This is a genomic window from Winogradskyella alexanderae, assembly GCF_020166335.1.
Taxonomy (GTDB): Bacteria; Bacteroidota; Bacteroidia; order Flavobacteriales; family Flavobacteriaceae; genus Winogradskyella; species Winogradskyella alexanderae.
The window spans coordinates 1-57,671 of sequence record NZ_JAIUJR010000007.1; the positions used below are offsets into that span (position 1 = coordinate 1).

A 57,671-nucleotide genomic window follows, 5' to 3' on the forward strand; every position below is an offset into this window, starting at 1 on the left:
GCCCGTTAGCGCCGATGGTACTGCTTTCTGTGGGAGAGTAGGTCGCCGCCTTTCTTTTGAAAAGCCCCTTGCAAATAGCAAGGGGCTTTTTTTATTTTTATTAGAATCTCTATTAAGTAAAAATTAACTTCAGGATGCTATTTAAACATGCTTTTTATTATGGTATTTATTCCAACAAAGAGTAAAATAATAGCTGTAACACAAATAACTAATGAGAGAACAAGTAAGGGGATATATAGGGGTTTGTCATCATTACTAAATGATATGTGAAGCAAGATTGGACCTGCGAACATTAATAATAAACAAAGCAATAGTCTTTTGACTCCTTTGATTAAAACTTCTTTATCTGTTCTATTATTTTCTTCCATAATCAATACTTTTTCTAACACTTTTATGCTTATCTAATAGCGCATTGGCTTCTTGCTCACTTACATTTAATTCGTTCATTATCATTTTAATACCACGATCAACAAGCTTATCATTACTTAATTGCATATCAACCATTTTATTATCCTTTACCTTGCCTAGTTTTATCATGGTAGCAGTAGTTATCATGTTAAGAACAAGTTTTTGTGCCGTACCTGCTTTCATTCTAGAACTTCCAGTTAAGAATTCTGGCCCAACAATTACCTCAACGGGAAATTTTGCTTGTTTTGAAAGTGGACTGTTTTGATTGCATGTTATACAACCGGTAACAATATTATTTTTATTACAAGCCTCAAGCGCGTGAACCACATATGGTGTTGTACCAGATGCCGCTATGCCAACCACCACGTCTTTTTCTGAAATATTATGATCATGTAAATCATACCAACCTTGAGTTTGAGAGTCTTCAGCAAATTCAACTGCTTTTCTAATAGCACTATCTCCACCCGCGATCAAGCCAATAACAACGTCATGTGAAACACCAAAGGTTGGCGGGCACTCGGATGCATCAAGTATTCCCAAACGACCACTTGTTCCTGCACCTAAGTAAAATAATCTACCACCGTCTTTTACTTTTGCGACAACTTGTTGAATCAATTCTTCAATTTGTGACAAGGCTTTTTCCACTGCCAAAGGAACCTTTTTGTCTTCATTATTCATATTTGCAATAATCTCGTTAACAGACATGTGCTCGAGATTATTATAGTCAGAATCTTGTTCAGTGGTTTTTATGAAATCCATGAATTAAAGTTAGTAATTTTTCAAATTATGGTTTTTTGAATATTACGATTAAGAATCGACTATTTTTGGTGTTATTGAATAGTATAAATGACTTCGTCAACTTCTGATAACCTAAAAAACCCAAATGGGAAATTTTCAGGATTGGTCTGATTTCCACAGTTTCCTCTTACAGTTGCGGGTTGAGTCTCAAAAGGTCCACCATTCTCGTCGCTACCTTGCTGAAGTAAAACAAACATATACTCATAAAAACGTTCTGAAACACCATAATTTCTAATAGTAACAACATCACCAGACTTTAAGTCCTCCTCTGTGTAAAATCCAAAAATTTGGTTACCATCCGTAAATCTATCTTCATATACTTCCAAATTAGGAACAACTGTAACATCGCTAATAAATTCAAAGAAATAGTAATTTTCGATATTAGCTGGATCGGTATAAAACGCTTTTAATTCAATGTCTTGACCTGAGAAACCACCATCATCAATTTGTTCAACAAAATCAATTGGTGCTACCGACTTAAAAGTTTCTGTAGCGGTATATAATTCATCATTATATAAAATACTTAACGTGTATACCTCGTCGATTATAGGTATAAAGCTATTATTTGTATAGATTCCAGTATTATCAACTTCAACAAAATTGTAAACATTAGCATTTGTGTCTTGAATTTGTACTATAGCCCCATTTGCAGGAGGCACATCTTCCTCAAAAAACGGTGCTGACAAACTAAGTTTAATTGATTGCTCATTACCTTGAGTACCTTTAAACCAATTGATTGAAGCTTCTATTACCAACCTTGGTTCAGACTCATTTAAATCAACATCAATGACATCCTCACAACTGTAGAATGTGGTAAGAACTAATATTAAATAGAATAACTTTTTCATTTTTTCTAGAAGTTAAAGTTATAGGATATGGACGGAACAATTCCAAAAAGTGCTAATCTCAACGCTTCATTTGCACCTGTTGTTCTGTTTTCTCTAAACTGAATGTTTACAGCGTTTCTTCGATTGTAAATGTTGTAAAGACCAAAAACCCATTCTCCTTTAAACTTATTCTGGCTATAAGGATTAGGATTATAATTCACAGAGAAATCTAATCTATGATATGCAGGCAGGCGACTTGAGTTACGGGATTCAAATTTTGGCACCAATATACCATTATATTCATATTGTCCATTAGGAAATGTAACTGGCAAACCAGTTTGGAAAACAAAATTGGAATTTAATCTCCACTTATCATTCAGTTCATAACTAGCTGTGACTGACACGTCGTGTGTTTTGTCAAATGGTGTATTATACCATTCTCCATTATTTATACCAGTTTCTACTGGTGTTCTACCTGGTGTCCGTTGTTCAGATTTTGATAACGTATAGGATAACCATCCCTTAAGTCTGCCTTCGTTTTTACGCAATAATACTTCCAAACCGTAAGCGCGCGCCTCACCGCTGAGAATTACTTGTTCAATGGCATTGTTAGCAATTAAATTTGCACCATCAGTGTAATCAATCCTATTATCAATTGTTTTATAAAACGTTTCAACCTCTAAGGAAAATAAATTGTCCTTGAATGTTCTAAAATATCCCAATGCAACTTGATCTAACAACTGTGGTTTTATAAACCTTCCACTTGGAGCCCATACGTCTAAAGGTGTTGGCGAGTTTGTATTGGATAATAAATGTAAATACTGAGCCATGCGATTATAACTGGCTTTTACAGAGGAATTTTCAGATAATTGATACGCAAGCGCCGCTCTAGGCTCAAAATTGGTAAAAGATTCAATTATATCACTTCTATCAAAATTTTCAGTATCTATAGGATCTGCTTTTTCATAAATACCAAGTTCCTCGTTAAATATTACAGGATTGTCGTTGGCATATACATTTAATTCATCTTGGCCAAGTCTATGAAATGTACTTAGCCTTGTACCATAGCTAACAGACAAACGGTCACTTAATTTATGCTCTGCATCAAGATAAATGGCATTTTCAAACGCATATTTATCAATAAGTTTAAAAGGATTTATACCAGAATCTTCTGTATTTGGATTTATTTCTCCGGGATTAAATTTGTAATAAATACTGTTCAGTCCGTACTCAAGTTTGAAATTATTGGTTATATAATGCTTAAGATCATACTTTACATTAAAATTTCTAATTCCAGATTCCCATTCAAACCCAACAAAGTTCAAATCCAGACCATAATAGTAATCTGAATAAATTAAGGACATATTTGAAAATAACTTATCTGAAAAGAGATGATTCCACCTAAAGTTTAAAACAGAGTTGCCATAAACGTTTTCAAAACTGTCTTGTATGCTGAATACGTCTCGGCCAAAATATCCTGATAGGAAAATGCTGTTTCTGTCATTGAGTTTATAACTTAATTTAGTATTTAGGTCATAGAAGTAAGCAACGTTATCTAAGTCGAATAAAGGGAGGAAGAGATGTGCATAGCTACTCCTACCACCAAAAAGGAATGAACCTTTTTCTTTTTTTATTGGTCCTTCAGCCAATAGTCTGCTCGATATTAATCCAATACCACCATTCATTTTAAATTGATTACTATTGCCTTCTTTTTGGTATATATCCAAAACGGAAGAAACACGGCCTCCATACTTAGCAGGTATGCCACCTTTATAAAGTTTTAAATCTTTAATCGCATCTGGATTAAAAACAGAAAACAAACCAAATAAGTGGGATGAATTAAAAATTATGGCTTCGTCTAGAAGAATAAGATTCTGATCAACCGCGCCACCCCTTACATTAAATCCTGAGGATCCCTCACCTGCATTGGTAACACCTGGTAATAAGGTTATAGATTTAATCACATCTACCTCTCCAAAAACCACAGGCATATTTTTTATGGTTTCAATAGAGAGTGCATTAACACTCATTTGAGGCTTTTTAATATTTAGTCTCTCAATATCTTCTTTAATTACTACTTCGTCTAAACTCTCGACACTTTCTGTAAGTTTATAATTTTTGTTTATATCTGAATATAATTCAACCTTTTCAGTTATAGTTTTAAAACCTAAGTAGCTTATTTGGATGGTATAAACGCCCTCAGGTAGGGTAATAGAGTAAAAACCGTATTCGTTGGTCATTGTTCCAGATTGAATGTCGGGAAAGACAACATTTACACCAATTAAAGTTTCATTACTGGCAATATCAGTGATTGAACCGCTTAGCGTATATTTTTTTTGTGCGTTTATTACAGAAGTAAGCAGAAGTAGTATAAGTGAAAAACCATACAGGTTCTTTTTCATGGCGCCAAAATTTTTGCAAAAATAAAAAAGCGTCATGTGGGATAAAGCCTTTTTAACGTAAGTTTAGTGTTAATAATGAATGAGGATTGAACATGAGGCCAATTTTAAGTTTTAAAAAGGCGAATGATAAAAATCAAATAGAAACAAGTAGTTAGAAATTAGAGAAATTAAAAATGAATACCGATATTTGCAAAAATTTAAAAAATTATATACTTATGACTAAAATAACTGTAGCCAAGGGAGATGGCATTGGCCCAGAAATAATGGATGCCACATTAAGAATTTTAGAAGCTGCTGGTGCGCAATTAGATATTGATGAAATTGAAGTCGGGGAGAAAGTATATTTATCTGGTAACACTGCAGGAATCTCTAAAGAAGCATGGGAAACTATTAGAAGAAATAAAATTTTCCTTAAAGCTCCAATCACTACGCCTCAGGGTGGTGGCTACAAGAGTTTAAATGTAACAACTCGTAAAACTCTAGGTCTATTCGCTAATGTTAGACCATGTAAAAGTTTGCATCCTTACATTTCGACTAAGCATCCTAATATGGATGTTGTTATTGTCAGAGAAAATGAAGAGGATTTGTATGCAGGTATCGAGCACAGACAGACAGATGAAGTTGTACAGTGTTTGAAGCTGATAAGCCGTCCTGGTTGCGAAAAAATTATCACTTATGCTTTTGAATACGCAAAGAAATTTGGCAGAAAAAAGGTGACTTGTTTTACAAAGGATAATATTATGAAGCAGACTGATGGCCTTTTTCATAAAGTTTTTGATGAAATCGCGGCGAATTATCCTGAAATAGAGAATGAGCATTGGATTATTGATATAGGTGCTGCTAAGTTGGCCGATTCACCAGAAACATTTGATGTCATCGTAATGCCTAATCTTTATGGTGATGTATTGTCTGATGTTGCTGCACAGATTACTGGATCAGTAGGATTAGCAGGTTCATCAAATATAGGTCATGATCATGCAATGTTTGAAGCTATTCATGGATCTGCACCTAGAAGAGCAGGACAGAATATGGCAAACCCGTCAGGTCTTTTACAAGGAGCTATCTTAATGCTACAGCATATTGGTCAATCTGATATTGCAGCAAAAATTCAGAATGCGTGGTTAAAAACAATGGAAGATGGAATCCACACTTATGACGTATACGATGAAAAAGTTAGTACTCAAAAAGTTGGTACAGCTGAATTTGCTGACGCAGTAATCGCAAATATTGGACAATTTCCAAATAAGCTTAAAAGGGTTGAGCTCAAAAATACAGGTGCTATAGAAATACCTAAGCACACTAGAAAGCCAAGAGCTGAGAAAGTGTTACAAGGAGTAGATGTGTTTGTTGATTGGGAAGGGACAAATCCTGATACCATTGGAGAAAAAATGAGTAAACACATGAATACCGATGTGCTCGAACTGACCATGATAACTAACAGAGGTGTAAAAGTTTGGCCAAATGGCTTTGACGAAACATTCTGTACGGATCATTGGAGATGCAGATTTAAAGCAGTTGAAGGTAAAACTGCCACAAAAGAAGATATTGTTAAAGTATTAAGTAAGGCAATAGAAGCAGGTGTTGACACAATAAAAACCGAGAATCTATATACTTTTGATGGCGAAAGAGGCTACTCTCTTGGACAAGGGCAATAGTATTTTCTCAGTTTTAGAAAATAGATTTAAAGACCGTCTTCTCAAAAGGCGGTCTTTTTAGTTTTGTGCTTTTTTAATTTATGTTACCGTTTAATAGGAACTGAAATAAAAGCAAAAAGCCATATCACTTCAGTAAAACTGACTTAACATGGCTTTTCTTCGAAACGGTACTAACGTGACCTATTTAGTCTTCACTAACTCAGCTGTATGGCCTAAACCATCATCCTTTTCAGTTCAAGTGTTTCCGCTTCACAGAAACGTTTCACACCTATCAAAATGTATTGACCTGATGCTACCGCATTTCAAAAAAAACTGTTTTCCTTGATGTTTCTTCTTATGTCATACACTTGCGCGTCTGCCAGAGTCCAAAACATTGCTTTTCCTTTTCATGTTCACTTTCGCTCCCATTACTTTTTCCAAGCTTTTCACCTAAACTACCGACCCTACACTGTATGGTCAATACTTTAGGCTTCATGATTTGATCGTCTATCTTGCCTACACAAGCGACTCACTAATCTCAAAAAACAATTTCAAAAAATAAAGAACTTCTTTATTACAATTTAACACTTATTTGAAATAATATTCAAAAACAAACTGGGTTTGTTGTTAATTGTTAAGCTAATTTATGTTACAATAATTAAATTCCAAATTTTTTAACTATATAAATGTCAACATCTTATGAACCAATGTTATTAACAAAAGTTAATAAACAAAAAAGCCTTCGCTATCGAAGGCTTTTTCACTGTTATTTCGGTTAGCTTATCGTCTAACTTCTTTAATTCTTGCTTTCTTACCAGTAAGTCCTCTGAAGTAGAAGATTCTTGCTCTGCGTACTTTACCGCGTTTGTTAACTTCAATTTTTTGAAGGGCAGGTAAATTTACTGGGAAGATACGTTCTACACCAATTGTCCCTGACATTTTTCGAATGGTAAACGTTTCTGTAGTTCCAGATCCCTTGCGTTGCAATACCACACCCTTAAAAAACTGGGTACGTGTTTTGTTACCTTCTTTAATTTCGTAGTAAACAGTGATGGTATCACCAGCACTGAACTCTGGTAAGTCTTTTTTTGTTACAAATTCGTCCTGTACAAATTTTACTAAAGAATTCATTTCTTTCTATTTATTGTTTTTTTAAATCAACATTCACGATTCTCGCCAGAGGTTAACCTAAAAGTGGGTGCAAAGATAGTTAAAAAGTTAAAAGTTGAAAGTAGAAAACGAAAAGTTTTTTATGATCTTTTAAAGTCCTTTATGGCAAAGATTAATAAACCTGAGCAAAATAGTATCGATAAAAAACCACCAATAAATTTAGACCACCCAATAGTTTTTATTAATGTCTCAGCTCCGTGATTCCCTGCTGCACGGTTCGCAATGAAACTACCAACACCAAATAATATTGTTAAAATGCTTCCAATCAAAAGTATAGTTGTAGAGAAAGTTTTCTTTTTAATAAACAATATAATTGTTGCAGTAACAATACCTAGTGATGATATGCCACTTAATATCATTCCAATTAGTTGTAGATAATCGTAAGAATTCATATTTCTAATCCTTTAATAGGTCCGGTCGTCTTTCTTGGGTGCGTTTATAAGCTTGTTGTTCGCGCCATTTTTCAATTTCAGGAAAATTGCCGCTAAATAGTATTTCAGGTACTTTCATGCCTTTATAATTTCTAGGGCGTGTATAAATAGGAGGGGCTAGTAAGTTATCTTGAAATGAATCTGTTAGGGCAGAGGTTTCATTTCCAAGCACACCCGGTAGAAGTCTAATAATAGCGTCACATAAAACCGCTGCTCCAAGTTCTCCGCCAGATAATACATAATCTCCAATAGAAATCTCTTTTGTTATAAACGTATCTCTTACACGTTGGTCAACACCCTTATAGTGACCACAAAGAATTATAATGTTTTTCTTTAAAGAAAGCATGTTGGCCATACTTTGGTTTAAAGGTTTGCCATCTGGTGTCATGTAGATTATTTCATCATAAATGCGTTCCTCCTTTAGTTTAGAAATACACTTATCTATTGGCTCTATCATCATAACCATTCCTGCACCACCACCAAACTGATAGTCGTCAACAGATTTGTAATTGTCAGTTGTGTAGTCTCGTAAGTTGTGGAGATGAACCTCGACCAATTTGGCTTCAATAGCACGTTTTAAGATTGATGCTTCAAATGGACTTTTTAATAATTCGGGTAATACAGTTATAATATCGATACGCATGTTGCAAAGATGCGATAAATTAGAATTAAAAAAAATCCGTAATAGTTCAATTACGGATCGGTCTTTTTATGTTAAAATGAATTAAGCTTTGTTCTTGTTTATTTCGTCTTGAAGCTGTCGCCTTACCTTCTGTTCACGTTCTAAAGCGATTCTACGGTGTTCTTCAAATTCGGATTCTACTTCTTCTAATTTTAATTTAGCTGCTTTTGTAAGGGCATTACTTCCTTTAAATTTCAATATAAAAAACACGAGTAGTGCAAATAGGCCTGCAATGATGCTCCACATTAAAACATTATAATTTGTTTTTCCCAATTGTATGCCAAATAGTGCCATACTGTTTTTCTCAGCTTCTGTTTCCCCTAGTGTAGTCTGCGTGTTTTTGAGTTGTGTTTTTAAATCTTCGATTTCTTTTTTTTGATTTTCCACAGTTTTTTCCGAGACGTCAAGCTTTGCATATGTAGTTTTTAGGGAGTCTAACACATGTGCTTTTAAAGTTAGAAGCGAATTATATTTTACTGCCTCATATTTCTGTCCGTTCAAACCTTTGAAATTTCCAGATTTCTGAAATATGTATTCAAACTGATTATCAATAGTACCGCTATTCAGAGATAGTTCTTCTTCTTGTGATTGAGCATTGGCTGATTGTGAAAAGCTAATCTGAAAACTGATTGTTAAAATCAGAAACACAGCGGATTTCGTGAGGGATCTCATCATCATCTATTTTTGGTTATGTTAGGTTTAGTTGAGTGCCAATATACTAATTTTAAAAGCATTAGATATAATAAGACTTGGCAAAAAAAATATTTGAAATTACAGTTCTATATACGACTATTTGTTCTATTTGGATGTTAAAACGAGAAAAGCCTTCATTAAGAAGACTTTATTATTGTACAGTATATTCTAATAGTAGGCATAGCGTCTAACCTTTGAAATGTATTTTGCAAGTCTAATAACTTGATGGCTATATCCATACTCATTGTCGTACCATATGTACAAAATGATATTTTTTCCGTCCTTTCTAACAATAGATGCTTTGCTATCATATATTGATGGTGCAGAACTGCCTACAATATCGCTCGAGACTAGCTCATCGCTCATCTCATATTTTATTTGTTCTACTAAGTTACCCTCAAGAGCATATTTTTTCATTATTGTATTAAGTGCGTCTAAAGTTGTTTTGGTTTCTAACTCTAAATTTAAAATTGCCAAGGATCCATTTGGAACGGGAACTCTAATTGCATTAGATGTAAGTTTACCGTCCAAAGTAGGCAATGCCTTGCTTACTGCTTGACCAGCACCAGTCTCAGTTATTACCATGTTTAGACCAGCAGCTCTTCCCCGTCTATATTTTTTATGGAAATTATCTACTAGGTTTTGATCATTCGTATAAGCATGTATTGTTTCCAAGTGGCCCGATTTTATACCAAATGAATCTTCTATTGCCTTAAGAACTGGTGTTATTGCATTTGTAGTACAAGATGCTGCGGAGTAAATCTTTACTTTGTCCGGGTCATAATCAAAATGATTAACGCCATGAACAATATTTGGGACACCTTTGCCTGGAGCGGTGAGTAACACCTTTTCAATACCTTTAGCCTTTAAATGTCTACCCAATGCTTTTTCATCTCTAAAGGCACCAGTATTATCAATAACTAAGGCGTTGTTTATACCATACTTTGTATAATCGATTTCTTCTGGTGCATTTGCCGCTATAACATTTACCGTTGTTCCGTTAATAATTAAAGCGCTATTTTCTATATCGGTTGTAACCATTCCTGAAAAGTCACCATGTACGGAATCGTTTCTTAATAATGAAGCTCGCTTTTCTAATACTGCTTGATTTATTTCTCCTCTAGTGACAATTGCTCTAAGTCTTAATTGACTACCAGAACCGGTTCTCGCCATAAGTTCACGTGCCAAAAGTCTTCCTATGCGTCCAAAACCATAAAGTACAACATCTTTTGGCTCTACAGGATTGTTATTTTTAGACTCTTTTAATTTAGCAGAAACAAAAGCGGTTGCATTACCATATTTATTGTCCTCTAAGTGGTATTCGTAGGTTAATTTTCCAATATCAAGTTTGGCTGGTGGTATATTGAGCTTACTGATAGCGGTCGCAATCTCAACGGAATCAAAAATTGATATTGGTTTTTGAACAAACTCACCTGCATATTCGTGTAGGTTTAAAATTTCGCTAACGTTTTTATCAATTAGTTGATTACGGAATAGTACTACCTCTATGGATTTGTCGTACCATAAATCTGTTATGATTTTAATAAATTCTACTGTTGCTCTGCGACGATCTGCTTGAAAGGCTAATTCTTGTTCGTAAGTGTCGTTAAAACCCATTTTCTTTTGGTTTAGTGATTTAGATTTTGCGGCAAAAATACATATTTCAATCGTTTTCGTAACACCTTTTGTCGAAAATAAGAACCCTTTAAAGAATGGATCTTTAAAGGGTCAAATTTTAAAAATGAGATTTATCTCTTACCTGAAATTATAAACGGTTTTTTCACCTGATTTATTAATAACTTCGATTTGTAGTGGTTCATTGTAATCTCTAGTTTTCATGGCCGTTTGTACATCATCAACTGAAAATAGCTTTTTTCCATTAATTTTGGTAACTATACTTCCCTCTTCAACACCATTTTTATTCCAGTAATTCTTGTAATTTTCTTCATAAAACTCTGAAATTTTAACGCCATAATTTATGTCGTACTTTTTTAAATCCTCTTTTGAAGCGTTCTTGACGTAACCAATTGTTTGTAGTAAAGTTATAGACGGTTTTAACAATTTTACCGGTAAAACCTCGGTGTTCCCTTCTCTTATCAACGTGACATTAACAACATCATTTGGACTTTTGGTTTTTAAATACCCTGTTAAATCAGAAAACTTATTTATTTCAACATTGTCAATTTTTCTTATAATATCTCCAGATTGGATACCCGCTTTTTCAGCTCCAGTGTCTTCTTGTACTTCACTAACGTAAAAACCTTCAGTAATATCGACACCAAGCTGTTCTGCTGCTTTACTGTTTAAAGCACCTCCAACAACACCTAAAATACCATTTTGAACATTTCCATATTCCATGATATCGTTTACAATCTTTCTCGCTATGTTGCTCGGAACAGCAAAGGAATAACCAATATAAGATCCATCACGTGAGGATATGGCTGTGTTTATACCTATTAAGTCACCGTTGGTATTAACTAGTGCACCACCAGAGTTTCCAGGATTTACGGCAGCATCGGTTTGAATAAAAGATTGGGTATTTCTACCACTCAAATCTCGAGATTTAGCACTTATAATTCCTGCAGTAACTGTTGAATTTAGATTAAAAGGGTTGCCAACTGCCAGCACCCATTCACCAATTTTGGCATTGTCTGAATCTCCAAAAGCAAGGAAGGGTAACTCCTCTTCCGGTTCTATTTTAATCAATGCTATATCCGTCGCCTCATCAGAGCCAACAAGTTCTGCAGTATATACTTTATTATTGTTTAAAGTTATACTTATATCATTTGCATTTCTAATAACATGATAATTTGTTACGATGTACCCTGAAGGTGATATAATTACTCCACTGCCAGTACCAACTTGCGCACGTTCACTACTTCTGCCCGAAAATAAATCGTACATGGTCATTGGCGCAGTTACGATTGCCGTATTCTTGACATGTACTACAGCATCCAAGGATTTTTCAGCTGCTTCTACAAAGTTTGGCATTGCAGTCTCTATTGTATTATTAGAGCTTGTTGTTGTCGGTATGTAAATCGGGATTTCCGAAACTTCATTGACAACTAAAGGTTCAGTATTTTTAGCTTCAAAAAAAAGTTTGTAACCACCTAAGGTTAATAGACCACCTAATACCGAAACACACACTAAGGTTATAATCTTCTTCATAATTTTTCAGATTAAAGTTTTACTATTTAACGATTAAATTTAGAGATTTATTGAATTTCAAAATTATATTTAACGACTATTTAACTTCATATTTAACGCCTAATTAACAGCTCATAATACTTGCTATTATTGTTATATTTGTATGGTATATGACAACAACGTTTTACAAATATCAAGGCACTGGTAACGACTTTATTATTATTGATAATCGTCTACAAATTGTTAACAAAAACGATACCAAGCGCATAGAGGAGTTGTGTGACCGACGATTTGGCATTGGTGCAGATGGATTTATACTTCTTGAAAATGACGAATTTTCAGATTTTAAGATGGTTTATTATAATGCTGACGGAAAAGAAAGTTCTATGTGTGGTAATGGTGGACGTTGTATTGTTGCTTTTGCCAACTATTTGGGTATTATTGATAAGGTGACAAAGTTTTCTGCAATTGATGGGCTACATAATGCTTCAATTGATAATGGTTTTGTGTCTTTACAGATGGGAAATGTTGAGGGGGTAAAGGTATTTGAAGATCATACATTTTTAGATACAGGTTCACCACATCATGTAGAAATGGTTAGCGAAATTAAAAACCTCGATGTTAAAACTAAAGGTTCCGAAATTAGATATGGAGCGTCCTATGGTGCGGAGGGCAGCAATGTAAATTTTGTAGAACCAATATCCGATAACCTATTTTCAGTGAGAACTTATGAAAGAGGTGTAGAAGACGAAACGTTTTCTTGTGGTACAGGTGTTACAGCAGTAGCATTAGCTATGCATGCCAATAATAAAACAAAAACCAATACAGTTTTTCTAGACACTTTAGGAGGTAAATTACAGGTTAATTTTAAACCTTCTGAAACAGGGTATAAAGACGTTTGGCTCATTGGTCCTGCGGTTCAAGTCTTTAAAGGAGAATTAACATGGTAAGTCTGAAAGGAGATAATATATTTCTTAGAGCCTTGGAGCCTGAGGACTTAGAGTTTGTTCATAGCATTGAAAATGATATAAATTTTTGGGAGCTGAGCGACACGAAGCAACCGTATTCACGTTTTATCATTAAAGAATATCTAAAAAACGCAACGCAAGACATATTTGAGGCTAAACAACTTCGTCTGGCAATATGTGATAATCGCAACAGTGAAGTAATTGGCTTAATAGACCTGTATGATTTCAATCCAATCCACAAGAGAGCCGGGTTGGGTATTTTAATTAAAGAAGAATCCAATAGAGGTAAAGGAGTTGGTAAAGAAGCATTAAATCTGCTTTTGGATTATGCATTTAAAATTTTAAATCTGCATCAGGTCTACGCCAGTATTTCTGAGATGAATGAGGCTAGTTTAAATCTTTTCCAAAAAACCGGGTTCAAAAAAATTGGACTAAAAAAGGATTGGACATATGATGGTAAAACTTATAGAAATGAATTTATTCTACAACGTATTAATATCTAGTTTATGTATTTAAAAAAGATACTTTGGGCAGTAGCTTTAATAGGACTCGTAATATTTGGAGTTTTTGCCTTTTACATTTATGGTGCTATGTTTTCACCAAATACAGCGTTTAATAATAACGAAGCTTACATTTATATACCTAGTAATGCTACCTATAATGATGTTAGAAATCAGCTAGAACCACTGCTTAAGGATATTGACGGTTTTGATGCATTAGCTAAACAAAAAAAGTATAGCACAAATATTAAAGCTGGGAAATTTGTGATCCTAAAGGACATGAATAATAACGAAATTATTAATTCCATTAGGAGCAATAATATCCCAATAAAGATTTCATTTAACAATCAAAATAGTATTGAATCACTAGCAAGCAGAATTAGTGCACAGATCGAAGCAGACAGTAGTTCTTTAGTTAAAGCAATGCTAGACGAGTCATTTTTGACCCAAAATGGCTTTAATAAGGCAACAGCTTTAGGGATGTATTTACCAAACAGTTATGAGTTTTTCTGGAACACTTCTGCAGAAAGATTTAGAGATAAAATGTTAAATGAGTACAATCGATTTTGGACTACCACCCGTACAGAAAAAGCACAAAAACTAAATCTAACACCAAATGAGGTCATAACCCTAGCTTCGATTGTTCACGAAGAATCCAAGAAAAAGGATGAACAACCTAGAGTTGCTGGTGTCTATCTTAATAGATTGAGAATTGGTATGCCTCTGCAGGCAGATCCAACCTTGAAATTTGCAGCGTATCAACTGCCAAAGTATAGTAATACGGTGATAAGACGTGTACTCAACGAGCACAAAGACATTGAATCTCCATACAACACATATAAAAATCCAGGATTACCACCAGGATTAATAGCAATGCCCGATTTATCAGCGATTAAAGCTGTTCTCAATTCAGAAAAACATGATTATTTGTACTTTGCTGCAGATGCAGAACGATTCGGTTATCATAAATTTGCAAAAACGTTATCGCAGCATAATTATAATGCTCGGCAGTATCAAAACTATTTATCCTCGCAGGGTATAAGGAAATAAAACATTGCGCAAAAGTATACTCTTCTTTCTTTTATTGGTATTTAATGTTCTGAGTCTAAATGCTCAAGGCCAAGTGAATAATTTTCTAAAACCTAGTGACACCTTAAACGTTTTACGGCGCAATATGGTGGTGATTACTGAGACTTCTTTAGCTACACTCACATTAATAGGGCTAAATGAATTATGGTATTCAAACTACGACAGATCCAGTTTCAGAACAGTTAAAGATGGTAACGAATGGTTGCAAATGGACAAATTTGGCCACATATTTTCATCTTATCAACTTGGAAGGTTAGGCGCAAACTCTTTGAATTGGGCGGGTGTGAGTAAGAAAGATCAATTAATATATGGTTCAACACTTGGTTTGGGGTTTCTCACTGCCGTGGAGGTTATGGATGGTTTTTCAGAGGAATGGGGATTTTCTTGGTTTGATATGTTAGCTAACGTTACCGGGACAGGACTTTATGTGGGTCAGGAGTTGCTTTGGGAAGAGCAACGGATTATGTTAAAGTATTCATTTAATATGTCGAAATATGCAAATCAGCGACCGGATGTCTTGGGAAATGGGTTTTTTGAAGAGGTATTAAAAGATTACAATGGACAAACCTATTGGTTAAGTGCGAACATCAATTCGTTTATACCAAACAATAAAATTCCAAATTGGTTGAATTTAGCTTTTGGTTATGGTGCTGATGGAATGTTAACAGGCAAACCAAATGATCCGCTTTTTCCAAACCAAAATCGTATAAGGCAATACTATCTCAGTTTAGACCTCGATTTAACAAGGATTAAAACAAAATCAAATTTCTTGAAATCCATTTTCGACGTTTTGAACGTAATTAAGCTTCCTTTTCCAGCATTGGAATTAAATAGCGAGGGTCGTGTAAAGTTCCATTATATCTACTTTTAATAAGTATTTATAACAACTAAAATACTGATATTCAGTATTTAGAAAAAAGTCGTATCTTTGCACTCGCATTTAGTAAAACAATTTGGGGAAGATTTTTTACTGAAATTTAGCTGTTATGTTTAAAAATAGAGTTAAGACTTTTGTATTGCCCTTCTCAATCTGTTTTGTTGTCGCTATGGCATTATATCCGGATTCTAAATTAGATCCTGAAAATTACTCCACTGAAGGGTTAGAATTAGATTATAACATAAAGGAAGATTTGGCTTTGAATTCGCAATCCTATAAAAATGAGAATACAACGACAATATTTACGCCATATTTAGGTAAGTCTTTTGAAGGTTTTAAGGAGGCGCTTGCTTTCAAAGAATCTCGTGGAAATTATTTTACTGTAAATACACTCGGTTATTTGGGTAAATATCAGTTTGGTTCTGAGACATTAAAACTTATAGGTATTTACAGTCCGAAAAGTTTTCTATATAATCCTGAATTACAGGAAAAGGCGTTCGTCGCAAATACAGAACGTAATAAGTGGATCCTACGAAATGACATAAAAAGATTTGAAGGTAAGAGTATTGCAGGTGTTAGAATTACTGAATCGGGAATCTTGGCGGCAGCACATCTCGCTGGTCCGGGAAGTGTTAAGAAGTTCTTACGAAGTTCTGGTAATTATAATTTTTCGGATGCATATGGTTCGACTGTGAGATACTACATGAAAAAATTCTCAGGTTACGACACGTCCTTTGTAAAGCCTAATAAGAAAGCAAAAGCAAGAATTTAATTCCTTTTAAGAATAAATATTGAAGGTCTTTTATGAAAATCTTCTTTATTTTTTTTCCATTCTTTAGCTGTCATAGTTTTAATATATTCTGTAGGTAGGGTAATATCACATGCGACACATAGTTTTGTGTCTGAATGAAGAAAGGTGGTTAAATCCTCTAGTAATTTATTATTTCTATAAGGCGTTTCAATAAATATCTGCGTTTGATTTTGTTCAGAAGAGAGCCGTTCAAGTGTTTTTATTTTTTGCTTTCTTTCGACTTTATCAATGGGTAAGTACCCATTAAATGCAAAGTTTTGTCCATTCATTCCAGATGCCATAAGTGCAAGCAATAAAGAAGATGGTCCTACTAGTGGTACAACTTTTATCTTCATTTCGTGAGCTAAAGAAACAATCTCTGCGCCAGGATCGGCAATGGCTGGACAACCTGCTTCAGATAGCAGGCCTACTGAAGTTCCTTTTAAACAAGGATTCAAAAAGGTATTGCGTTCGCCTTCACTTGTGTATTTATTTAAGACATTAATTTTGAGAGAGGGTTGCGATTTACCGGGTGAAACACGTTTTATGAAGCGTCTTGCTGTTTTCTCATTTTCAACAATATAATCATCAATATTTTCAATTATTTTTTTAATAGTCATGGGCAGTACCTCTAGAGGAGGGGTATCGCCTAGTCTTGTCGGTATCAAATATAATTTACCGTATTCCTCCATGATTAATTAATAATGACTTTATAGTTCTTGATTTCTCCAATGTTTGAGCGCAATTCTAAAATATATATGCCTTCTAAGATATCAGTAATATTAAGCTGGAGTATACTAGCATTTTCTTGAATAACGGTTTTTACCTTTTTTCCTTGAATGTCAATTAAAGAAATAGTAATTAGTTCATTTTGAGCCAATCCTGAAAAATTGATATTTAACAATTCTGAGGTAGGATTTGGATAAATCTTTAATTGGTCAAGTTCAAATTCTTCTGTACTCAACAAATTATCTACCAATTTGTATATGTTTCCAGTTGTAATGTCAGAAATGTAAAGTTCGCCATTGACGTCTTCACCAAATGCTACCCAATTTCCTGAAAAATCAGTCAAGGTCATGTCCCAATTGGGTCCATTTTCAGTTAAGTATCCAATTTCGCCGCTGCAATAATCAGCAAAAAAATATAGACCATTGAAATTAGCATAAGTACTTCCTTGATAACGGTAGCCTCCTGTAATTGAGCATTTAAAAAGTCCATTACTTGAATGATTGTATTCTGCGACGGGATAGGTCAAAGTATTTGGATTTGGACATCCACTCGTATTGTAGGTAGCATTACCCTCATAGCATCGCCAACCATAATTCAGTCCTGCGTCTGAAATAGAAGCTTTATTTATTTCTTCATATTCTTGCTGGCCAACATCTGCAATCCATATGTCTCCATTTAGACTGTCAAACGAAAACTTCCAAGGATTTCTTAAGCCATAGCCCCAAATTTCTTCGCTATTAGTAGGGCTATCCTTGAAAGGGTTATCAGACGGTATTGCATAATTATTGCCATCTTCAGTATTATCCACATCAATCCGAAGTATTTTTCCTAATAGATTTGTTAGATTTTGAGAGTTATTTAGAGGATCACCTCCAGACCCTCCGTCACCAGAGGATATATAAAGATAACCGTCAGGACCAAAAGCCATGTCACCACCATTATGATTAGAAAATGGTTGGGAGTACGTAAGTATTATTAATTCGGAGTTGGGATCAGCAAGTAAAGGATTGGTAGTACTTCTATTAAATCGTGCTATTACAGTGTTGCCTGAATTATTAATGTAGTTTACATAAAAAAAACCATTACTAGTGTAGTTTGGATGAAAGGCTAGACCGAGAAGTCCACGTTCATTTCCAGTATTTATAACTTGCGAATCAATATTTAGAAAAGGTGCGGTTTCAATGGTGCCATCTGCATTTACAATTTTAATATAACCATCTTGCTCAACAACATATAACTTATCATCTCCTGCATGTTTTATAGTTACGGGTCTATCCAAATTCTGAGCAAATAACTGGATGTCTAATTCCTGTGCAGACAGTAAGAGACCATATAAAAAACAACTTAATATGGCAACGTATTTCATATCCAATTTTTTTGACTTGCTTAAAATTACAAAAAAGTAAAACTTTTTGCTGTGCTTGTTCTGTAATTTAAATTTGTCTTATTAAAAGGTCGCAGGTTTCATCCAAAAGGTTGAATACATATTCAAAATCGGATTGATCACCATAATAAGGATCAGGAACATTTTTATTGGTAAGAGAGTCATTGGCTTGTAATAAGAGTTTTACTTTCATTGTATCATTACTATTACGAGCAAGATTAATAATATCTCGATAATTAGATTCATCCATGGCAAAAATGAGGTCAAAATTATCGAAGTCATTAACCTCAAATGACCGTGCTCTTTGAGAACTAATGTTTATTCCATTTTGTTTTGCAACCTTGATTGACCTTATATCTGGCTTTTTCCCGATATGATAAGACGCAGTTCCTGCTGAATCAACAAAATAGTCTTTAGAAGAAAGTTTAGAAGCTAAAATACCGTGTGCCAATGGTGACCGACATATATTGCCCAGGCACACCATCAAAATCCTTGTCATCCTAGATTTTTTTAGAGAGATAATTTTTTAGAAAGATCCTCTACGTACTTTCTAAACTGCTTATCTGTAGAGGAGAGGTTATCTACTGTTTTACAAGCATGTAGTACAGTGGCGTGATCTCTTTGGCCAATTTGGGATCCAATACTGGCTAATGAAGCTTTAGTATATTTCTTTGCAAAAAACATAGCCAATTGACGAGCTTGAACAATATGGCGTTTTCTGGTTTTGGATTGAAGTGTGCTAACATCCATCTGAAAATAATCTGAAACTACTTTCTGAATGTAATCAATAGATACTTCGCGTTTTGTGTTTTTAACGAATTTCTCGACAATATCCTTAGCCAGACTTAAGGTAATTTCTTTTTTATTGAATGAGGATTGTGCTATTAATGAAATTATAGCACCTTCTAATTCTCTCACATTACTTTTTATGTGCTTTGCAACATATTCTACTATCTCTTCAGGCATTTCAACACCATCTCTATATAATTTGTTTTTTAAGATGGATACCCGTGTTTCAAAATCAGGAGTTTGCAATTCTGCTGAAAGCCCCCATTTAAAGCGAGAAAGCAAGCGCTGCTCAATATCTTGCATATCTACAGGTGGTTTGTCACTTGTTAGAATTACCTGTTTACCATTTTGATGTAAATGGTTGAAGATATGGAAGAACACATCTTGAGTCCCTGTTTTACCAGACAAAAACTGAACATCGTCAATAATTAAGACATCTATAATCTGGTAAAAATGTATAAAGTCGTTTCTGTTATTCTTTTTAACTGAATCTATGTATTGTTGTGTAAACTTTTCAGCTGAAATATATAAGACTGTTTTTTCGGGATATTTATCTTTAATATCTACACCAATTGCATGAGCCAAATGTGTTTTCCCCAATCCTACGCCACCAAAAATTAATAGCGGATTAAATGATGTCCCGCCTGGTTTGTTTGCTACTGCAATTCCTGCATTTCTTGCTAGGCGATTTGAATCCCCTTCTAAAAAATTATCAAAATTATAACTAGGATTAAGTTGCGACTCAATTTTTACGTTTCTAATGCCAGGTATAATAAAAGGGTTTTTTAATTCTGGGCTTTTATTATCAAAGGGTACATCTACATCTTGTGACTTAAGGGCTGATCTATTAGAGCTTGGTATTTTTTCAGTAAATGGTTGCCTATTTCCATAGGTGTTCTCCATTTTAATGACATATACCAATTTGGCATCTTCCCCTAGCTCTTTTGTTAAGGCAACTTTTAAGATTTTAACATAGTGTTCTTCTAGCCATTCATAGAAAAATTTACTTGGTACTTGAATACTTAGAGCATTGCCAGAAAGTTTAACCGCTTTAATTGGCTCAAACCATGTTTTGTAGGCTTGTGGTTGAATGTTATCCTTTATAAAATCAAGACAGTTATCCCATACAGATTGAGCGGTTACCTCCATGCTTTGAGTTAATATTTTGTATTGTTAGTTAGATTAGCAAAAAAAAAGAGAACTGAATTTCTCTCGTTTAATATCGAACAAATATGTGAACAAAATTCTTAAAAAAAAAATGAATTTCTATTGAATTTTAAGATTTTTTTTCCCATGTTTAAATTCGTCTGAAAGTACAAATTTTTTATCAGAAAAACGCACTTAAATGAAATTAAATGAAACGCAAATTAGGGTGCGTTATGGCGAGACAGACCAAATGGGCGTTGTGTATCACGCCAATTACGCAGTATATTTTGAAGTTGGCCGAACGGAATGGCTAAGGGAGTTTGGACTGAGCTATAGTGGGATGGAAGCAGAGGGTATAATGTTACCAGTTATATCACTTAGCATAAACTACAAAAATTCAGCACGTTATGACGATGTGCTTAAAGTAATAACTCGACTAAAAAAAATGCCTACCGCAACTATAGACTTTGAATATGAGCTAGTTAAGAAATCAGGAGAACTCCTAGCAACGGGAAGCACAACATTGGCATTTATTGACATGAAACGAAATCGACCTACGCGATGTCCAAAATATCTTTTAGATAAACTGCAAAATTATTCGTTATAATTCAAGTGTTTCGACGCCATAAAAATTCTCAAACAAGGTAACTAATTGTTGGTAGTTACTTTTTCTGACAGATATTTCCAACAGGCAGTCCATTTCCAAGACTTGTTTGGATATTTCAACGTTATTTTCTTTAAGTAATCTTAGTACTTTACTCAAGTTTTTATATTCAAATTTAAGCTGAAGCGATTTATTTATTGTCTTTTCAATAATAGTTGCGGATGTTAAAGCCAATTGCGCACTTGTTTTATAGGCATTTATTAAGCCGCTTACTCCAAGCTTAACACCACCAAAGTAGCGTACAACAACAACTAAAATATTTGTTAGGCTAAACGATTGGATCTGACCAAAAATTGGCATACCTGCAGAATTGTTTGGTTCGCCGTCATCATTAGCCCTAAAGATGATCTGCTCTGTTCCAATTTGGTATGCATAGCACCAATGTTTAGCTGTATGATGTTTTTTCTTTAGTTCTTCCAGATATCGTTTAACCGTATTTTCATTATCAACAGGATAGGCATAGCCGTAAAATTTACTGTTTTTATCTTTAAAGAGTTCCCCCTCGTTTTGTTTTAAAATGGTCTTGTATTTGTCAATGTTATCTTTCAAGCCAATGTCACTATAATTATTGAAATCATTGCTATAAAAATCCCAGCCCAATTCTTTTTGGAAATTTTTTCTTTAAAAAGAAATAGTCCAACCAGGGTTGAAAATGCCACAATACCAACATTAATAATGGTAAATACTGTTGAGGTTTCATAGCCATCAACTCTCAGGGCCTTTAATAAATAGTATATGGAAGCATAATTTAAAATGCCTAATGCCATTCCAAAGGGAATACTTTTAAATTTTGGTTTGCTTTTCTGCTTAATAGAATTAAAAATCAAAACACCCATACCTATAAAGAATGCCATGGCGAATATGGTAGCAGAAAACAATGGAATTTTATCATCTGGAGCAAAGTAATTCACCAAAGTGTCAATAGTACCTGATCCAAAAAACAATAGAATTGGCAGGTAAATTGATTGTGTTAAGATCACATTGTCTTTATCCCTAACTGAGGTTAAATATACCGCAACAAGTGCCATAAATATTCCAGTTAATTTTATGAACCCAGCACTTTCCTTAAATACAATAATACCAAACACTATTGGTATTATAACACTCATCTTACTGGCAACAGAAGCAACAGATAAGCCGTTAGTCTGTGCTGTGAGCGCCATTACATTAAAAATTAGTATAAACAAGAAACCTAATCCTACTGCCCCATAAAACCATGAAGAATTTATAATTTCACCTAAATTAATTAGGCCATCGTATAGGGTAATACCACAAATAAATGCTGTAATGTAATTTACCACAATAGCTTGGAGTGTATTAACATCGTATTTTTTAAACAGTTTGAAAAAAACAAAAATGCCTGTAGAAGAGAGTATGCAGAAGACCAAATAAATCAAAACAGATGCTTTTTAATTTTGAACAGGTCAACAATGTCTTCTCTTGTTTCATCTATATTCCAAGTATGAATACCTAATTTTGAAGCAGTCTTTGTGTTTTCGGCAGTATCGTCAATAAAAAGACAGTTATTTGGGGTTAACTGATTATCTCTCAAAACAAAATCAAAAATTTCAGTGTCAGGTTTTCTCATTCTTATTTCGTGAGACAAGTAAAACTGATCAAAGCATGTTTTGAATTCTTCGAAAAAATCAACCTTATTTTTAATCCAGTCGATGTGCAATTCATTAGTGTTACTAAGTAAAATAAGCTTGAATCGTTTTGTTCTTGAAAGAGATTGAATGAATTCAAATCGGTAAAATGGAAAGTCCTTTAAAATATAATTCCATGCGTTTACAATGTCCGTTGTCTCTAGATATGGAAATTTAGAAATGTAGAACCCAATAAAATCGTTTGTTGCTATTTTACCCAATTCAAAATTCTTGTTAGCTAAGAGCATGTCCTCTTCAAACGCATTTAATTTGAATAGATCAAGAGCATTTTGCATTGCACCTTGTTTATCCAAATTGATGAAAACATCCCCAAAATCAAAAATTAGAGTATCAATCATTGATGTAGATTTTTAAGGAGTCATCCAAGATCTTAGTTTCGGAAGTTTTGAAGCCATTAAATTTCGGAGCTTTTATGCCTTCTCCAAATAGTTGTCTACCTGAAAAAATACGTGCTTCATCCCAGAGATTTTCATCAATAAATGCTTGAAGCGTTTTTGCACCACCCTCAATTATTACTGAGTTTATCTGAGATCTATAAAGAACATCGCAAACTTGCAATGCAACTTGATGTTTTTTATTCCAATCAATATTTATAAAGGTGGCATTAAGACCATTGTCTTTTGGTGGATAAATGGTCCAACCATTTTGGTTTTCATCTGTTTTGTTAGAGGTAGTCTCATTTCCACTTATTACTAGAGTGTCTGCCTCCTTATTTAGGCATTTATATTCTAATCCAATACTTGATTTTTGGTCCAATATTATTCTCACAGGATTTTTGCCGAACCAGTCCCTTACCGTTAAGGTTGGATTATCTTCGACAACTGTGTTGGTTCCAACTAAAATAGCTTGTTCTTGTGCGCGCCATTTATGTACAAGTTGTCTGGAGTACTGATTTGTAATCCAAACAGGTTCTTTAGTGTCTTTGATTAATGGAGCAATATATCCGTCAGTAGTTTGTGCCCATTTTAAAATAATATATGGACGCTTGTTGTTATGATAGGTAAAGAACCGTTTGTGGTGTTTCTTACACTCGTTTTCTAAAACTCCCAACAAAACTTCACAGCCAGAGGCTCTAAGTTTTACGATTCCCTTTCCGGCTACTTCTGGATTATCATCTACGCAACCAATGACAACTTTTGGAATTTTATGTCTTATTATTAAATCACTACATGGCGGTGTTTTTCCATAATGGCTACACGGTTCTAATGTCACATAGAGTGTGCTTTTGCTAAGTAATGCTTGGTCAGTAACGGAGTCTATGGCATTAACCTCTGCATGGGGACCACCATAGGCACTGGTATATCCTTCTCCAATTATTTGGTCATTAAAAACAATAACTGCACCTACCATTGGATTTGGTTGTGTTGTGCCCAATCCGTTTTTGGCAATTTGCAAACATCGTTTTATGTAGATCTCGTGTACTTTCAATTACAACTTTACTTTAATAATTCGTTCTTCGTCAATATTATAAGCTGAAGAAAAACCAAGCACTTTATAATTTATCTCACCCTGATATCTTACTTTGAGGCGCTGTGAGATTAAACTGCCCAACAAGCTGCCTAAATTATTTTTATCTACTAAACTATCTGTTGCAATTGAAACCACCAATGGGATTGTGAATTCGTTTTTTGAGGGCACATCAAATTCTTCAGAAACGATATTTGCTACCTTTTTTTCATTTACAAATACCTTTAATCCTTTGGTTTTTAAAATGCCACCTACATCATTTGGGTTTTTAAACAGAGCGTCTGCACTTAAAGTTATGTTTTGTGAATCAACATTAACGACTTTTATTTTATTGAGTCCCAGGAACTCAGGTTTTTCCTTGATTTTGCAACCAAAAAATAGTATACAGCTTATTACGATGAGTCCAAATCTTTTCATGTAAAAAAACAGAATTATGGCTATCTTCATACCCAATTTTAATTCAAATAATTAAGTGCGTAAAGATACTATTGTTATCCGAGAAATTGAGCAAAAGGATAATCCAAAGATTGCTGAAGCAATACGTACAGTACTCATTGAAATGGGAGTTCCTAAAGTAGGTACAGCTTACGAAGATAAATCTCTTGACTGCATGGCAGAAAGCTATGATGCGCCTAGGAAAAAATATTTTGTAGTTGCTAAAGGCGACGTCATCATCGGTGGGGCAGGAATTTCGCCCTTAGAAAATTACGATGGTAATGTGTGTGAATTGCAGAAAATGTATTTTATGCCCGAGGCACGAGGTAAAGGATTGGGAAGCCTGATGATGAAAAAGTGTTTAACCTTTGCAAAAGAATCTGGCTTTGCCCAATGCTACTTAGAAACAATGCCTTATATGGATGATGCTCGTAAACTATACAAAAAGGTAGGTTTCAATTACATTGATCACCCCATGGGAGACACAGGTCATTATTCTTGCTCGGTTTGGATGTTAAAAGACTTATAAATTGAAGGCAGTAGATATAAAAGCCATTTTTCATAAAGAACTTGATGCTATTTATGGTGCCAATGAGGTGACAAGTTTCTTTTACCTATGTTTAACACATTACTTAAATATCCAGCGATTTCAATTAGCAATACAACCTGAATTAACATTATCAAAGCAAGAAACTGATTTTTTCTTAAAAGCTTTAGAAGCTTTAAAACTTCAAGAACCAATACAATACATCTTGGGTGAAACAGAATTTTATGGACTTACTTTTAAGGTAAATAAAAATGTACTTATTCCAAGACAAGAAACAGAGGAGTTGGTTGATTTAATTATTAAAAGTAGTGAAATTAAAAGAAAGCAAGCGCTGAGAGTTTTGGATATAGGCACAGGTAGTGGATGCATAGCAATAAGCCTTGCAAAACACATACCGTCTGCAACCGTTTTTGCTCTTGATATATCCAAACAAGCTTTAGACGTGGCCAAAGAAAACGCTAAAATAAATGAAGTAGAAATACAATTTGTCTGTGCCGATATTTTGGATGAAAACAACCGTTATTCACGTTTTGAAGGATTGGAATTTGACATTATTGTGTCTAATCCACCGTATGTAAGACTGTCAGAGAAAAGTGAAATAATGCCAAATGTTCTTGAGCACGAACCTCATTTAGCACTGTTTGTTAGAGACAAAGATCCATTAATCTTTTATAGAGCAATTACTGATTTTGCTAAAAAGAAATTAAAGCCAAAGGGACAATTATATTTTGAAATTAACCAGTATCTTGGTAAGGAAACCAAGCAACTTCTTATTGATGCAGATTTTACTGCTATTGAATTATTTGAAGATCTGAATTCAAACCAGCGCATGTTAAAAGGAACAAAAAAATAAGATGAATAGTATTTCTGTGTTTTGTGGAAGCAGTGAAGGCAATGATCAATTTATTATTGATACCGCGTACAAATTAGGAGCCATTTTAGCAAAGAGCAATATTACTTTGGTTTATGGCGCTGCAAAGATTGGCATAATGGGTAGGGTTGCACAAGGCACTATTGATAATAATGGTAAAACTATTGGTGTTATACCAAATTTTTTAAGAACAAAGGAAATTGTAAACAATCAACTAACCGAGTTAATTGTAACTCAGAACATGCATGATCGTAAGGTGAAAATGTATGAAAAAAGTGAAGGTTTTATGATTATTCCTGGAGGATTTGGTACAATGGATGAATTCTTTGAAATCACCACATGGGGTCAATTGGGTTTACATACCAAACCAATAGGTATTTTAAACATCAGTGGATATTATGATGCTCTAATAGCACAATGCAAGGTCATGGTAAACAAGGGCTTTTTAAAAGAAGAAAATTATAACGCTGTTGTAATTGACCATACAATTGATGGGCTACTCTCCAAAATGAAAAATTACCAACCACTACCAACACCGAAATGGTTGAAAAAAGAAGGATTATAGAATGGATATAAAGTCAAAAATAGTTAAGCTTAGAGAAGAACTGCGTCTGCATAATTATAATTATTACATATTGGATAACCCAACAATAAGTGATTATGAGTTTGATATGAAGTTGGAGGAACTTCAGGCTTTGGAAAAGGCAAATCCTGAGTTTTTTGATCCTAACTCACCTTCACAACGTGTGGGTGGGGCAATAACTAAAAACTTTGAAACTGTAGTTCATGATTTTAGGATGTATTCCCTTGATAATTCATATTCCAAAGAAGACTTATTAGACTGGGAAAAACGAATTAAAAAACTTGTTGATGGTAGTATTCGGTATACATGCGAGCTCAAATACGATGGTGCTTCCATGAGTTTGACTTATGAAAAAGGCAAACTTTTACGAGCAGTAACCAGAGGTGATGGCGTACAAGGTGATGAGGTTACTACAAATGTTAAAACAATAAACACTGTACCACTTCAACTTAAAGGCGATTTCCCTGAACGATTTGACATTAGAGGGGAAATTGTTTTGCCAATAGCGGGTTTTCTCAAAATGAATGAGGAACGAATCGCAAACGAAGAAGAACCCTACAGAAATCCACGAAATACCGCATCTGGAAGTTTAAAACTACAAGATAGTTCAGAGGTAGCAAAAAGACCTTTAGAGTGTTTGTTGTATAGTATTAAGGGAAATGATCTTAGTATTTCTACTCAATTTGAGGGCCTGAAAAAAGCCCGTGAATGGGGATTTAAAGTTCCAGAAGAAGCAAAGCTTGTGAATTCTATCGATGAAATTCTAGATTACGTTTCATATTGGGAGGAACACAGGCATAATTTACCTTATGAGATTGATGGTGTAGTTATAAAGGTTAACAGTCTTTTTCAACAAGAGGAGTTGGGTTATACATCCAAAGCACCGCGTTGGGCCATGGCCTATAAGTTTAAAGCAGAACAAGTCTCTACACGCTTAAATGAAATTACATACCAGGTAGGCCGAACAGGGGCTATAACACCCGTAGCAAATTTGGAACCGGTACATCTAGCCGGTACAATTGTTAAGCGTGCCTCCTTACATAATGCGGATCAAATTGAAAAATTGGACATTAGAGAAGGCGATACGGTCTTTGTGGAAAAAGGTGGTGAAATTATACCTAAGATAATTGCCGTAGATTTCTCGAAACGACCAGAACATACTAAGCCAACAAAATATATCGAACAATGTCCAGAGTGCAAAACCCAACTTATAAGGTTAGAAGGTGAGGCAAAGCACTACTGTCCAAATTATAACGGATGTCCACCACAAATAGTTGGGCGCATACAGCATTATATTTCTAGAAAGGCTATGGATATTGAAGGTTTAGGGGGAGAAACTGTTGCTTTGTTAGTAAATGAAGGATTGATAAATAATTATTCAGATTTATATGAACTTACTGAGGAGCAGGTGATACCATTAGAGCGAATGGCTGAGAAAAGTGCAGAAAATTTAATAAATGGAATTGCCGCCTCAAAGAAAATTCCTTTTGAGCGGGTATTATTTGCGCTAGGTATAAGATATGTTGGAGAAACTGTAGCTAAAAAATTGGCTAAACATTTTAAATCTATAGATGCTCTAAGTCGAGCAACAATGATAGAATTAGTCAGTGTTGATGAAATTGGCAATCGAATAGCCGAAAGCGTGATCGAATTTTTTAATAACACACAAAATAACCACACTGTTGAGCGCTTAAGGAGTTTTGGTGTAAAATTGGAGATAGACGCTGATCAATTGGCTAACCAGACTAATAAGTTAAAAGGGGAGACGTTTGTTGTTTCTGGTGTTTTTGAATCAGTGTCCAGAACAGAGCTTAAAAAATTAATTGAAGATAATGGTGGTAAGGTGTCTTCATCTATATCTTCCAAAACAAATTATTTGGTAGCAGGTGATAAAATGGGGCCAAGTAAACGAACAAAAGCAGAAAATCTCAATATCCCTATACTAACAGAACAAGCGTTTTTAAACCTCTTGAAATAAATTCTTACAAAAAAATAGGTATTTTATCGATAAAATGTATTTTTTTACCGTTTAATTGTAAAATAATTTTATATTTAGCCCATTAATAAGGGATTAATTAATGATTATTGGTAAAATACTTAAGGTGCTTTTGCTTTTATTAGCCGGTGTTTACATTGTGTTTAAAGGTATAGCTTTTGAAATAGAAGGCGATGCCACAAGTGCTTTAGCAATGTTGCTTTTAACCCTACTTTACGGTATTTGGACACCAAGAAAGAATATTTATTTCTTATGGTTCTTAATATTACATACTGCTGGCCTTATCGTTGGCTATTTTTCGTGGTATGGACCAGATTTGTATGTAGGAGATACAGATTATTTTTATTATACCAGTAATAGCCTATTTATATTGTCGTATTTCGTAATTACACTGAAGTTTTTAAGGCAACTAGATTTTAAATCCGTCTTCTCTCAATTGTCCGGACCAATATTTATTTTAATTGTTCTAGATATTTTCTGTGTTTCCTTAGTGACTGCCACGGCTGTAAGTACTTTAAACATCTATGAGTATACTTTAGAATATGTCTATAATGGTATTATAATGGTGTTTTTATCCGTGACATTGATTAACTACATGTACAGGAACGACACTAAGTCTATGATGTTATTAATTGGATCCATTTCTGTAGTATTTTCGGAGATTATTCAATTGACTTACTACTATGTACTACAGAATAATATACTGGTTTTTGTATATTCCTTTTTATTGGTTATTGCATTTATTTTCTTGTACAAACAATCTCAAATTCAGTTTACGGGGCCTGAGCCTGAATATACTGAAGAACAGCTTGGAGCCTAAAACTTTATAACCGAAAGAAGGGCTACACTATTATTGAGGTGCCTTTGGCTTCCACGTTTTTACCAGGTTCAAAATAGAAGTCAATCTGTCCAAGGTAAAGGCCATAAGCACCCACTTGATTTACCAAAACATTTTTCCCAATACTATTTTTTTCAATTGTTGGTTTGGGTAAAAATGTATGAGTATGTCCTCCAATAATAAGGTCAATATCTTTGGTTGCTCTTGCTAAGTTTATGTCGGATACTCTTTCAGGGAATTTTTTGTAAAAATAACCAATGTGCGAGAGGCAGATTACCAAATCACATTTTTCATCCGTTTTTAAAATACGAGACATATCTTGGGCAATTTCTACAGGATCATTATAAACAGTTTCTTTGTACATGCGTTTGTCAACTAATCCCTCTAATTGAATACCAAGACCGAAAACACCGATCTTTATTCCATCTTTTAAAAATATTTTATAGGGCTTTACATGTGTATCCATTATCGTATTGGAAAAGTCATAATTGGCAGATACAAACTCAAAATCAGCATTCGGTAATTGCGCATAAAGCCCTTCTATGCCGTTGTCAAAATCATGATTACCAATGGTTGCCAAATCATATTTAAGCATACTCATAAGCTTAAACTCCAATTCTCCGCCATAATAATTAAAATAGGGTGTGCCTTGAAATATATCGCCCGCGTCTAGAAGTAGGGTGTTTGGATTCTCGTTTCTTATTGCCTCTACCAGAGAAGCTCTTCTTGCTACACCACCTTTATTGGCATTTCTACCGTCATTTGGACCAAAAGGGTCAATGTGACTATGTACATCATTAGTGTGAAGTATAGTAATACGCTTGCGTGAACTACTTTGAAAAGATTGCAAACCTAATCCGCCTATGCCAGCTAATGCTACTGTTGCAGAGGCTTGCTTTATGAATTTCCTTCGTTTCATGTTATTTTATTTGAATAAAACGCTCATCAATAACCGGGTTTATAGTATCCCTCTTTTTAAAATAATCTATCAATACATTTCTAATTTTATAGTCTAAAACAAAAAGACTATCGTTAGGTTTAAAGAAGGTCATTCTATCACCACCGTTATATAAATAATCGTTTGTTGCTACATAATAGGTCTTGTCGCTCTCTATTTCGGCATTATTTATTGTTGCCGTTTTTAACTGAAAATCTGAGTCCAAACTAATTTGTATATGCTTTGACAAAGGGTGGGCTCGTTTTGCCAATGCTAAATAGATTAGCATTTCTTTTATTTGGGTTCCCTTTAGTTGCACAACAACGACTGAATTCTCGAAAGGCATTACTGAGTACGCCGTTCTGGTGGTAATATCTCCTTTAGGTATAATAGACCTTATTCCACCATGATTTAAAATCACAAAATCAATATTCTTTCCGGTTCTACTGTTAAATACAGGATTAGATTCTTCATATACAGCGTCAGCCATTAAATTTCCTATAGCTGTATTAAGTTCACCATCTGTTTTAGAGTATGTTTTAGGTGCGTATGATATGACACTATCTAAATTCTTATTTACGTTTTGTCTGAAAGGTTTTATGTATGCTTCAATTTTCTGATCCTCGTTTAAGCTGTCATTTATTTCAATTCTTTTACCCTCTATTTTACTTAAGTGGTATTCCTTATTGCAAGCTAGTACCGCAAATGCGAGAAAGATGGTCGTTATCCGTTTTAGAAACATTTATTTCTTATAAATTGTTTATGAATTTTTGTGAGTGCTTTTGCTAAATTTGCACAAAGTCAAAAATAAATGATTTTAAAGGCATTCAAGACAAAATCAAACCAAAAATATGTTAATTCATTATTGCAAAATCGTAAGGCGATGGTGAACGGCAATAAAGTAAGAACCATTGGAGTTTTGTTGCATGATAATGAATTTTCAGAATTTGAAGTCTTCAGAGCCTATTTTGAAGAATTAAATCTTACGTCTCCAAAACATAAAATAATTGCCTTTACATTAGATGATAAATTTGAGTCTAGCCAATGGGAAAGCTATTTTAGCCCAAAGGATTTTGGTTGGAAAGGAAAGATTAACAATATTGACTTACAATCTTTTATTAACGAAAATTATGACGTTCTAATTAGTTATTACAAAACGAATAATGTCTTTCTAAACTTAATTACGGCTGCCTCAAAAGCTAATCTTAAGGTTGGGCTTAATAGACTTGACGAACGATTATTCGACTTAATAATCGATATTGAACCCAAAGACTTTAAGACTTTTAAAGTTGAATTCAGAAAGTATTTAAAAATTCTAAAAAAAATATAATGACCCAATTTATAGGAACAGGTGTTGCTTTAATTACACCATTTAAAAATGATCTAAGCATTGATTACGATGCACTTGAGCGCTTAATTGAATACAACATTGAAAATGGAGTTGAATATCTCGTAATAAGCGGTACTACTGGTGAAAGTGTAACCATTACTGTTGAAGAAAAAAAAGCGCTTGTAAGTTTTATTTCAAAAGTAAATAATGGCAGATTACCATTAGTATTGGGTATAGGAGGGAATAACACCTCTTCCGTTATTGACGAAATAAACACAACCGATTTGTCTGGTATTGATGCTTTGTTATCGGTCTCTCCATATTACAGTAAGCCCACTCAAGAAGGATTATATCAGCATTTTAAAGCTATTGCAGAAGCCTCTCCAATTCCAGTGATTTTATATAATGTCCCAGGAAGAACTTCAAAAAACATGGAGCCAGAAACAACTATAAGACTTGCTAATGATTTTGACAATATTATTGGTGTTAAGGAAGCAGGAAACAATGTGCATCAGTATCTAGAACTATTAAGAACCAAGCCTGAGGATTTTATGGTAATTTCAGGAGATGACGATTTAGCGCTTGGTGTAGCCTTAGCAGGTGGATCAGGTGTTATATCAGTTATTGGACAAGGCCTACCTAAAGAATTTTCAGAAATGATTCGTCTCGGAATTGCGGGTAAGGCAAAGGAAGCTTATGCTATTCATTTTAGGCTCATGCCTATTACTTCCTTGATTTTTGCAGAGAACAATCCAGCAGGAATCAAAGCGGTATTAAATGAATTGGGTATATCCTCAACTTATGTCAGATTACCTTTAGTAGAGGCAACAATTTCCCTGAAAAACAAGATCAAACAAGAACTGATGGTTTTAGGTAAAAGTTAAACTTAGATTAAATACAAGCCATTGATTGTAGTAAGGCCTATTTTAGTCTATAATTTTTGTTTTCAAAATCCATTAATTATATGTACTTTTGCCAACTGTTTTGCTTATATGAGAAACCTATTTTATTTATTAATCTTAACCATTTTTCTGTCTAGTTGCAGTGATTTTCAGAAAGCATTGAAATCTGAGGATACAGCGGCAAAGTTTAAAATGGGAACTGAATTATACGAACAGGGTAAGTTTACCAAGGCCCATCGTTTATTTGAGCAAATACTCCCAAACTATAGAGGTAAGCCACAAGCTGAGAAACTGACCTTTATGCATGCGATGTGCTCATACGAAATAGGTGATTATTATATAGCAAGTTATCATTTTGATAAGTTTGTAGACATCTACCCAAGTAGTGAGAAGACTGAGCAAGCGGCGTTTTTAGCATCCAAAGGGTATTATTATAATTCCCCTGTACATACCAAGGAGCAAAAGGATACGGTAGAAGCTATTGAAAAACTGCAAATATTCATAAACACATATCCAAATTCTAGTTATGTTGCTGAAGCTAACAAATTGGTTAATGAATTGGATTACAAACTGGAAAAAAAGGCGTTTGAAATTGCAAAGCAATATAATTTAATAACAGATTATAAGGCTTCAATTAAGTCGTTCAATAATTTTTTGTTGGAATTCCCGGGCACAGCTTTGCGAGAGGATGCTATGTTTTACAGGTTTGATTCAGCATATAGACTTGCTGTACTTAGTATAGATCAATTAAAAGAAGAGCGTATAGCTGATGCGCTATCATATTATAATAGTTTTAAAAAGGCCTTTCCAACTTCCAAGTACATTGAAGAAGCGGATAGTATGAAAGAGATATTGGAGAATGGAGGCGATACCACAATAGCAAAAAGTTAATCTTTATAACAATGGATTTAAAAAAAACCGACGCACCAGTAACTACAGTTACTTACGACAGAAACATAGTAGATGCACCTACTGACAATATCTATGAGGCAATTTCTGTAATTGCCAAGCGCGCAGAACAAATAAATACGGATATAAGACGTGAGTTAATTGATAAACTCGAAGAGTTTGCCACGTATAATGACAGCCTTGAAGAAATCTTTGAGAACAAAGAGCAAATAGAAGTGTCCAAATTTTATGAAAAACTACCAAAACCACACACATTGGCAATAAAGGAGTGGTTAGACGACAAGATTTATCATAGAAATACTGAAGATACTCAAGAATAAGTACTATTTTACAAACTTGTAATAGATTGAATAGTATTTTTATTTATTGAGATAAACTCTTAAGCATTTTAAATCTCGGTTTCCGAGGATCATCCCATGTCTGTTCTAAAAGACAAAAATATTTTATTAGGCATTACCGCTGGTATCGCTGCGTACAAATCGGCTAACTTAGTCAGACTATTTATTAAAGCAGGTGCTAACGTAAAAGTTGTTATGACACCTGCTTCTAAAGATTTTATAACACCACTTACATTATCTACTTTATCTAAAAACCCCGTTTATTCCTCTTTTGTGGATGAGGAAGACGACAATCAAGTCTGGAACAATCATGTAGAACTCGGTCTCTGGGGAGATTTATTTGTCATTGCTCCAGCCACGGCCAATACCTTGGCCAAAATGTGCAATGGTGTTTGCGACAATATCCTTTTGGCAACATATCTCTCGGCAAAATGTCCCGTTTATTTTGCGCCAGCTATGGACTTAGATATGTATAAACATGCTTCTTCAAAAACATCCTTCAGGACATTACAGTCTTACGGAAATAAGATGATACCTGCTGGTACAGGAGAATTAGCTAGTGGGCTAATAGGCGAAGGAAGAATGGCTGAGCCAGAGGAAATTGTTGAATTCATTTCCAATGATATTCTTAGCCAATTACCACTAAATGGAAAACATATATTAATTACTGCAGGACCAACTTATGAAGCCATAGATCCAGTGCGTTTTATTGGAAATCATTCAAGTGGTAAAATGGGATTTGAGATAGCAAATGCAGCCGCCAATTTAGGTGCCAATGTAACTTTAATTAGTGGTCCTACACATCAAAAAACAGATCATAGCCTAGTTACCCTTATCCCTGTAGTAAGTGCAGAAGAAATGTACAACGAAGTACACAATGTTTTTTATGATGTAGATATTGCAATACTTGCGGCTGCGGTGGCGGACTACAAACCTAAAAAAGTCGCAAACCAAAAAATAAAAAAGAAGGATGCAACGTTTACTATAGAGCTGGAGAAGACCAAAGATATATTGAAGTCTATAGGCGATATTAAGGATAACAAGTTTTTGGTTGGCTTTGCACTTGAAACCAATAATGAAATTGAAAATGCTAAGGCAAAACTAAAATCAAAAAATCTTGATCTTATTGTTCTAAATTCATTGCAAGATAAAGGCGCTGGATTTGGCGTATCCACAAATAAGGTTACATTCATTACATCCAAAAATAATGTAATAGAACATGAGCTAAAATCTAAAGCAGAAGTTGCTGAAGATTTAATACAACAAATTTTAAATCAGTTAGATGCGTAAACTATTTGTTTTAATTCTTCTTTTTATCACTTTTGGTGCAGACGCCCAAGAGCTAAATTGCACAGTTACAGTAATTGCCCAACAAACAGGTAATGACAACAATGTTGTGTTTAGAACGCTTGAGCAACAACTAAATGAATTTATTAGTAATACTAAATGGACAGATAAAAATTACGATCAGCAAGAACGAATTGATTGTAATATGGTAATCAATGTGCAGCAGTACGACAATGACCTTTTTTCTGCCACATTACAAGTAACCTCATCACGCCCTGTTTATAATTCAACCTATAATACACCTGTATATAATTACAATGATAGAAATTTTAATTTTCAATATTTAGAGTTTCAAAACCTGGTATACAATCCTATTCAGTTTGAATCTAATCTAATTTCGGTGCTTTCATTCCATGTGTATATGATCCTTGGTATGGATGCAGACACCTTTGCATTAAACGGCGGTGATGCGTATTTTAAGCAAGCACAAACAATTGCTAACTATTCACAGCAATTAAACGGTCAAGGTTGGAAGTTAGAAGATGGCCTCCAGTCTAGATTTGCATTAATAGACAATTTACTGTCTCCAACGTTTAAGGAATTTAGAACTACACTTTACGAATACCATATAAATGGTTTAGACGTGATGCATCAAGACGCCAAAAAAGGAAAGGCTCAAGTTATTTCTGTACTAGACGAACTTCAAAAAATACATCGTAGACGCCCAAATTCATTTTTGATGCGTGTATTTTTTGACGCTAAATCAGATGAAATAATGGATATTTTCTCAGGTGGGCCGAGCCTGAATATTACAGACGCGATGGATATTTTGAATAGAATTGCGCCTACTTATTCCCAGAAATGGCGTAATATAAAGTTCTAGATGCAATTTCCAGTCATCTATTATACAACAAAATATTGCATAACTTTTAACCCATCCTTCTGAATATAACTTCGGAATATTTTAATTTTGTGTTTCAATTATTAGGCTTTGCTAACATCACTCCACATAAGAAATTACGCCCTTATTGATCAATTGAATGTAGATTTCAATAATGGACTAACTATAATAACTGGCGAAACAGGTGCTGGAAAGTCTATATTGCTTGGTGGTTTAGCTTTGGTGTTAGGCAAGAGAGCTGATTTAACCCAAATTAAAAGTAAAGACAAAAAATGCGTTATTGAAGCCACTTTTGACATTGCCAAGTATAATCTAAAAGGCTTGTTCAGTACCTTGGATTTGGATTATGATGTTCAAACCATAATCAGAAGGGAAATTTTGCCATCGGGCAAATCGAGGGCATTTATTAACGATACGCCTGTTACGTTGGATAGCCTTGTTAATCTTAGCGAGTATCTTATAGATATTCATTCCCAATATCAAACCCAACAAATCACTCAGGACGACTATCAGTTTCAGGTTATTGATGCTTTGGCTGGTAACAAAAAAAACCTTGAAGATTATCAAGTACAATTGAAGACATATAAAAAGTTCCAAAAAGAACTTGAAGAGCTGAAGGACTCTAAAGCAGATATGGTTAAAGAGTACGACTACAATCTTTTTCTGCTAAAAGAATTATCTGAATTAAATCTAGAATCAATTGACCTGGAAGCGTTAGAGACACAATATGAGGCTCTAAATAATGTTGAGGAGATTGGAGAGCGTCTAGGTAATTCAAAAGCAATCATTAATACTGAAGATGTCGGTATTGCCGATCAACTCAAGTCGGTGAGACAAGAACTAAACAAAATTTCAGATTTTGGTAAGGATTACAAATTATTAGTGGAGCGTATAGTTAGCGTTGACATTGAGATTGAAGATATCTTAGTGGAGTTAGACAACCTCCACGAAAACCTTTTAACGGACCCACACGAGCTCGAAAAATTAAATTCACAATTACAAATAGTAAATAATCTTTTTCAGAAACATTCGGTTTCAACTATTGCAGAACTTATTGAAATCAAGGACCTATTAAAGCAAAAGGTAGACAATACTGAAAATTTAGATGAGCTTATAAATCAAAAAGAAACTGAAATAACTGATATCACGAAACGTTTAGATCAATTGGCTTTGCAGATTAATCAAGGACGAAACAAGGCCATACCACTTTTGGTAAAAAAGCTAGAACATATACTCAATGATTTAGGTATGCCCAATGCAAGGTTTAGTGTTGAGGTATCCCAAAGCGAAAATTATTTCCAAAATGGTAAAGATTCATTACAGTTTTTGTTTACAGCGAACAAGGGTTCAAATTTCAACACACTCAAGAAGGCTGCATCAGGAGGTGAAATGTCACGCATAATGTTGGCCATTAAATCAATCCTTGCAGAATACATTCAACTACCGTCAATTATGTTTGATGAAATTGATACTGGCGTATCGGGAGAAATCTCGCATAAGATGGGCGAAATTATGAAACAGATGAGTGCTAAAATGCAAGTATTTGCCATAACGCATTTACCACAAATAGCTGCCAAAGGCGATGCACATTTTAAAGTGTTTAAAGAGGACCGAAACAATGTAACCCTAACGAATCTAAAACGCTTAAATGAAGATGAAAGAATCGTTGAAATTGCCCAAATGCTTGGAGGCCTTGATTTAAGTGATTCTGCAATAGCACATGCAAAACAATTATTGAATTAATACTATATTTATAACCATAAAAACCATAACTAACTAAATAAACCTGTTTACATATGTATAACTTACTCAAAGGAAAAAAAGGAATTATTTTTGGAGCACTAGACGAAAATTCAATCGCCTGGAAAACGGCAGAACGCGTGCATGAAGAAGGCGGTAAATTTGTTTTAACAAATGCTCCTGTTGCAATGCGCATGGGGCAAATAAATGCCCTAGCTGAAAAGACGGGTTCTCAAATAATACCTGCTGATGCTACCTCAGAAGAAGATTTGCAAAATCTTGTAGAAAAATCAATGGAAATTCTTGGTGGAAAGTTAGACTTTGTTCTACACTCTATAGGCATGTCCATTAACGTAAGAAAGGGTAGGGCCTATACAGATCAAAAATACGATTGGACACAAAAGGGAACAGACGTTTCTGCGATGTCTTTTCATAAAGTAATGCAAACATTATACAAAGCAGATGCTATGAATGAATGGGGAAGTATAGTTGCATTGACCTATATGGCAGCACAACGTGTTTTTCCGGACTATAATGATATGGCAGATAACAAAGCGTATTTGGAGAGTATAGCACGTAGCTTTGGCTATTTCTTCGGGAGGGATAAAAACGTTAGAGTAAATACCATTTCCCAGTCGCCAACACCAACTACGGCAGGTAGTGGTGTAAAAGGCTTTGATGGCTTTATTGCCTATGCAGAAAAAATGTCACCTTTGGGCAATGCTACAGCATTAGACTGTGCAAATTACACAGTAACGCTATTCAGTGATCTTACACGGCGCGTTACGTTGCAAAATTTATACAATGACGGTGGTTTTAGCAATATGGGTGTGAGTGATGCCGTTATGGACGTGTTTATGGATAAAGAATAGTTTAATTAGATAAAATTGTATTAAAGCCACTGATTTCAGTGGCTTTTTTGTTGATAACATGTTGATTATGATTTAACTAATTGTTTTTTATCGGTATTATGGGTTTTTCATCGATTAGGATACCCTCAATGAAAAATCTTTTGGTTTTTAACATATTTTTAAGGTATTACTAACTTAAATACTAAATTTTATGAAAAAAATTACTTTTTTGCTTTTTGCTACAATAGCTTTTGTATACCAGAGCTATGCACAGGCACCCCCTAATGACGATTGTGCTAACGCGACGCCAATAGCTTGCGGTGGAACAGCATCTGGCTCAACAGTTAATGCTACCGATAGTGGTGGTACAGCTTCACCTGATGTTTTTTATTCTTTGGCGGGTGCAACCTCAGGTGATGCAGTAACAGTCAGTTTATGTGGTTCAACCTACGATACTAGATTGGAAGTTTTTGATGCTTGTGGAGGAACGGTATTAGAATCTAATGATGATTCGTGTGGTCTTCAATCCGAGGTATCCTTTGTTGCAGATGGCGTTACAACTTACATTATAAGAGTCGAGGGTTTTGGTACAGCTTCTGGAGATTATTCTTTAGCAGTAACTTGTACTGGACCACCACCTCCTCCTGCCTGTGGAGAAAATTTTTATGATACTGGTGGTCCATCCGGTAATTATTCATCAGGAGAATCCTATTCTGTTACAATTTCACCAGATAACCCAGGGGAAGTTGTGACTATTACATTTACTTCAGTTGATATCGAATCGTCTACTGGAGGGGGTAACCAAGATGGGTGTTGGGATTATCTAACGATATATGACGGACCAACAACAGCCTCTCCTGTTTTAGCTCAGACCTTATGTGGAGAAGAAAGTGGTGACGGTGGTGTACCTTCAGTTGCTTCAAGTGAATTAAATGTTGGAGATTCATTTACATCAACGGATGCCTCTGGTGCGTTGACAATAGAGTTCAACTCAGACGCCTCTGTAACAGAAACGGGTTGGGAAGCGGATGTTACGTGTAATGTACTTAGCGTAAATGAATTTGACTATCTTGATTCATTTACTTACTATCCAAACCCAGTGAAAAATACATTAACGTTAAACGCTCAAAACAATATTGAGAATGTAAGAATGTATAATATGCTTGGACAAGAAGTTATGCGAGTACAGCCACAGACTGTAGACAGTGAATTAGATATGTCTGGTTTAGAAACAGGTACATACTTTGTTCAAGTAACAATAGCTAATGTTACTAAAACCGTAAGAGTAGTGAAGCAATAACTATTTATTATATCATAAATAAAGCCGTTTGAAAAAACGGCTTTTTTTATTTTAATGAAATACAGTATCTTGTTAAAAATTGTAGTATAAAGATGAGGTCTTTAGTTTTTATAATCTTATCTATAAACATTTCATTAGCACAAGTATCCTTTCAAGAAAGTGCACAACAATTGGGCGTAAATATCATTTGTGAATACACGTTTCTTGGCAATGGTATTACCTTTTTTGATTACGATAATGATGGTTGGGATGACATAACAGTGGCAACCGCCCAAAACAATCCTGTTTACTTTTATAAAAATATCAACGGTAATTATGTATCCCAGACCTTAAATATTTCTGATAATAATGCTAGAAACAAACAGGTAAACTGGGTAGATATTGATAATGACGGCGACAATGACCTATTTATAACTAGCGATAATTCAGGAAATCGATTATTTGAAAATCTTGGTAATATGATCATGTCAGAGATTACATCAACTTCAGGGATGCTGACTGACAACTTCCCTTATTATGGCGCTTCATGGGGCGACTATGACAATGATGGTTTTTTAGATGTGTTTATTGCTGTACGTGACCCTCTTATTCCAAATATTCTTTATAAAAACAATGGTGATAAAACCTTTACACTAGCTAATGTAGAAGCTGGATTGGAAACGACGGGTTATATGTCGTTTTGCTCTGCGTTTTTGGATTATGACAATGATGGCGATCAAGACATTTATGTATCAAACGATAAATATCCCAATCCAAATTTAATGTATAAAAATAATGGTGATGGCACATTTACGGAGGTTGGTGCAGAGACAGGAACCAATGTTAGCATAGATGCTATGTCCGTTACAGTAGAAGACTTTAATCATGATGGATGGTTAGATATTTATATTACAAACGATCCAACAAATAATGTGCTTTATGTTAATAATGGTGATGGTACATTTACAGATATGGCACAATCTTACCATGTGACTTTCAATAGTTCAAGCTGGGGAGCAGTGTTTTTGGATGCAGACAACGACACAGACTTGGATTTATATGTTAGTGGTGAGGGAAATGGCACTGAATCACCATTTATGTCATCGGGGTTTTATGAGAATGTAAATCCTTCTTTTTTTCAACTTAACAACGGTGCTGTACCAAATGATTTTGCCTTTAGTTATGGTAATGCTATTGGTGATACAGACAATGACGGCCTACCAGAAATAGTAGTCAATAATATTGATCATAATAATATTTTTCTCTGGAAGAATACAACTAATGCAACCAATAATTTTATCAGGATAAAATTAGAAGGCACAACTAGTAATAGAAATGGGGTAGGGTCATTCATTGAAATATCAATAAATGGTAATAAACAATACCGATACACATGTCTTGGTGAGGGTTACCTTTCCCAGAATTCTGCCACGGAACACTTCGGTTTGGGAAGTAATACCACTATAGATTACGTTAAGGTAAAATGGTTAAGTGGTATTGAAGATGTTTTATATAATGTAACTGCAAATCAAACACTGAATATTGTTGAGGGTTCTACACTTTCGGTTTCTGAATTTGAAGATAATTTAGCTTTAAGCCATTATCCAAATCCTGTTCGAGATCAATTATACCTCAAATCCTTGAATCAGATAGAAGCGATTGAAATTTATAATCTGTTGGGTCAAAAGATTATGGTAGCCAGTCCTAAGTCTATCGAATGTGATATTAACTTTGCTAACCTAGATAAAGGCACTTACATAGTTAAGGTTTCAAGTCAAGATGCCATGAGAACTTTAAGAGTTATTAAAGAATAATCACAAACTATAAATAAAGTACCCTGTATGAAGCTTTTTCAATACATATTCTGGCTTTTCAGTCTTAATTTATGTGCTGCTCAGGTTATTTTTAATAATGAAGCAGAAGAGCTAGGCATTGAAGTAGTTTGCGGAAACACCTTGTTTGGTAATGGTGTCTCTTTTTTTGATTACGATAACGATGGATGGGATGATATAACGGTAGCAACAGCAGATGGCGATCCAATACGATTCTTTAAGAATATCAATGGTAACTTTGTTGAACAAACACTTAATATACCTGATAATAATTGGAGAAATAAACAGATAAATTGGGTTGATATAGATAACGATGGCGACAATGACCTCTTTGTTACGAGCGATACCGAGGTAAATAGATTGTTTGAGAATACTGGAAACATGATATTCCAGGACATTACTGCTTCTTCAGGAATGTTAAACGAAGTGCTGGTAACGTATGGTGCTTCTTGGGGCGATTATAACAATGATGGGTATTTAGATGTTTTTTTATCCAATAGGGATACTACAATACCAAATGTCCTATATAAGAATAATGGAAATAACACTTTTACTTTAGCTAATACAGAGGCTGGTTTGCTATCTACGGGGACATTATCATTTTGTGCAGCATTTATAGATTATAATAAGGACGGTTATCAGGACATATATGTAGCTAACGATAAAGTTGCAAATGCTAATACCATGTATAAAAATAATGGTGATAGTACATTTACTGAAGTTGGATTTGAGACAGGAACCGATATTACGATAGACGCTATGTCTGTTACAGTAGAGGATTATAACTCAGATGGTTGGCCAGATATTTATGTAACCAATGATGTCGTTGGAAATGTATTGTTACAAAATAATGGAAACGGTACCTTTAGCGATGTTGCTCAATCAACCAATACAACAATGAATAGTGTTGCCTGGGGTGCAGTTTTTTTAGATGTTGAAAATGATGGAGATTTAGATCTTTATGTCAGCGCAGAACATGACGGAACAGTATCGGGCTATTTATCTTCAGCACTGTTTAACAATACAGGTAACTTTTTCTCTATTGTAAATAGTGCTATACCGGACGATTTTGCCATAAGTTACTCTAATGCTATTGGAGATACAGATAATGATGGTTTACCAGAAATATTGGTAAATAATATAAACAATAACAATATTTTTCTTTGGAAAAATAATTCTACTGCGGTAAACAAATGGTTAAAGGTTAAACTAGAAGGTACTTTAAGTAACCGTAATGGTGTTGGGTCTTTGATTGAAATATCTGTAAATGGCAATAAACAATTTAGATATACGTGCATTGGGGAAGGCTACTTAGGACAGAACTCCGCTACTGAATTCTTTGGTATTGGAAATACAACTGAAATCGATTACGTTAAGGTTACTTGGCTAAGTGGTACGGAGGATATAATTTATAATGTTGTACCAAATCAAAATTTAAAAATTGTTGAAGGTTCGTCACTATCATTAACTGAGTTTGATGACGATTTATTTAAAATATTTCCAAATCCTGTTAGTGATTATTTAATTATTAATTCAGAATTATTACCATCTGAAATACAGATTTTTAATCCTTTAGGTGAAGTGATATTGAAACTCAAACCAAATATCAATCACGAGTCAATAGACGTTTCTGAGCTAACTAAGGGACTCTATATTTTAAAATTAGTATCTGAGGATTCCACACAAATATTAAGGTTTATTAAAAAATAAACATACAGGTTTAACTACCTTTGTACGGTATGGAAAAGCTATCTTTTTCTTTTATTATACCCGTTTTTAACAGGCCTCATGAAGTTGAAGAGTTACTTGAATGTTTCACTAAAATTCCAGGTGCTTACGAAATAGTTATCGTTGAAGATGGTTCAGTTAAAACATCAGAGCATGTCGTTAGAGCATATGAGGAGCGTTTAAATATAGCGTACTATTTCAAACCAAATACTGGTCCTGGTGATTCCAGAAATTATGGAATGAGAAAGGCACAAGGAAATTACTTTATAATTCTTGACTCAGACGTGCTATTACCTACAAATTACTTAGAGGAGGTTAAAACATTTTTAACCCACAATTATGTTGACTGTTATGGTGGTCCAGATGCATCGCATCCCTCATTCACTAATCTGCAGAAAGCAATAAGTTTTGCCATGACCTCATTTATAACAACGGGAGGTATTAGAGGCCAAAAGAAACAAGTAAACAAATTTCAACCTCGAAGTTTTAATATGGGTATTTCCAAGAAAGCATTTTTAGCTTCCGAAGGATTTGGGAGTATTCACCCTGGTGAAGATCCTGATTTATCTTTAAGATTAGTTAAACTGGGATTTGCAACGGCCTTAATACCTAATGCAATTGTTTTTCACAAAAGACGAATAAGTTGGTCTAAATTTTATACTCAAGTAAACAAATTCGGACTAGTACGTCCAATACTCAATACGTGGCATCCAAATTCAGCTAGCTTAGTATATTGGTTTCCTACAATGTTTATTTTAGGACTTGTCGTTGCAATACTTTTAGCTTTATTGAATATTACAATGTTATTTTTCTATATCTATGCAATTTACTTTAGCCTTGCATTTGCAGTTGCTTTGATAGAAAGTAGGAGCTTGGGGGTAGCTATGCAGGCAATAATAGCTATTGTTGTGCAATTTTTTGGCTATGGCTATGGTTTTTTAAAGTCTAGTTTTTACATTTCCTTATTAAGAAAAAAACCGGAGCATCAATTTCCTCAGTTATTTTTTGATACTAAATAAGTCTAGATGAAAGCGAAAATTTCAGATTTCTTAAAGCGACGAAATGCAAAAAGATTCAGTATTTTTTTTGTGTTGGCATTTGTTTTTTTGATTTTTTCTAAGCTTTCCAATGACTACAAACAAAATATTGTCGTAAGCATTAAACTTGATGATTTAGATGAAGAGATTGTAATTGAGAATGACTCTTTAAACAAACTCTTAGTTTATGTAAAAGCTAAAGGATTTACTTTGGTTCCATTTTTATTTAAAGATTCTAAAGAAATTAGATTAGATGCTAAAAAACATTTTATCATAAAACGGAATGAATTTATTTTTGATGTACAGAGACAGCGCTATTTAATTGAAGATCAACTTGGAAAGGCATACAATTTATTAACCGTGAAACCCGATACCTTACGTATAAAGTTTTCAAAATTGGCATTCAAGTATGTTCCCGTTGAAATTAGACAGGAGATTAAATATGGACTTGGTTACGATTTAGTGGGTGAACTCAATAAAAATGTTGATAGTGTTAAGATTGTAGGAGCAGAATCAAAACTTGATACTATCCATATTGTTCACACCGAGGTTTTAAATCTTAGTGAGGTAAATACAAATATTAAAGAAAATTTGAATCTAGATGTGTCAAATTTTGGAAGTATACAAGTATCTCCTGAAATGATAAGTGTAAATGGCGTTGTTGAGCGTTTTACTGAAGGAAATGTGGAAGTACCTGTAATTATCAAAAATGTACCTAGTGACCTAAATATCAATTATTTTCCTAAAACCGTTTCGGTAGTGTTTTATGTAAATCTCAATAACTTTAATCAGGTAAAACCGTCTGATTTTAAGGTAGAATGTGATTTTATGGATATTACTCAAAATAAGCAGTATTTAGTGCCCAAAGTAATTGATAAACCAAATTTCGTTAAAAGAGCAATTGTAAAACAAAATCGTATCGATTTTATTAAATTGTAATATGGTAATTGTTGGGATAACAGGTGGCATTGGTAGTGGTAAAACTACTATTGCAAAGTACATGAGTACGTTTGGCATACCATTATACATTGCAGACGAAGAAGCTAAGGCCTTAATGAATAGGTCTAAAGTAATAAAGCGTAAACTTATTCAGCTATTTGGAGAAGAGGCCTATAAAAATGAAGAGCTGAATAGGCCTTATTTGGCAAAAAAAATATTTACTGATAAATCTTTATTATCTCAGATGAATGCTATTGTACATCCTAAGGTGGCATCGCATTTTAAACGCTGGCTTAAAAAACAGAATGCGCCTTACGTTTTAAAAGAAGCAGCTATTATTTTTGAGAACAACCTTCAGGATAATTACGACTATATTATCACTGTTATTGCAGACGAAGAGCTAAGGCGAAAACGCATTATGAGTCGGGATAACACCAACAAGGAAAAGATTGATGCAATCATAAAAAATCAGTGGGTTGATGCCAAAAAAATTCAGCTGTCTGATTTTGTTATAACGAACAACGATTTAGAAAAAGCCAAGGAAGAGGCAATTAAGATTCACAAGCAACTTCTTAAAATAACTTCAAAATAGTTGCCTAGCCTTTTGTTAATGTAAGGTTAAACATAATTTAAGCTAAATGTTAAAATGTTAAATTTGAGCGATGGGTAAAAAGCTATTCGTCTTATTAGTGGTGTTAATGAGCTTATCCCTCATTGGAATTATTTTTGTCCAATCTTATTTTATAAATAATAGTTTACAAAATGAAGATAAGAACTTTACGCTAAGTGTAAAGCGGGCATTGAGTTTTGTTTCCAGGGATATAGAAGAAACTGAGTTTCGGAACTTTTTAATAAAGTTGCAACCTTACTTAAACGAATCTAACAAACCTGATTCTACACTAATAAAAAGATTGATTATTGCGGCCGAAGATGATATTAACGACAAAACTATCGTTCATCGCAATACAGTCTTAGAAGAGCGTTTTAAGGTACCTTCTTTGTTCTTTGAAATTGATGCTGACAGCTTTTCGATAAGCAAGCGATCTAACGAGCGAGTTAAAGAGGTTTACGATAATGCACAACTAGATGGAAATGGTCAAATTGCACCAACAGAGCGCTTAATACAGTACTCCTCAATGTCCGAGTTAGATAGACAAGTCTATTCAACATCATTTAAGGATTTATTGCAAGATATACCTATCTACAAAAGAGTAACCGCTTTACAAGTTGAATCTTTGCTAAATAGGGAGTTAAAAGACGAAGGTGTAAACCTGGATTTTGAATTTGCAATTTATGATGAGGACTTAGCAACGAAAGTTCAAAGTGAAAATTTTGAAAAGGATAATGCTTATGGTGTTTATATCTTTTTGGATAATAATAAGGAAAGCAGTTATAAGTTGTGGGTAAATTTTCCAGATAGAAAGAAATATTTATTATCTTCTATACTTTCGATGATAGTGTTATCTGTAATTTTTACAGGTGTTATAATAATTGCCTATTCGAGTGCTATATACCAATTAATAAGACAAAGACAAATATCACAGATTAAGACGGATTTTATCAATAATATGACGCACGAGTTTAAAACGCCGATTGCAACGATAAATTTAGCTTTAGATTCTATAAAAAATCCTAAGATAATTAACGATCAAGACAAAGTAAAACGTTATCTTAAGATGATAAGAGATGAAAACAAGCGAATGCATGCCCAAGTAGAAAATGTTTTGCGTATTTCTAAGCTAGAAAAGAATGAGTTAAATATAAGTAAGGAGCGATTAAAACTGCATGATCTTGTTGAGGATGCAATTACTCATGTAGAACTAATTGTTGAGAACCGCCAAGGCTACGTGAAAACGCATTTTGAAGCTGTTAAGTCATCAGTATTGGCTAATGAATCGCATTTTACAAATGTGATTGTCAATATATTGGATAATGCAATTAAGTATTCTGACGATGCACCAAAAATTGATGTTTACACAGAGAATATTGGTAATAATATTATACTTAAAATTGCAGATCAAGGAAATGGAATGTCTAAGCAAGTAGCCAAACGTGTTTTTGAAAAGTTCTATCGAGAACACACGGGTAATGTGCACAATGTAAAAGGCCATGGATTGGGATTAGCTTATGTAAAGCGAATAGTAGAAGACCATCAAGGCCACATATCAGTAGAGAGTGAAAAAGGAAAAGGTAGCACCTTTATAATAAGGTTACCGCTAATATCATAAAAACGAATCATGGAAGAACAAAACAAGAAAATTCTTTTGGTAGAAGACGACCCAAATTTTGGGACTGTTTTAAAAGATTATTTAATGATGAACGATTACGACGTAGTCCATGCCAAAAATGGAATGGAAGGTTTTGAGAAGTTCAAAAAAGACGATTACGATCTTTGTATATTAGACGTAATGATGCCATATAAGGACGGTTTTACACTGGCCAAGGAGATAAGAGAAAAGAACACAGATGTGCCCATTATTTTCCTTACGGCAAAAGCGATGAAAGAAGATGTGCTTAAAGGTTATAAAGTAGGTGCAGATGATTATTTGAACAAACCGTTTGATAGTGAGGTACTCTTAATGAAAATAAAGGCTATCATGCAACGTAAGGCTACGGATACTGTAGCGGATAGTAAACAGTTTGAATTTAAAATTGGCCGATTTGATCTTAATTCAAAATTGAGATTTTTGAAATTTGATGGTGGCGAACCAACAAAACTATCACCAAAGGAGAACGAGTTGTTGCGCCTATTAGCATTGCATGAAAATGACTTAATGCCGAGAGAACTGGCATTAACAAAAATTTGGAGAGATGACAATTATTTTACATCTCGTAGTATGGATGTTTACATTGCAAAATTACGCAAGTATCTAAAACCAGACCCTAACGTAGAAATTCTAAATATACACGGTGAAGGATTCAGGCTTGTAATCAACAACAACGATTAAAAAATTAATAAACCAGCTTTTTAGCTGGTTTTTTTTATTTCGTTACTAATAAATTCCGCTATCACATCATAATTGGTTTTGTAGTCAAACCATTTGATGCGCTTGTCTTTTCTGAACCATGTTAACTGACGCTTGGCAAATCGTCTTGAGTGTTTCTTAATTTCAGAAATGGCAAAGTCCAGACTGATTTCACCATCGAAAAAGTGGAATAATTCTTTATATCCTACGGTATTCAAAGCATTTAAATTTTTAAAACCATAAAGAGATTTTGCTTCTTGGATGAGCCCCTTCTCAACCATTAAATCAACGCGCTTATTTATTCTGTCATACAATGTTTCTCTATCTGAATTTAAACCAATTGAAATGGTTTTAAAAAAGCGTTTTTCTTTCTTTTTGTTTAAATATGAACTATATGGCTTAGCGGTTCCTATGCAAATTTCAAGCGCTCTGATGACACGGTGAGGATTTTCAATAGCTATTGTATTATATGCTTCATAATCAAATTCTTTCAGTTGATTTTGTAAGTTGAGTAGCCCTTCTGATTTTAATCTTTGGTTCAGTGATTCTCGGATTTTGGGGTCAACGTCAGGAAAATAATCCAAACCTGTTGTAACAGCATTAATATACAAGCCGGAACCTCCAACCATTACGGCAATCTTTTTTTCTCTAAAAATTTTCTTTAAAGCAGACAGAGCATCTTTTTCAAAATCACCAACAGTGTAATGATCATTAATCGACCTGTGTTGAATAAAATGATGCTTAACAGCATTTAATTCATCAGAAGATGGTACAGCGGTACCAATGTACATTTCTTTATAAAACTGCCTAGAATCTGACGAAATGATTTCTGTCTTGAAATAATTAGCTAGAAACACGCTCAGAGACGTTTTGCCAATTGCCGTTGGGCCTACAATGGATATAAGAGTAGGATTACTCACGATTTAATTCACAACCACATTTAAAACAAAACTTGGCATCGTCGTGGTGTTGCTCTGTTAAACAATTAGAACAGCATTGCGTGTTTAAATTAACTTTAGACAGGTGTTCCAATTCCTCATCTGAATACTTTCCTCTATCCTTGCCAGAAGCCTTTGTATATTCAGCAGAAACAATTCCTGTTGGTACAGCAATTATTCCGTAACCCAATATCATAATAATAGTTGCTATAAATTGTCCCAAAGGTGTCACAGGAGCAATATCACCAAATCCAACAGTGGTTAACGTAACGATGCACCAATAAACGCTCTTTGGGATATTGGTAAAACCATTTTCTTCCCCTTCCACCAAATACATGATTGTTCCAAAAATTACAGCAGCTATTAAAACGGCAAATAAGAAAACAGCAATTTTTGCTCTACTGGCTTTTATTGCCGTTGCTAACTGATTAGACGCACCAAGATATCTCGCCAGTTTAAGTATTCTAAAAACCCTTAAGAGTCTCAGAGCACGAAGTGCCACTAGGGCATGTGTGCCAACAAAAATTAAAGATAAGTATTTTGGTATAGTTGCTAGTAAGTCTATAACACCATAGAAGCTGGTTATATATTTATATGGCTTATTTACAGTTATAATTCTTAGAATGTATTCAATTGTAAACAAAATTGTAATTACCCATTCTGCTATATCTAAAAATGCATGAAACTTATCATCAAAGCTCTTAATACTTTCGAGCATCACTAAAACAATACTTGCTAAAATTGCGATAAGTAGAATTACATCAAATAACTTACCTGCAGGAGTATCTGCTTCATAAATTATTTCATGAAGTTTGGTTCGCCAGGTATGTTTAGTGGTAGGTTCCATGTATCAAATCTACAAAAACCAAATTAGTTGTTTAATTCAATCACCTTTAATCGTTTGTTTCGACGAATATAGCTTTGTATAATATGTTGAGTATCCCTATTATTTTGCATAGGTGTAATAAGTGATGCAAGAATTTCTCTATTGTTTATTTGATAATTTAAATCAAAAAACCCGATTCCTTTAAACGTTCCTTCTTCAATTAATATTACGCTCTTTTCATCTATATATCTCCCGCGATCAACAAGGATCATATCCTTATTATCGTAGCTGTTTAATTCTATAACGGCATGTGCACGTTTGTTATAAGTTTCCACATCTTCTTCATTGACACATGCGCCATAGCAATCCTTTATCCCATGCCTAAAACAGCTAGAATCGGACTTTTCTAACCCAGTAAGCTTTTCACATAACTCAAATTTTTCAACCATTCTGTTCATGAACGCAATACCGCTCTGTCTATTTGTGAAAGTGGTAATAGGTTTTTCATTTTTTTTAATCTGAGTTATTCTAAGATTAATATATCCAAAATCATCGATAAAACTGTAGAGCCCTTGTGAAAACTTACTGCGTTTTAATGCTCTGTTAAGAATAGGTTTATTGGTTTTTATCTCTTCGCTTTCTTTTAGTAATGCAACGAGTTCACTTCCTGTTCTTTCGTAGGAGACCGATGCAACCTGAAGCTGTATCTTTCGTGATTTAGAATTCCCATTTGTGAAGTGTTGTGTTACTCGCTTTTTAATATTATTACTTTTACCAATGTAAATGATATTTCCTTCTGCGTTATGGATATAATAGACACCTGTTTCACTTGGTAACTCTTCAATTATTTCTCTAAGGTTAGGAGCAAGCTTTGACTTTTTTTCTACTTTAATTGTTTCTTTTATTATTCGTTTGCTAGAATCTTTGTTCAGCAACATCTTAAATAATTTTAAAGTAGCCAAAGCATCTCCGTTTGCTCTGTGTCTTTCGCTCATTGGAATACCCAAAGATCTTACTAATTTCCCTAGACTGTAGGATTCCATATCTGGAATCAGCTGTTTTGAAAGTTCTACGGTACATAGGGATTTCCTTTTATATGTAAAACCGAGCCTATGGAATTCTGTTTTTAAAATCCGATAGTCGAATTCTGAATTGTGAGCAACCAAAATACATTCCTCGGTTATTTCAACGATGCGTTTTGCGACCTCATAAAACTTTGGTGCATTTCGAAGCATATTTGAATTAATTCCTGTCAGGTTGACTACAAAAGGTTGGATTTCGCGTTCTGGATTTACAAGAGAAATAAATTGGTCTACAATTTCATGACCATCATATTTGTAAATGGCAATTTCTGTAATACCTTCTTCATTGTACTTTCCACCAGTGGTTTCTATGTCTAGTATTGCGTAAATCTGAAAAAATTAATGAGATGAAATTATACTTAACTGTAGTTTCTTGCTCCAAATATACTACTTCCAACCCTAATCATTGTACTACCGCATTGAATTGCGAGTAGGTAGTCGCCACTCATACCCATTGAAAGTACTTTTAAATGGAAATTATCTTTCTCATTTTTTTTAAGATCATCAAAAACAGATTTTAAGTACTTAAACTCGCTTTCAATTTGCTGCATATTTTCCGTAAAGGTCGCCATTCCCATAAGACCAACGATGTTGATACTTCTTAAATTGTCTAAATCATTTGAATGGATAATATCATGTGCGAGTTGCGCATCCATACCAAATTTACTATCCTCTTTAGCTATTTTAATTTGTAACAAGCAGTCAATTACCCTGTCGTTTTTTTCAGCTTGTTTATTTATTTCCCTCAGAAGTTTTAAGCTGTCCACACCATGTATTAGTTTTACAAACTTAGCCATGTACTTCACTTTGTTTCGTTGTACATGTCCTATCATATGCCACTCAATATCTTTAGGCATATCTTCATATTTGTCCACCATTTCTTGAATTTTGTTTTCCCCAAAAATCCTTTGACCTGCGTCATAAGCTTCCATCAGGTCACTAATAGGTTTTGTTTTGGATACTGCGACCAATGCTACTTCGTTTGGAAGTGTAGATCTTATCTTAAGTAGATTTTGTTTTATGCTCATTTATCTTTTTCATTATTTATCAAGATTCTGAAATAACTTCAGAACAACTTGATGTGTCAATACTCATAAATGGTTATTCCACTTCTTAATTTAGGCAGAATATATGTGCTTTTTGGTGGCATGGTGAGTCCTTCATCTGCTATTTCTTTCATTTGTTTTACCGTTGCAGGGCACATACCAAACCCAACTCTAAACTCACCGTTATCTACGCTCGATTTTATTGTAATCATCTCGTGTCTGCCATGAACATACTCAATCCTACTATCGTTTCTTAAATCTTCAATACCTAATATTGGTTTTAAAATTGTTTGATAGAGTAGGTGTGCATCAAGTTTATCTAAAGCCGTTTTAAATTTATAGTTGGCCTTACGTAAGTATAGCGAATAAAATTCCCCATCAAGGTACATACTAAAGTGATGTGGTTTAGAAGGAGCGTAAGGTACAGCTCCTCGGTTTTCTATCCTAAACATCGCATCGAGCTTAATTAAAAATTCTTCTTTAGATAGACCGTTGAGGTCTTTAATTAAGCGATTGAATTCTTGTATTACCAGCTCGGATTCTGGAATGAGATACGACATAAAAAAATTGTATGATTCTTGCCCTGTATGATTTGGATTTTTTGCTTTTTCGTCTTTGTATAACAAATAGGACGAGGCTGATCGGTGATGCCCATCTGCAATATAAATCGTATCTATTTTTTCAAACTCCGCGCGTATTTTTTCGATATGTTCCTGCTTATCAATTTTCCACAGATAATGGGTGTCCCTGTAGGTCATTGTGAACTCAAATTCAGCGTGATTTTTTTGAGTTTCCTTTATAATGGCAGAAATAACATCATTATCTGGATAAGTAAGAAGTACAGGTTCTGCGTTAAAACCCACTGTTTTTAGATAGGTTTTAAATGTCTGTTCACGTTTTTCAATCGTGTCTTCGTGTTTTTTAATAATATCTTGCTCGTAGTCTTCTGCACTCGTTGCTGCAATTATACCATTAAACTCTTGCTTGTGTCTATTTACAATTTTATAAGCGTAGTAAGCAGGCGATTTATCAGTATTAAAAACACCATCTTCTTTAAACTCTAAGTATCTGTTTTTAACAAGTTTATAGCGTTCTGTACCTGTAATTACTTGATCGTATTTGTAGCCAGGATTTACAATATGAAGAAAGCTATAAGGATTGTAATCCATCCGAGACTCACGTTCGTCTATAGTATAGCTCTGATAAGGACGGGAGGCTACGAGTCCAACAATAGCTCGAGTGGGCTTTACAGCCTTAAATGGTACTACTTTTGCCATTTATACTATGCAAATTGATTTGCAACTTTTTCTGCTTTTCGACTTTCTGAATAATCATAAAACCCTTCTCCAGATTTTACGCCTAATTTACCAGCTCTTACCATATTAACAAGAAGAGGACATGGCGCATATTTCGGATTTTTGAATCCTTCGTACATTACATTAAGTATTGAAAGGCAAACATCTAATCCAATAAAGTCTGCTAATTGAAGCGGACCCATAGGATGAGCCATTCCTAATTTCATCACAGTATCAATTTCTTGGACTCCAGCAACTCCGTTATATAGTGTTTCAATAGACTCGTTGATCATAGGCATTAATATGCGGTTTGCAACAAACCCAGGATAATCATTAACTTCAGTAGGTGTTTTACCTAGTGTTTTTGAGAGCTCCATAATAATGTTTGTTACTTCGTCACTCGTATTATAGCCTCTTATGATTTCTACCAATTTCATGATTGGTACAGGATTCATAAAATGCATGCCAATTACCATTTCTGGCCGGCTGGTAACTGATGCTATTTGAGTAATGGAAATTGATGAAGTATTTGTAGCAAGTATTGTATCCTCAGGGCAAGCTTCATCTAATTGCTTAAATATTTTAAGTTTTAAATCCACATTTTCCGTTGCCGCTTCAACTACTAAACTGGCATACTCAACGCCTGAAGTAATATCAGTATAGGTAGTAATATTACCGAGTGTTTCCGTTTTCTCAGCTTCTGTAATTTTTTCTTTTGCAACCATTCTGTCCAAATTGCGTGAAATGGTTTCAATGCCTCTTTTTAACGAAGCTTCATTAATATCTACAAGTTGAACTTTAAATCCTGATTGTGCAAAGGTGTGGGCTATTCCATTACCCATTGTTCCTGCACCAATAACTGCTACATTCTTCATTATAATTAATTGTATTTTAATATTATAAAATTATCAGTCTAAAACTGATTGATTATCATAGTCGCTACGCGCAATGCCTCTGTACCATCGTGCAACGTAACAATTGGTTTAGTGTTGTTATTTATAGCATCAGCAAAAGTTTCAAGCTCATCTAAAATTGCATTGTTGTTTTCGATGTTTGGATTATCAAAATAGATTTGCTTTTTGACCCCTTCAGCATTTTGAAGAATCATATCAAAATCTCCAGGATTTTCAGGAGCATCCTTCATTTTAACAACTTCACATTTCTTTTCTAGAAAATCCACTGATATGTAGGCATCTTTTTGAAAGAAACGTGACTTACGCATATTTTTTAAAGAAATACGGCTCGCTGTAAGATTTGCAACACAACCATTTTTAAATTCAATACGTGCATTGGCTATGTCTGGCGTTTCGCTTACAACAGAAACACCACTAGCTGATATATGTTTAACAGGCGACTTTACCACACTTAGAATAATATCAATATCATGTATCATTAAATCTAACACCACGGGAACATCAGTGCCGCGTGGATTAAATTCTGCCAGCCGATGTGTTTCAATAAACATCGGATTTTCAATTTGGTCTCTTACCGCAATGAATGCAGGATTAAAACGCTCTACATGGCCAACTTGACCCTTAACTCCATGCTCTGCTACCAAAGTTCTAATGGCTTCGGCTTCTTCAACGGTTTTGGTAATTGGTTTTTCAATGAAAATATGTTTACCCTTTTTTATCGCTTCCTTGGCGCAATCATAATGAGAAAGTGTTGGTGTAACGATGTCAATAACATCAACTGCATCTATCAAAGCGTCAATGGTGTTAAAATATTTATAGCCAAATTCCTCTACGACCAGCTTTGCATTTTCGGGATCAGCATCATAGAATCCTACAAGCTCATATTTTTGGGATTGATTAAGGAGTCTCAGATGAATTTTACCAAGGTGACCAGCACCCAAAACACCAGCTTTTAGCATATCTTTAGTTTTTAACAAAAATAATTGATTTCACTGATAAATTTAAAAAAGAAAGCCTAAAATGCTGAGATAATAGCAACAAAATAAACTTAGGCTTCTTACTTTGAACTTGTTTAGGTTTAGAGTAATTTTGAGGTAAAATTGAATTACTTTGAAGGACACATTTAAGCACAAAGGAATGCGCCAACAATTGGTTAACACCTTACGCAAAAAAGGAATTAAGGATGTAAAAGTGTTAGACGCTATTGGTCGTGTACCGAGGCATCTTTTCATGGATTCAGGGTTTATTGATCATGCCTATGTCGATAAAGCATTTCCTATAGCTGCAGACCAAACAATCTCTCAACCTTACACCGTTGCATTTCAGACTGAATTATTAAATGTAAAAGCAGGTGATAAAATATTAGAAGTTGGAACAGGAAGTGGTTACCAATGTGCTGTGTTACTCGAATTAGGTGCGAAGGTATATAGTATAGAGCGTCAGCAGGAATTGTTTAAAAAAGCATCAAAGTTTTTACCTAAAATAGGGTATAGAGCAAAAAAATTGATTTTTGGAGATGGATATAAGGGTCTTCCTGAGGTTGCGCCATTTCAAGGGATAATAGTAACGGCTGGTGCACCATTTGTTCCTAAACCGCTGTTAAGTCAGTTAGCCATAGGAGGTAGGCTTGTTATACCTGTTGGAGATAATGTTCAAGTAATGACACTTTTTATTAGAAAAGGTGAAAAAGAATTTGAGAAACATGAATTCGGAGAATTTAGGTTTGTGCCACTATTAGAGGACAAAAACTAGTTTGTTGCACTAAAATATGCTTCTTTACCACCAACAATTGGAAGCGTTAAACTAGTCTTGCCTAATGCAATAGTCAATTCAGTTCCAGGCTTTGGATGAAGGGTAAAATCTTGGTCACTTGAAAATATCATTAAACCAATTTGTTGTCCAGCTTTTATAATTTGGTCGTCAGGTTGTAATTCAAAATTCAACGTATAAGAACGCCCTGGAACCAAATCTTCTTCATCAGTTAATGACCTGTAATTTTTTGGGTCAGCCCAACCACGAGTAATAATATTCTCCGTTATTTTTTTAGCATTATCTTCCCAAGGTAATGATACCAGCCATATTGACAAATTAGCTGCTTGTTGATTACAAGACAGCGTAATACTTACTTTAGGAACACCGGAGATATGAATATCACTCTTTAATTGTGGCGTTGCATAAATCAATCTGTTTTTTGAGTTTGCCAATTTAGCTAATTCCTTTCCTGAAATAGAGACATCGTCAATTAGTGTTTCGCTTGTCATTGATTTCTTATCAAGAGACAGACTGCCAATACCATTTTTACTTGCCGTAAGACTAAAAGTAACGTCTTTAGCTTCAGGATTTGGATAATCTAGATATGCGGTTGGTTGTAGTCTGTCGTCATATTCCCTTACGATATAGGCTTTGTTTTTGGCTTTATCTACACCGTTATCAATACCATGAAGATATTTAGTAAACCACTTGTTCATCATTGAAATAGGAGGTGGTCCACCATGTCCATTTTGATGATAATAGATTTGATGTGGTAAACCTTTTTCTTTGACTGCTTGATATATCCGATAGCTATGTTCTGGCATAACATTCCAATCGTTAAAACCATGTGACATTAACAAAGCCGCCTTCATATTACCAATTTGATTTAGGTAGTCTCTACTAGACCAGAACTCATTTAAATCTCCTGTTTGTCGGTCCATTCCTTTTCGCATTTCGGTATCTCTTACCGTTTTATTATTGAAAGGTCTGTTTTCTTCATTGCCACTATGTACAAAGTCATAAAGGACATCAATATCCTCTCCCAGATATCCGCCAGGTGATCTTACAAGACCGTTTGACCGGTAATAATGATAATAAGAAGTATTTGGTGCAATTGGAATAATTACCTCTAATCCTTCCACTCCTGTAGTGGCTGCAGCCAGTGGTAAGGTTCCATTGTATGATGTTCCTGTCATACCAACTTTACCAGTAGACCAATAGGCCTTAACCTCTTCATTTCCTTCTCTTTCTGCATAGCCTTTAACTCGTCCACACAACCAATCGATAACGGCCTTTGGGGCAAGTGATTC

General features: G+C 34.4%; 58 protein-coding genes (1 of these 58 running past the window's edge). 29 read left to right on the forward strand and 29 right to left on the reverse strand.

Features of this window, described 5'->3' with window-relative positions:
- Positions 1-137: 137 nt before the first annotated feature.
- The 4 genes from LBU54_RS10630 to LBU54_RS10645 all read right to left on the reverse strand — a co-directional run bounded on the left by LBU54_RS10630 (position 138) and on the right by LBU54_RS10645 (position 4,435).
- Positions 138-368 (reverse strand): DUF6095 family protein, encoded by a 231-nt coding sequence (locus LBU54_RS10630; RefSeq protein ID WP_224529215.1) that lies wholly within the window; start codon positions 366-368, stop codon positions 138-140.
- Positions 355-1,167, reverse strand: coding sequence for an N-acetylmuramic acid 6-phosphate etherase (murQ, locus tag LBU54_RS10635; protein WP_224529217.1), 813 nt, complete (start codon positions 1,165-1,167; stop codon positions 355-357). Before murQ ends, LBU54_RS10630 begins: the two co-directional genes overlap by 14 nt.
- A gap of 71 nt (positions 1,168-1,238) precedes the next feature.
- Complete coding sequence (locus LBU54_RS10640; protein ID WP_224529218.1) at positions 1,239-2,054, reverse strand: DUF4249 domain-containing protein; 816 nt, start codon at positions 2,052-2,054, stop codon at positions 1,239-1,241.
- A 5-nt stretch (positions 2,055-2,059) separates the two neighbouring features.
- Positions 2,060-4,435: a TonB-dependent receptor gene (locus tag LBU54_RS10645; RefSeq protein WP_224529220.1), complete on the reverse strand. Its 2,376-nt coding sequence runs from the start codon at positions 4,433-4,435 to the stop codon at positions 2,060-2,062.
- Positions 4,436-4,650: 215 nt separating this feature from the next.
- Here LBU54_RS10645 and LBU54_RS10650 point away from each other — a divergent pair, with 215 nt between their 5' ends.
- The gene (locus LBU54_RS10650) at positions 4,651-6,090 is read left to right on the forward strand and encodes an NADP-dependent isocitrate dehydrogenase (RefSeq protein WP_224529222.1); all 1,440 of its coding nucleotides are present in this window, start codon (positions 4,651-4,653) and stop codon (positions 6,088-6,090) included.
- A 759-nt stretch (positions 6,091-6,849) separates the two neighbouring features.
- On the opposite strand, the gene rplS is transcribed toward LBU54_RS10650, so the two are convergent.
- From rplS to LBU54_RS10680, 6 genes are all read right to left on the reverse strand, one after another.
- The gene (gene rplS / locus LBU54_RS10655) at positions 6,850-7,200 is read right to left on the reverse strand and encodes a 50S ribosomal protein L19 (RefSeq protein WP_224529223.1); all 351 of its coding nucleotides are present in this window, start codon (positions 7,198-7,200) and stop codon (positions 6,850-6,852) included.
- Between the two features lie 119 nt (positions 7,201-7,319).
- Complete coding sequence (locus LBU54_RS10660; RefSeq protein WP_224529225.1) at positions 7,320-7,631, reverse strand: hypothetical protein; 312 nt, start codon at positions 7,629-7,631, stop codon at positions 7,320-7,322.
- Between the two features lie 4 nt (positions 7,632-7,635).
- Complete coding sequence (trmD, locus tag LBU54_RS10665; protein ID WP_224529227.1) at positions 7,636-8,313, reverse strand: tRNA (guanosine(37)-N1)-methyltransferase TrmD; 678 nt, start codon at positions 8,311-8,313, stop codon at positions 7,636-7,638.
- A gap of 81 nt (positions 8,314-8,394) precedes the next feature.
- On the reverse strand, positions 8,395-9,024 hold the full coding sequence (locus tag LBU54_RS10670; RefSeq protein WP_224529230.1) for a tRNA (guanine-N1)-methyltransferase: 630 nt from the start codon (positions 9,022-9,024) through the stop codon (positions 8,395-8,397).
- A gap of 189 nt (positions 9,025-9,213) precedes the next feature.
- Positions 9,214-10,662, reverse strand: a complete 1,449-nt coding sequence (locus LBU54_RS10675; protein WP_224529232.1) for a glyceraldehyde-3-phosphate dehydrogenase — start codon at positions 10,660-10,662, stop codon at positions 9,214-9,216.
- A 138-nt stretch (positions 10,663-10,800) separates the two neighbouring features.
- Positions 10,801-12,213 (reverse strand): trypsin-like peptidase domain-containing protein, encoded by a 1,413-nt coding sequence (locus tag LBU54_RS10680; RefSeq protein WP_224529234.1) that lies wholly within the window; start codon positions 12,211-12,213, stop codon positions 10,801-10,803.
- Between the two features lie 149 nt (positions 12,214-12,362).
- On the opposite strand from LBU54_RS10680, the gene dapF reads away from it, so the two are divergent.
- The 5 genes from dapF to LBU54_RS10705 all read left to right on the forward strand — a co-directional run bounded on the left by dapF (position 12,363) and on the right by LBU54_RS10705 (position 16,398).
- Positions 12,363-13,142 carry a diaminopimelate epimerase gene (gene dapF / locus LBU54_RS10685; RefSeq protein WP_224529236.1) on the forward strand — a complete coding sequence of 260 codons (780 nt, stop codon included), beginning with the start codon at positions 12,363-12,365 and terminating at the stop codon, positions 13,140-13,142.
- Positions 13,136-13,663 carry a GNAT family N-acetyltransferase gene (locus tag LBU54_RS10690; RefSeq protein ID WP_224529239.1) on the forward strand — a complete coding sequence of 176 codons (528 nt, stop codon included), beginning with the start codon at positions 13,136-13,138 and terminating at the stop codon, positions 13,661-13,663. Before dapF ends, LBU54_RS10690 begins: the two co-directional genes overlap by 7 nt.
- Positions 13,664-13,666: 3 nt before the next feature.
- Positions 13,667-14,710, forward strand: a complete 1,044-nt coding sequence (gene mltG / locus LBU54_RS10695) for an endolytic transglycosylase MltG (protein WP_224529241.1) — start codon at positions 13,667-13,669, stop codon at positions 14,708-14,710.
- 4 nt (positions 14,711-14,714) lie between these two features.
- Positions 14,715-15,620: a DUF2279 domain-containing protein gene (locus tag LBU54_RS10700; protein WP_224529243.1), complete on the forward strand. Its 906-nt coding sequence runs from the start codon at positions 14,715-14,717 to the stop codon at positions 15,618-15,620.
- A 115-nt stretch (positions 15,621-15,735) separates the two neighbouring features.
- Positions 15,736-16,398: a lytic transglycosylase domain-containing protein gene (locus tag LBU54_RS10705; RefSeq protein ID WP_224529244.1), complete on the forward strand. Its 663-nt coding sequence runs from the start codon at positions 15,736-15,738 to the stop codon at positions 16,396-16,398.
- Here the strand turns inward: LBU54_RS10705 and LBU54_RS10710 are convergent.
- From LBU54_RS10710 to dnaA, 4 genes are all read right to left on the reverse strand, one after another.
- Positions 16,395-17,108 carry an SAM-dependent methyltransferase gene (locus LBU54_RS10710; protein WP_262899741.1) on the reverse strand — a complete coding sequence of 238 codons (714 nt, stop codon included), beginning with the start codon at positions 17,106-17,108 and terminating at the stop codon, positions 16,395-16,397. The genes LBU54_RS10705 and LBU54_RS10710 overlap by 4 nt on opposite strands.
- 2 nt (positions 17,109-17,110) lie before the next feature.
- Positions 17,111-18,511, reverse strand: a complete 1,401-nt coding sequence (locus LBU54_RS10715; protein ID WP_224529247.1) for a PQQ-dependent sugar dehydrogenase — start codon at positions 18,509-18,511, stop codon at positions 17,111-17,113.
- A gap of 67 nt (positions 18,512-18,578) precedes the next feature.
- Positions 18,579-19,028 (reverse strand): low molecular weight protein-tyrosine-phosphatase, encoded by a 450-nt coding sequence (locus LBU54_RS10720; protein WP_224529249.1) that lies wholly within the window; start codon positions 19,026-19,028, stop codon positions 18,579-18,581.
- Positions 19,029-19,039: 11 nt separating this feature from the next.
- Entirely contained in the window at positions 19,040-20,467 is a 1,428-nt protein-coding gene (gene dnaA, locus LBU54_RS10725; RefSeq protein WP_224529252.1) for a chromosomal replication initiator protein DnaA, read from the reverse strand.
- A 196-nt stretch (positions 20,468-20,663) separates the two neighbouring features.
- Between dnaA and LBU54_RS10730 the strand changes: the two genes are divergently transcribed.
- The gene (locus LBU54_RS10730; RefSeq protein WP_224529255.1) at positions 20,664-21,071 is read left to right on the forward strand and encodes an acyl-CoA thioesterase; all 408 of its coding nucleotides are present in this window, start codon (positions 20,664-20,666) and stop codon (positions 21,069-21,071) included.
- On the opposite strand, the gene LBU54_RS10735 is transcribed toward LBU54_RS10730, so the two are convergent.
- The 5 genes from LBU54_RS10735 to LBU54_RS10755 are packed head-to-tail and all read right to left on the reverse strand — an operon-like array spanning position 21,066 to position 24,709.
- Complete coding sequence (locus LBU54_RS10735) at positions 21,066-21,677, reverse strand: IMPACT family protein (protein ID WP_224529257.1); 612 nt, start codon at positions 21,675-21,677, stop codon at positions 21,066-21,068. The genes LBU54_RS10730 and LBU54_RS10735 overlap by 6 nt on opposite strands.
- Positions 21,674-22,525 carry an EamA/RhaT family transporter gene (locus LBU54_RS10740; protein ID WP_224529260.1) on the reverse strand — a complete coding sequence of 284 codons (852 nt, stop codon included), beginning with the start codon at positions 22,523-22,525 and terminating at the stop codon, positions 21,674-21,676. Before LBU54_RS10740 ends, LBU54_RS10735 begins: the two co-directional genes overlap by 4 nt.
- Positions 22,522-23,133: an HAD family hydrolase gene (locus LBU54_RS10745; protein ID WP_224529263.1), complete on the reverse strand. Its 612-nt coding sequence runs from the start codon at positions 23,131-23,133 to the stop codon at positions 22,522-22,524. The genes LBU54_RS10740 and LBU54_RS10745 overlap by 4 nt, the downstream gene beginning before the upstream one ends.
- Entirely contained in the window at positions 23,126-24,223 is a 1,098-nt protein-coding gene (gene ribD / locus LBU54_RS10750) for a bifunctional diaminohydroxyphosphoribosylaminopyrimidine deaminase/5-amino-6-(5-phosphoribosylamino)uracil reductase RibD (RefSeq protein ID WP_224529266.1), read from the reverse strand. Before ribD ends, LBU54_RS10745 begins: the two co-directional genes overlap by 8 nt.
- On the reverse strand, positions 24,224-24,709 hold the full coding sequence (locus LBU54_RS10755; RefSeq protein WP_224529268.1) for an LEA type 2 family protein: 486 nt from the start codon (positions 24,707-24,709) through the stop codon (positions 24,224-24,226).
- A gap of 25 nt (positions 24,710-24,734) precedes the next feature.
- Between LBU54_RS10755 and LBU54_RS10760 the strand changes: the two genes are divergently transcribed.
- The 5 genes from LBU54_RS10760 (at position 24,735) to LBU54_RS10780 (ending at position 29,514) form a co-directional block, all read left to right on the forward strand.
- Complete coding sequence (locus LBU54_RS10760) at positions 24,735-25,226, forward strand: GNAT family N-acetyltransferase (RefSeq protein WP_224529272.1); 492 nt, start codon at positions 24,735-24,737, stop codon at positions 25,224-25,226.
- Between the two features lies 1 nt (position 25,227).
- Positions 25,228-26,097 carry a peptide chain release factor N(5)-glutamine methyltransferase gene (gene prmC, locus LBU54_RS10765; protein WP_224529275.1) on the forward strand — a complete coding sequence of 290 codons (870 nt, stop codon included), beginning with the start codon at positions 25,228-25,230 and terminating at the stop codon, positions 26,095-26,097.
- A 1-nt stretch (position 26,098) separates the two neighbouring features.
- Positions 26,099-26,680: an LOG family protein gene (locus tag LBU54_RS10770; protein WP_224529279.1), complete on the forward strand. Its 582-nt coding sequence runs from the start codon at positions 26,099-26,101 to the stop codon at positions 26,678-26,680.
- A gap of 1 nt (position 26,681) precedes the next feature.
- Positions 26,682-28,676, forward strand: coding sequence for an NAD-dependent DNA ligase LigA (ligA, locus tag LBU54_RS10775; RefSeq protein ID WP_224529282.1), 1,995 nt, complete (start codon positions 26,682-26,684; stop codon positions 28,674-28,676).
- A 100-nt stretch (positions 28,677-28,776) separates the two neighbouring features.
- On the forward strand, positions 28,777-29,514 hold the full coding sequence (locus LBU54_RS10780; protein WP_224529285.1) for a hypothetical protein: 738 nt from the start codon (positions 28,777-28,779) through the stop codon (positions 29,512-29,514).
- A 22-nt stretch (positions 29,515-29,536) separates the two neighbouring features.
- Here the strand turns inward: LBU54_RS10780 and LBU54_RS10785 are convergent, their stop codons facing one another.
- Complete coding sequence (locus LBU54_RS10785) at positions 29,537-30,451, reverse strand: metallophosphatase (protein WP_224529288.1); 915 nt, start codon at positions 30,449-30,451, stop codon at positions 29,537-29,539.
- A gap of 1 nt (position 30,452) precedes the next feature.
- On the reverse strand, positions 30,453-31,211 hold the full coding sequence (locus LBU54_RS10790) for a 5'-nucleotidase C-terminal domain-containing protein (protein ID WP_224529291.1): 759 nt from the start codon (positions 31,209-31,211) through the stop codon (positions 30,453-30,455).
- Between the two features lie 69 nt (positions 31,212-31,280).
- Here LBU54_RS10790 and LBU54_RS10795 point away from each other — a divergent pair, with 69 nt between their 5' ends.
- The 16 genes from LBU54_RS10795 (at position 31,281) to LBU54_RS10870 (ending at position 48,490) form a co-directional block, all read left to right on the forward strand.
- Positions 31,281-31,799, forward strand: coding sequence for a DUF6913 domain-containing protein (locus LBU54_RS10795; RefSeq protein ID WP_224529293.1), 519 nt, complete (start codon positions 31,281-31,283; stop codon positions 31,797-31,799).
- Positions 31,799-32,683 carry a 4-hydroxy-tetrahydrodipicolinate synthase gene (gene dapA, locus LBU54_RS10800; RefSeq protein ID WP_224529295.1) on the forward strand — a complete coding sequence of 295 codons (885 nt, stop codon included), beginning with the start codon at positions 31,799-31,801 and terminating at the stop codon, positions 32,681-32,683. Before LBU54_RS10795 ends, dapA begins: the two co-directional genes overlap by 1 nt.
- A 108-nt stretch (positions 32,684-32,791) precedes the next feature.
- On the forward strand, positions 32,792-33,592 hold the full coding sequence (locus LBU54_RS10805; RefSeq protein ID WP_224529297.1) for an outer membrane protein assembly factor BamD: 801 nt from the start codon (positions 32,792-32,794) through the stop codon (positions 33,590-33,592).
- An 11-nt stretch (positions 33,593-33,603) separates the two neighbouring features.
- Positions 33,604-33,930, forward strand: coding sequence for a DNA-directed RNA polymerase subunit omega (locus tag LBU54_RS10810; protein ID WP_224529299.1), 327 nt, complete (start codon positions 33,604-33,606; stop codon positions 33,928-33,930).
- Positions 33,931-34,026: 96 nt separating this feature from the next.
- A complete protein-coding gene (gene coaBC, locus LBU54_RS10815) occupies positions 34,027-35,238 on the forward strand; it encodes a bifunctional phosphopantothenoylcysteine decarboxylase/phosphopantothenate--cysteine ligase CoaBC (RefSeq protein ID WP_224529301.1) in 1,212 nt (403 codons plus the stop codon).
- On the forward strand, positions 35,231-36,118 hold the full coding sequence (porD, locus tag LBU54_RS10820; RefSeq protein ID WP_224529303.1) for a type IX secretion system protein PorD: 888 nt from the start codon (positions 35,231-35,233) through the stop codon (positions 36,116-36,118). Before coaBC ends, porD begins: the two co-directional genes overlap by 8 nt.
- Before the next feature lie 108 nt (positions 36,119-36,226).
- Complete coding sequence (gene recN / locus LBU54_RS10825; protein WP_224529305.1) at positions 36,227-37,879, forward strand: DNA repair protein RecN; 1,653 nt, start codon at positions 36,227-36,229, stop codon at positions 37,877-37,879.
- 53 nt (positions 37,880-37,932) lie between these two features.
- The gene (locus LBU54_RS10830; protein WP_224529307.1) at positions 37,933-38,748 is read left to right on the forward strand and encodes an enoyl-ACP reductase FabI; all 816 of its coding nucleotides are present in this window, start codon (positions 37,933-37,935) and stop codon (positions 38,746-38,748) included.
- A gap of 190 nt (positions 38,749-38,938) precedes the next feature.
- Positions 38,939-40,027, forward strand: a complete 1,089-nt coding sequence (locus LBU54_RS10835) for a T9SS type A sorting domain-containing protein (protein WP_224529308.1) — start codon at positions 38,939-38,941, stop codon at positions 40,025-40,027.
- Between the two features lie 92 nt (positions 40,028-40,119).
- Positions 40,120-41,820 carry an FG-GAP-like repeat-containing protein gene (locus LBU54_RS10840; RefSeq protein WP_224529310.1) on the forward strand — a complete coding sequence of 567 codons (1,701 nt, stop codon included), beginning with the start codon at positions 40,120-40,122 and terminating at the stop codon, positions 41,818-41,820.
- Positions 41,821-41,847: 27 nt separating this feature from the next.
- The gene (locus tag LBU54_RS10845; protein WP_224529313.1) at positions 41,848-43,548 is read left to right on the forward strand and encodes an FG-GAP-like repeat-containing protein; all 1,701 of its coding nucleotides are present in this window, start codon (positions 41,848-41,850) and stop codon (positions 43,546-43,548) included.
- Between the two features lie 29 nt (positions 43,549-43,577).
- On the forward strand, positions 43,578-44,585 hold the full coding sequence (locus LBU54_RS10850; RefSeq protein ID WP_224529317.1) for a glycosyltransferase: 1,008 nt from the start codon (positions 43,578-43,580) through the stop codon (positions 44,583-44,585).
- Between the two features lie 6 nt (positions 44,586-44,591).
- Positions 44,592-45,542: a CdaR family protein gene (locus tag LBU54_RS10855; RefSeq protein WP_224529319.1), complete on the forward strand. Its 951-nt coding sequence runs from the start codon at positions 44,592-44,594 to the stop codon at positions 45,540-45,542.
- A 1-nt stretch (position 45,543) separates the two neighbouring features.
- Entirely contained in the window at positions 45,544-46,134 is a 591-nt protein-coding gene (gene coaE / locus LBU54_RS10860) for a dephospho-CoA kinase (protein ID WP_224529321.1), read from the forward strand.
- A 70-nt stretch (positions 46,135-46,204) separates the two neighbouring features.
- Positions 46,205-47,770: a sensor histidine kinase gene (locus LBU54_RS10865; protein ID WP_224529323.1), complete on the forward strand. Its 1,566-nt coding sequence runs from the start codon at positions 46,205-46,207 to the stop codon at positions 47,768-47,770.
- 9 nt (positions 47,771-47,779) lie between these two features.
- On the forward strand, positions 47,780-48,490 hold the full coding sequence (locus tag LBU54_RS10870) for a response regulator transcription factor (protein ID WP_224529325.1): 711 nt from the start codon (positions 47,780-47,782) through the stop codon (positions 48,488-48,490).
- A 20-nt stretch (positions 48,491-48,510) separates the two neighbouring features.
- On the opposite strand, the gene miaA is transcribed toward LBU54_RS10870, so the two are convergent.
- From miaA to LBU54_RS10905, 7 genes are read right to left on the reverse strand one after another with little or no spacing between them, the layout of a single operon-like run.
- Positions 48,511-49,428 (reverse strand): tRNA (adenosine(37)-N6)-dimethylallyltransferase MiaA, encoded by a 918-nt coding sequence (miaA, locus tag LBU54_RS10875; protein WP_224529327.1) that lies wholly within the window; start codon positions 49,426-49,428, stop codon positions 48,511-48,513.
- Positions 49,421-50,293, reverse strand: a complete 873-nt coding sequence (locus LBU54_RS10880; protein WP_224529329.1) for an ion transporter — start codon at positions 50,291-50,293, stop codon at positions 49,421-49,423. Before LBU54_RS10880 ends, miaA begins: the two co-directional genes overlap by 8 nt.
- 23 nt (positions 50,294-50,316) lie before the next feature.
- Positions 50,317-51,684, reverse strand: a complete 1,368-nt coding sequence (locus tag LBU54_RS10885; protein ID WP_224529769.1) for an exonuclease domain-containing protein — start codon at positions 51,682-51,684, stop codon at positions 50,317-50,319.
- Between the two features lie 29 nt (positions 51,685-51,713).
- Positions 51,714-52,382, reverse strand: a complete 669-nt coding sequence (locus tag LBU54_RS10890; protein ID WP_224529330.1) for a YggS family pyridoxal phosphate-dependent enzyme — start codon at positions 52,380-52,382, stop codon at positions 51,714-51,716.
- 56 nt (positions 52,383-52,438) lie between these two features.
- A complete protein-coding gene (locus tag LBU54_RS10895) occupies positions 52,439-53,677 on the reverse strand; it encodes a DUF1015 domain-containing protein (protein WP_224529332.1) in 1,239 nt (412 codons plus the stop codon).
- 5 nt (positions 53,678-53,682) lie between these two features.
- The gene (locus LBU54_RS10900; RefSeq protein WP_224529335.1) at positions 53,683-54,570 is read right to left on the reverse strand and encodes a 3-hydroxybutyryl-CoA dehydrogenase; all 888 of its coding nucleotides are present in this window, start codon (positions 54,568-54,570) and stop codon (positions 53,683-53,685) included.
- Positions 54,571-54,608: 38 nt separating this feature from the next.
- Entirely contained in the window at positions 54,609-55,568 is a 960-nt protein-coding gene (locus tag LBU54_RS10905) for a Gfo/Idh/MocA family protein (RefSeq protein ID WP_224529771.1), read from the reverse strand.
- 151 nt (positions 55,569-55,719) lie between these two features.
- Between LBU54_RS10905 and LBU54_RS10910 the strand changes: the two genes are divergently transcribed.
- Positions 55,720-56,361 (forward strand): protein-L-isoaspartate(D-aspartate) O-methyltransferase, encoded by a 642-nt coding sequence (locus LBU54_RS10910; protein ID WP_224529337.1) that lies wholly within the window; start codon positions 55,720-55,722, stop codon positions 56,359-56,361.
- Here the strand turns inward: LBU54_RS10910 and LBU54_RS10915 are convergent.
- A protein-coding gene (locus tag LBU54_RS10915; protein WP_224529339.1) for a Xaa-Pro dipeptidyl-peptidase crosses the window boundary here: on the reverse strand, positions 56,358-57,671 show its 3' portion. It continues 525 nt past the right edge of the window; only the last 1,314 of its 1,839 coding nucleotides appear in the window; its start codon lies beyond the right edge, outside the window — the gene reads right to left on this strand; its stop codon occupies positions 56,358-56,360. The two genes, LBU54_RS10910 and LBU54_RS10915, sit on opposite strands and share 4 nt — an antisense overlap.

Bases quoted from the DNA above. Each gene is read 5' to 3' on its own strand.
- LBU54_RS10630 (WP_224529215.1), bottom strand. From the start codon at position 368: ATGGAAGAAAATAATAGAACAGATAAAGAAGTTTTAATCAAAGGAGTC.
- murQ (WP_224529217.1), bottom strand. From the start codon at position 1,167: ATGGATTTCATAAAAACCACTGAACAAGATTCTGACTATAATAATCTC.
- LBU54_RS10640 (WP_224529218.1), bottom strand. From the start codon at position 2,054: ATGAAAAAGTTATTCTATTTAATATTAGTTCTTACCACATTCTACAGT.
- LBU54_RS10645 (WP_224529220.1), bottom strand. From the start codon at position 4,435: ATGAAAAAGAACCTGTATGGTTTTTCACTTATACTACTTCTGCTTACT.
- LBU54_RS10650 (WP_224529222.1), top strand. From the start codon at position 4,651: ATGACTAAAATAACTGTAGCCAAGGGAGATGGCATTGGCCCAGAAATA.
- rplS (WP_224529223.1), bottom strand. From the start codon at position 7,200: ATGAATTCTTTAGTAAAATTTGTACAGGACGAATTTGTAACAAAAAAA.
- LBU54_RS10660 (WP_224529225.1), bottom strand. From the start codon at position 7,631: ATGAATTCTTACGATTATCTACAACTAATTGGAATGATATTAAGTGGC.
- trmD (WP_224529227.1), bottom strand. From the start codon at position 8,313: ATGCGTATCGATATTATAACTGTATTACCCGAATTATTAAAAAGTCCA.
- LBU54_RS10670 (WP_224529230.1), bottom strand. From the start codon at position 9,024: ATGAGATCCCTCACGAAATCCGCTGTGTTTCTGATTTTAACAATCAGT.
- LBU54_RS10675 (WP_224529232.1), bottom strand. From the start codon at position 10,662: ATGGGTTTTAACGACACTTACGAACAAGAATTAGCCTTTCAAGCAGAT.
- LBU54_RS10680 (WP_224529234.1), bottom strand. From the start codon at position 12,213: ATGAAGAAGATTATAACCTTAGTGTGTGTTTCGGTATTAGGTGGTCTA.
- dapF (WP_224529236.1), top strand. From the start codon at position 12,363: ATGACAACAACGTTTTACAAATATCAAGGCACTGGTAACGACTTTATT.
- LBU54_RS10690 (WP_224529239.1), top strand. From the start codon at position 13,136: ATGGTAAGTCTGAAAGGAGATAATATATTTCTTAGAGCCTTGGAGCCT.
- mltG (WP_224529241.1), top strand. From the start codon at position 13,667: ATGTATTTAAAAAAGATACTTTGGGCAGTAGCTTTAATAGGACTCGTA.
- LBU54_RS10705 (WP_224529244.1), top strand. From the start codon at position 15,736: ATGTTTAAAAATAGAGTTAAGACTTTTGTATTGCCCTTCTCAATCTGT.
- LBU54_RS10710 (WP_262899741.1), bottom strand. From the start codon at position 17,108: ATGGAGGAATACGGTAAATTATATTTGATACCGACAAGACTAGGCGAT.
- LBU54_RS10715 (WP_224529247.1), bottom strand. From the start codon at position 18,511: ATGAAATACGTTGCCATATTAAGTTGTTTTTTATATGGTCTCTTACTG.
- LBU54_RS10720 (WP_224529249.1), bottom strand. From the start codon at position 19,028: ATGACAAGGATTTTGATGGTGTGCCTGGGCAATATATGTCGGTCACCA.
- dnaA (WP_224529252.1), bottom strand. From the start codon at position 20,467: ATGGAGGTAACCGCTCAATCTGTATGGGATAACTGTCTTGATTTTATA.
- LBU54_RS10730 (WP_224529255.1), top strand. From the start codon at position 20,664: ATGAAATTAAATGAAACGCAAATTAGGGTGCGTTATGGCGAGACAGAC.
- LBU54_RS10745 (WP_224529263.1), bottom strand. From the start codon at position 23,133: ATGATTGATACTCTAATTTTTGATTTTGGGGATGTTTTCATCAATTTG.
- LBU54_RS10755 (WP_224529268.1), bottom strand. From the start codon at position 24,709: ATGAAGATAGCCATAATTCTGTTTTTTTACATGAAAAGATTTGGACTC.
- LBU54_RS10770 (WP_224529279.1), top strand. From the start codon at position 26,099: ATGAATAGTATTTCTGTGTTTTGTGGAAGCAGTGAAGGCAATGATCAA.
- ligA (WP_224529282.1), top strand. From the start codon at position 26,682: ATGGATATAAAGTCAAAAATAGTTAAGCTTAGAGAAGAACTGCGTCTG.
- LBU54_RS10780 (WP_224529285.1), top strand. From the start codon at position 28,777: ATGATTATTGGTAAAATACTTAAGGTGCTTTTGCTTTTATTAGCCGGT.
- LBU54_RS10785 (WP_224529288.1), bottom strand. From the start codon at position 30,451: ATGAAACGAAGGAAATTCATAAAGCAAGCCTCTGCAACAGTAGCATTA.
- LBU54_RS10790 (WP_224529291.1), bottom strand. From the start codon at position 31,211: ATGTTTCTAAAACGGATAACGACCATCTTTCTCGCATTTGCGGTACTA.
- LBU54_RS10795 (WP_224529293.1), top strand. From the start codon at position 31,281: ATGATTTTAAAGGCATTCAAGACAAAATCAAACCAAAAATATGTTAAT.
- dapA (WP_224529295.1), top strand. From the start codon at position 31,799: ATGACCCAATTTATAGGAACAGGTGTTGCTTTAATTACACCATTTAAA.
- LBU54_RS10805 (WP_224529297.1), top strand. From the start codon at position 32,792: ATGAGAAACCTATTTTATTTATTAATCTTAACCATTTTTCTGTCTAGT.
- LBU54_RS10810 (WP_224529299.1), top strand. From the start codon at position 33,604: ATGGATTTAAAAAAAACCGACGCACCAGTAACTACAGTTACTTACGAC.
- coaBC (WP_224529301.1), top strand. From the start codon at position 34,027: ATGTCTGTTCTAAAAGACAAAAATATTTTATTAGGCATTACCGCTGGT.
- porD (WP_224529303.1), top strand. From the start codon at position 35,231: ATGCGTAAACTATTTGTTTTAATTCTTCTTTTTATCACTTTTGGTGCA.
- LBU54_RS10830 (WP_224529307.1), top strand. From the start codon at position 37,933: ATGTATAACTTACTCAAAGGAAAAAAAGGAATTATTTTTGGAGCACTA.
- LBU54_RS10835 (WP_224529308.1), top strand. From the start codon at position 38,939: ATGAAAAAAATTACTTTTTTGCTTTTTGCTACAATAGCTTTTGTATAC.
- LBU54_RS10840 (WP_224529310.1), top strand. From the start codon at position 40,120: ATGAGGTCTTTAGTTTTTATAATCTTATCTATAAACATTTCATTAGCA.
- LBU54_RS10845 (WP_224529313.1), top strand. From the start codon at position 41,848: ATGAAGCTTTTTCAATACATATTCTGGCTTTTCAGTCTTAATTTATGT.
- LBU54_RS10850 (WP_224529317.1), top strand. From the start codon at position 43,578: ATGGAAAAGCTATCTTTTTCTTTTATTATACCCGTTTTTAACAGGCCT.
- LBU54_RS10855 (WP_224529319.1), top strand. From the start codon at position 44,592: ATGAAAGCGAAAATTTCAGATTTCTTAAAGCGACGAAATGCAAAAAGA.
- coaE (WP_224529321.1), top strand. From the start codon at position 45,544: ATGGTAATTGTTGGGATAACAGGTGGCATTGGTAGTGGTAAAACTACT.
- LBU54_RS10865 (WP_224529323.1), top strand. From the start codon at position 46,205: ATGGGTAAAAAGCTATTCGTCTTATTAGTGGTGTTAATGAGCTTATCC.
- LBU54_RS10870 (WP_224529325.1), top strand. From the start codon at position 47,780: ATGGAAGAACAAAACAAGAAAATTCTTTTGGTAGAAGACGACCCAAAT.
- LBU54_RS10880 (WP_224529329.1), bottom strand. From the start codon at position 50,293: ATGGAACCTACCACTAAACATACCTGGCGAACCAAACTTCATGAAATA.
- LBU54_RS10890 (WP_224529330.1), bottom strand. From the start codon at position 52,382: ATGAGCATAAAACAAAATCTACTTAAGATAAGATCTACACTTCCAAAC.
- LBU54_RS10895 (WP_224529332.1), bottom strand. From the start codon at position 53,677: ATGGCAAAAGTAGTACCATTTAAGGCTGTAAAGCCCACTCGAGCTATT.
- LBU54_RS10900 (WP_224529335.1), bottom strand. From the start codon at position 54,570: ATGAAGAATGTAGCAGTTATTGGTGCAGGAACAATGGGTAATGGAATA.
- LBU54_RS10905 (WP_224529771.1), bottom strand. From the start codon at position 55,568: ATGCTAAAAGCTGGTGTTTTGGGTGCTGGTCACCTTGGTAAAATTCAT.